The sequence below is a fragment of the Dyella sedimenti genome (assembly GCF_022760995.1).
GTDB lineage: Bacteria > Pseudomonadota > Gammaproteobacteria > Xanthomonadales > Rhodanobacteraceae > Dyella > Dyella sedimenti.
Map to the genome: position 1 here is coordinate 1 of NZ_JAKWJO010000001.1, position 54,134 is coordinate 54,134.

The window sequence follows — 54,134 nt, forward strand, 5'->3', positions numbered from 1 at the left end:
AAGGCGTTTCTCTTTGGGCGCGACGATGGCGGGTGCGGACACGTTACCCTCGCCTGGCATGGCCGATGTCGGCAGCGACGGCTGGGCTTGCTCTGGCCGTGGACTGAATGGTTCGACCGGCTGCGCTGCCACAGCGCGTAAAAATTTGCGATCATCGGCGATCCCTTCCTTGCCGTGACGCATATGACGACTCCCCGCAAGAGCCGCCTCGGTCCGCTCCCCTATCTGATCTTTTCCTCGCGCTGGCTGCAGCTGCCGCTTTACCTGGGCCTGATCGTGGCCCAGGCGATCTATGTCGTGCAGTTCCTGCGCGAACTGTGGCACCTGGCGGATGCCACGCTGTTGGGCCATGTCGTCGAAGGTGCAGGCGCGGAAAGCGCCGAGACCACCATCATGTTGACGGTGCTGGGCCTGATCGACGTGGTGATGATTTCCAACCTGTTGGTGATGGTGATCGTGGGCGGCTATGAGACCTTCGTGTCGCGCCTGAATCTGGACGGCCATCCGGACCAGCCCGAATGGTTGTCGCATGTGAACGCCACGGTGCTCAAGGTGAAGCTCGCGATGGCGATCATCGGCATTTCTTCGATCCACCTGCTGGCTACCTTCATCAAGGCGGATTCGCTCAATCCACAGACCATCATGTGGCAGGTACTGCTGCATCTGGCGTTCGTGGTATCCGCGCTGGCCCTGGCCTTTATCGATCGCATCATGCAACCGGGAGCGAGAGCGGCCGACCACTGAGCCGGCGAGTCGTCCCAGCGTACCGGTTGTTGCTACGCTTGCGCCTCGATCACGGGTGTGTGGAGCGTGGTAGCGTGGAACGGCGTTACATCCTGGCCCTGGACCAAGGCACCACCAGTTCCCGTGCGATCCTGTTCGATCGCGCAGGCTCGGTCGTCGGTTCGGCGCAGCGCGAGTTCGCGCAGATTTTCCCGCAGCCTGGCTGGGTCGAGCACAATCCGCGCGAGATCCTGACCAGCGTACTGGTCACGGTCACGGAGCTGCTGGCCAATACCCAGGTCGAGCTCGGCGAGATCGCCGCCATCGGCATCACCAACCAGCGCGAGACGACCCTGGTATGGGATCGCGCTACCGGGCAGCCCATCCATCACGCCATCGTGTGGCAGTCGCGGCAGAGCGCGGATATCTGCGAACGGTTGCGGCGGGATGGCTACGAGCCGCTCGTGCGGGAGCGTACCGGGTTGCTGATCGACGCCTATTTCTCGGCTACCAAGCTGCGTTGGATCCTCGATCGAGTGGAAGGCGCCCAGGCACGCGCCGAACGTGGCGAACTGCTGTTCGGCACCATCGACAGCTGGCTGATCTGGAACCTCAGCGGCGGGGCGGCGCATGTCACCGATGCGAGCAACGCCGCGCGCACCCTGCTCTACGACATCCATCGCCGCCGCTGGGACGACGACCTGCTGGCGATCCTGGATATTCCCGCCGCGATGCTGCCGGAGGTGCGTTCCAGCAGCGAGGTCTACGCGAATACGGCGCCCTCGCAATTCTTCGGCGCCAGCGTGCCCATCGCGGGTGTCGCCGGCGACCAGCAGGCTGCGCTGTTCGGCCAGGCCTGCTTCGCGCCGGGCATGGCCAAGAACACCTATGGCACCGGCTGCTTCATGCTGATGAACACCGGCGGGCAGGCGGTGCCGTCCAGGCATGGCCTGCTTTCCACGATTGCCTGGCAATTGGGCGATCGCGTGGACTATGCCCTCGAGGGCAGCATCTTCGTGGCCGGCTCGGTGATCCAATGGCTGCGCGACGGCCTTCGCATGCTGGGCAAGGCGAGCGACTCCCAGGCCTATGCCGAGCGAGTGGCGTCCAGCGATGGCGTCTATATGGTGCCTGCCTTCGTCGGGTTGGGCGCGCCCTATTGGCGCAGCGACGTGCGCGGCGCGGTGTTCGGCCTGAGCCGCGGCACCCGCAAGGAGCATTTCGTACGGGCGGCGCTGGAGTCGATGGCCTACCAGTCGCGCGACGTGCTCACGGCGATGGAGGCCGATGCAGGTATGGCGCTGAAGGAACTGCGCGCCGACGGCGGCGCCATCGCCAATGACTTCATGGCGCAGTTCCAGAGCGACATGCTGGGTGTGCCGGTGCTGCGTCCGCGGGTGCAGGAGACCACGGCGCTGGGCGCGGCCTACCTGGCGGGATTGGCGGTCGGGTTCTGGCAGGACTGCGAGGAAATTGCCGGCCTATGGCAGGTGGACCGGCGCTTTATGCCGGCGATGCCGGAGGCGGAGCGTGCCCGCCTCTATCGCGGCTGGCGGGAGGCGGTGAACGCCACGATGGGATTTCGCGTGGAATAGGGTGGTGCGGGTGCGAGGCCCCGTCGTCCCGGCTCACGCTGGGATGACGGCCCGTTGCGGGATGTAGACCGCGAGCTCAGTCCAGCCCGTAGCCGAACTGCTCCTTGAACTCCGCCGTGAACTGCGCATAGTCGAAGCGCTGGTTCTGCGTGCCGGGGTGTTCCACCTTCAGCGCGCCCATCAGCGAGGCCATGCGGCCGACGGTCGGCCAGTCCTTGCCCTTCATGATGCCGAAGATCAGTCCCGCGCGATAAGCGTCGCCGCAGCCGGTCGGGTCGACCACCTGGCGTTCGCGGGCGGCGGGGATTTCATGGATGGTGCCGTCGGTATGGATCAGCGAGCCGCGCGGGCCCTGCGTCACGATATAGGCCGTCACGCGCGAGGCGATGTCTTGCGCGTTCCAACCGGTGCGCTGCTGCAGCAGCTGCGATTCGTAGTCGTTGACGATGACGTAGGTGGCCTTCTCGATCATGGCGCGGAACTCGGCGCCATCGAACAGCGGCATCGCCTGGCCGGGATCGAAGATGAAGGGCACGTTGCGCGCGGCGAATTCGTCCACGTGCTGCAGCATCGCGTCGCGGCTGTCCGGCGCCACGATGGCGAAGCTGATCTCCGGGATGTCGCGCACGTGGTTGGTGTGCGCGCTCAGCATGGCGCCCGGATGGAAGGCGGTGATCTGGTTGTTGTCCAGGTCCGTGGTGATGAAGCACTGCGGGGTGAACTGGTCGGCGAACTCGCGCACGTAGTCCAGGCGGATGCCGAACTTCTCCATGTGGGCGCGGTACGGGCCGAAATCCTGGCCGACGGTGGCGACCGGCAGCGGGTCGGCGCCCAGCAGCTTGAGGTTGTAGGCGATGTTGCCGGCGCAGCCGCCGAACTCGCGGCGCATCCGCGGTACCAGGAACGAGACGTTCAGGATATGCACCTGGTCGGGCAGGATATGGTTCTTGAACTGGTCCTGGAACACCATGATGGTGTCGTAGGCAAGCGATCCGCAGATGACGGCAGACATGGCGCGAGGCAGTTCCCTGGCAGTGGACGGGCAGGCCGGACGGCGTGGCGACGGTCCGGCTCAAAGTTCCCGATGATACCGGCATCAGGGCCTGGCCGCGACTTTCCCCTGCGCGGCGATGGCGAGACGGTATTTCGAAAACGCGCATATCACCGCGTACGCAAAGGCTTTCTTAACGAGATTGTCCTTGCGATCCGGGGGTTTGCTGACTAGACTGGCGCGCTTACTTTTTAACCAGAGCCGGCGCGCGGCGGACCCATGTTCAAGAAGTTTCGCGGATTTTTCTCCAACGACATTTCGATCGACCTCGGCACGGCCAACACGCTCATCTACGTGCGGGGCCAGGGCATCGTCCTGAACGAACCGTCGGTGGTGGCCATCCGCCAGGACCGCGGCCCGGGCGGCCCGCGTGCCGTCGCGGCGGTGGGCAGCGAGGCCAAGCGCATGCTGGGTCGCACGCCGGGCAACATCGCCACGGTGCGTCCGATGAAGGACGGCGTGATCGCCAACTTCTCGATGACCGAGGCGATGCTGCAGCACTTCATCAAGCAGGTGCACCGCTCGCGCATGCTGCGGCCCAGCCCGCGCGTGCTGGTCTGCGTGCCCTGCGGCTCGACTCAGGTGGAGCGCCGCGCCATCAAGGAATCGGCCGAAGGCGCCGGTGCCCGCGACGTGTTCCTGATCGAGGAGCCGATGGCCGCCGCGATCGGCGCCGGCATCCCGGTGCACGAGGCGCGCGGCTCGATGGTGCTGGACATCGGTGGCGGCACCTCCGAGGTGGCGGTGATCTCGCTCAACGGCATCGTCTACTCGCAGTCCGTGCGCGTGGGCGGCGACCGCTTCGACGAGGCGATCATCAACTACGTGCGCCGCAACCACGGCACGCTGATCGGCGAATCGACCGCCGAGCGCATCAAGCTGGAAATCGGCTGCGCCTTCCCCCAGACGAACGTGAAGGAAATCGAGATCTCCGGCCGTAACCTGGCCGAGGGCGTGCCGCGCATGTTCACCATCAACTCCAACGAAGTGCTGGAGGCCCTGCACGAGCCGCTGTCGGGCATCGTGGCGGCGGTGAAGTCGGCGCTGGAGCAGACCCCGCCGGAGCTGTGCTCGGACGTGGCCGAGCGGGGCATCGTGCTGACCGGCGGCGGCGCCTTGCTGCGCGACCTGGACCGCCTGATCTCCGAGGAAACCGGCCTGCACGTGCAGGTGGCCGACGAGCCGCTGACCTGCGTGGCCCGTGGCGGCGGCAAGGCGCTGGAGCTGATCGATCAGCACGGCAGCGATTTCTTCGCTCCCGAATAAGCCACAGGGGCCATGGCGCTCGCGCGCGAGGAATCCTCGCCCCTTTTCGCCGGCACGGTCGCCGGCACGCTCAGGCTCATCGTTTATCTCGCCCTGGCCATGGTGCTGATGGTGCTGGACCATCGCAACGGCTGGATCTGGCGCCTGCGCTACACCACCTCGGTGCTGGTCGAGCCGATCTACCGGCTGGCCAGCCTGCCGGCCACCGGCATGCGCGCGGCCAGCGTGGCGTTCTCCGACCGCAAGATGCTCACCGAGCAGAACCAGCGCCTGCGCGAGGACCTGCTGCTGGCCAACGCCAAGCTCAACCGCATGGCGGCGGTGGCCGAGCAGAACCAGCGCCTGAAGGAGCTGCTGGACACCCAGCACAGCCTGGAGCTCAATGTACAGTTGGCCCGCGTGATCGACGTGGACCTGGGCGCCTACAGCCACCGCATGATGCTCAACGTCGGCGCCCGCGACGGGGTGAAGAGCGGGCAGGTGGTGATCGATGCCCACGGGGTGATCGGGCAGGTGGTGCAGGTGATGCCGCGTACGTCGCTGGTGATGCTGGTGACCGATCCGGAGCATGCCATCCCGGTGGTGGTCGAGCGCACCGGCCTGCGCACCATCGCCTACGGCTCGCGCGACGGCGACCTGTTGAGTCTCCCCAACATTTCCATGGCGGCCGACGTGCATCCGGGTGACAAGCTGCTGACCTCCGGCCTGGGCGGCCGCTTCCCGCCGGGCTTCCCGGTGGGCGAGATCCGCAGCGTGGAGCCGGCGGCCTCCGGCATGTTCCTGGAAGGCCGCGCCCGCCCCATGGCGGACCTGGACCGCAGCGAGGACGTGCTGCTGCTGCATGACCTGGCCGAGCCGGTGGGGCCGCCCGAGCCGGTGGCGCCCGCCGGGCCGCCGGCCGACCTGGCCCCACCCGCCTCGCCGTCGAGCAGCGCCACGCCGCCGCGCGATGCGGCCCCGCCCGCCTCGACCGCCGCCACGCCACCGGTGCAGCCATGAGCAAGCCCAGGATCAGCCTGCTGTGGTTTGCCGGCACGCTGGCGTTTTCCGTGCTGTCCATGATGGTGCCGCTGCCGGCGCCGCTGCAGCCGTTCAAGCCGTACTGGCCGGCGCTGTTCCTGCTTTACTGGTCGCTGGAATCGGGCGAGCGCGTGACCCTGGGCCTGGCCTTCGTGGTGGGCCTGTGCGCGGACCTGCTCGACGGCGTGCTGCTGGGCGAGCAGGCCATGCGCCTGTGCGCGCTGGTGTTCATCGCCCTGCGCTTCCGCTCTCGCCTGCGTTTCTTCCCGATGTGGCAGCAGACCCTGGCCGTGCTGGCCTTGCTGCTCAACGATCGCGTGCTGTTGCTGATCGTGCGCACCTTCGCGGGTGAATCGCTGCCGCCGGCCAACTGGTGGATCTCGCCATTCATCGGCGCCGCGCTGTGGCCGTTCCTGTTCCTGCTCATGGACGACCTGCGCATGCGCCTGCGCATCCAGTAGCGCCATGGCGAGGCATCGGCGCTCGATCAAGGATACCCGCGGCGAAAGCAGCCTGTTCCGCGTGCGCGCGCTGGTCGGCTTCCTGCTGATCCTGATGGGGTTGTGCGCCCTGGTGGCGCGCTACTACTACCTGCAGGTGCAGCGCCACGACGAGTTTGCCCTGCGCTCGGACAACAACCGCGTGAAACCACGGGCGATCCCGCCGGCGCGTGGCCTGATCTACGATCGCAACGGCGTGCTGCTGGCCGACAACGTGCCGGCGTTCCGGCTGGAAGTGGTGCCCGAGCAGGTGCCGGACATGAAGGCGATGCTGTCGGCCATCCGCGACGTGGTGCCGCTGGGCGAGGACGACATCGAGACCTTCCGGAAGCAGCTCAAGCAGAACCGCCGTTTCGACAGCGTGCCGCTGAAGCTGCACCTCACCGAGGACGAGATCGCCCGTTTCGCCATCAACCGCTGGCGTTTTCCCGGCGTGGACGTGGTGCCCTACCTGACCCGCCGCTACCCGTTCGGGCCGCTGTTCGCGCACGTGGTGGGCTATGTGGGACGCATCGACGCGGACGACCTGAACCGGCTCGATGCCGACCGCTACAAGGGCACCAGCCATGTGGGCCGCAGCGGGCTGGAGCGCTCCTACGAGGACGTGCTGCACGGCGAGCCGGGCTACGAGCTGGTCGAGGTGAATGCGGACGGGCGCGTGCAGCGCGTGCTGGAGACGCATCCGCCGGTACCCGGCAAGAACCTGTACCTGAGCATCGACGCGCGCGTGCAGAAGGCCGCCACGGAAGCCTTCGACGGGCGCCCGGGCTCGGCGGTGGCGATCGACCCGCGCAACGGGCAGGTGCTGGCGATGGTCAGCGTGCCCAGCTTCGACCCCAACTTGTTCGTCAACGGCATCAGCAAGGCCGACTACGCCGCCTACATGAATGCCGAGGACAAGCCGCTGCTCAACCGCGCGTTGAAGAGCGCCTACCCGCCGGGCTCGACGGTGAAGCCGTTCCTGGCGCTGGGCGGCCTGGAGTTGGGCATCCGCCGGCCCGAGGACACGGTGCTGTCCACGGGCGAGTTCTGCATACCTGGACAGCAGCGTTGCTATCGCGACGATACCCGTGGCGGCGATGGCACGGTGAACATGGTGCGTGCGATCGAGAAGTCCACCAACACGTACTTCTACAAGCTCGCCCTGGACATGGGCATCGACCGGCTCGCCAGTTGGATGGGCGGCCTGGGCTTCGGCAGGAAGACCGGCATCGACCTGCTGGGCGAGGCCGAGGGTATCCTGCCCTCGCGCGAATGGAAGGCCGCGCGCAGCAAATACCCGTGGTTCCAGGGTGAAACGATCATCGCGGGCATCGGCCAGGGTTACTGGAACGTCACTTCCTTGCAGCTGGCCCACGCCATCGCCACTTTCGCCGGCCATGGCGTGCCGTATGCGCCGCGACTGGTGATGGCCACTTCCGCGGTCAAGGAACGGCCGGTGCCGCTGCCCAATCCGCCCGCTGGCCCCTCGTTGATCCGCAAGCCCAATGACTGGAACGTGGTGAACCAGGGCATGGAAGCGGTGGTGACGGGGGGTACGGGCAAGCGCGTCTTTATCGGATTCCCCTACGTGGTGGCCGGCAAGAGCGGCACCGCCGAGCGTTTCTCCCGCCGCAGCAACGACTACGACACCAACAAGAACACCGCGTACCTTGCCGCGCGCCACCGCGCCTGGTTCATGGCCTACACGCCGGTCGATGCGCCGCGCATCGCGGTGGTGGCCATGCTGGAAGCCGGTGCCTGGGGCGCGGACGACGCCGGTCCCATCGTGCGCAAGGTGATGGAGGCCTGGATCGTCGCGACGGGCGGGTCGGTGCCACCCAGGGCCACGCCGGAAACCGCGCCGGGCCCGGCATCAAGCGTCCCGGATGTCCCCGAGGATACCCCCGTGGCCACGCCCGCCGACCTGTCCGCCATGCCCGCCGACAGCGCCAGCACCGCCACGCCCGAGGATGGAGGCAACCCATGATCGACGCTCTCCAGGTTCGCCTGCAGCGGGTCCTGCGCCGCATGATGACGCGGCCGCGCATCGACCTGCCGCTGGCCTTCGGCCTGCTACTGCTGGCCGGTGTGGGACTGGCCACGCTGTACAGCGCCAGCGGCGGCAGCATGACCATGATCGTCGGCCAGGCCGGCCGCTTCGTGATGGGGGGGGCGCTGCTTCTGCTGATTTCGCGCATCCCGCCTTCGGTGCTGCGCAGCTGGACGCCCTGGCTGTACGCCGGCAGCGTCGCCCTGCTGTTGGTGGTGGCGACGCTGGGCGAGGTGCGCAGCGGCTCCAAGCGCTGGCTGGACCTGGGCGTGCTGTCGTTTCAGCCCTCGGAGCTGCTCAAGCTCACCATGCCGATGATGGTGGCCTGGTACCTGCATCCGCGCCAGTTGCCGCCGAGTTGGAAGGACATCGTGGCGGTGGGCCTGCTGATCGCCATACCGGCCGGCCTGATCGCCGAGCAGCCGGACCTGGGCACCGCCCTGCTGGTCTCCGCGGCGGGCGCCTTCGCGCTGTTCCTGTCCGGCATGGCCTGGTGGAAGATCGGCAGCCTGCTGGCGGCGGTGGGCGCGATGGTCCCGGTGGCCTGGCATTTCCTGCACGAGTACCAGCGCAACCGCGTGCGCACCCTGCTGGACCCCGAGTCGGATCCGCTGGGCAACGGCTGGCACATCATCCAGTCGCAGATCGCGGTGGGTTCCGGCGGCATGTTCGGCCGTGGCTGGCAGCACGGCACGCAGTCGCGGCTGGATTTCCTGCCCGAGCACACCACCGACTTCATCTTCGCGGTGTTCTCCGAGGAGTTCGGCCTGGTCGGCGTGGCCGCCCTGATGCTGCTGTACGCCTTCATCATCGGCCGTTGCCTGTGGATCGCCATGGAGGCGCGCGATACCTATTCGCGCCTGCTGGCTGGCGCCATCGGCATGAGCTTCTTCGTATACGTGTTCGTCAATGGCGGCATGGTCGCCGGCATGCTGCCGGTGGTGGGCGTGCCGATGCCGCTGGTGAGCTACGGCGGCACCTCGGCGGTGTCGCTCTTGACCGGCTTCGGCGTGCTGATGTCGATCCATGCCAACCGCAAGGTGCACGACTGAAGCGTGCCCGTCCGCGACGCGGGAATGGCGCGCCGGAAGAGCCGGTTTTCGCGTGCTTGCATGCTAGGCTTCGCATCGAAGCCGTTCATGACAGCGAAGTCATACATGCCCTCGATTCCCGCGTCGCTCCCGACTCGCCGCCTCGTCGCCACGCTGGGCCTCCTCCTCGCCACGGCATGTTTGCCGGTCCTCGCTGAAACCCATCCCGGGCAGGAGCAGTTGGTCGGCGAAGTCGCCAGGGACACCGGCAAGGATCCACAGTCCCTCAACGCACTGCTGGACGGCGCCAGGAAACAGCAGAGCATCCTCGATGCGATCAGCCGCCCGGCCGAGGCCAAGCCGTGGAAGGACTACCGGCCGATCTTCCTCACGACCCAGCGCATCGACGACGGCATCGCCTTCTACCGCGCGCACCGCGCCCTGCTGGAAAGCATCGGCCGGCAGTACGGCGTGGCGCCGGAATACATCGTGGCGATCATCGGCGTGGAGACCTCCTACGGCCGCATCACCGGCAAGTACAAGGTGCTCGACGCGCTGGTGACGCTGGGCCTGTACTACCCACCGCGCGCCGCGTACTTCCGGGGCGAACTCAAGACCCTGCTGGAGCTGCCGGACAACCGCCTGGCGGGCCCGCTGGACACGCTCACCGGCTCCTACGCGGGTGCCCAGGGCTGGGGCCAGTTCATGCCGTCCAGCATCCGCGACTTCGCGGTGGACGCGGACGGCGACGGCCGCATCGACCTGAAGAACTCGCTGCCCGACATCTTCGCCAGCGTAGCCAATTATTTCGCCAGGCACGGTTGGCAGCAGGGCGGGCCGGTGGCGGCGCGCGCCCAGGCCGATGGCGCGGCGCGCCCCATCACGGTGAAGGATGCCCGGCCACAGTGGCCGCTCGAACAGCTGGAGGCGTGGGGCTATGCGCCGGTGCAGCCGCTCAATCCCGGCGAAGCCGCCAGCCTGCAGTCGCTGGATGGCGAGAACGGCGCCGAATACTGGTTCACCTTCCAGAATTTCTACGTGATCACCACCTATAACCGCAGTCCGCTATATGCGCTGGCGGTGCACCAGCTGGCCCAGGCGATCATCGCCGGGGCGAACGCCACGGACACCGCGCCATGAACTGGCGGCTGGCGTTGCCGCTCCTGCTGATCGCCTTGCTGGCCGGTTGCAGCGGCGGCAAGACGCGGCCCGCCGCTGGCCAGGGCGGCGGGCCGTCGCGGGGCGGCAGCAGCAGCGCCTCGCGCGGTGGCGTCTACGACGACACCAGCCGTCCGCAGAGCAGCCGCTACCGCGACGGCGCCGACAGCGTGCCCGGCGGTCCGCCGCCGGACGTGAGCAAGCTGCCCGAGCCGGTGCCCAAGGTCGAGCCGCTGTCGCTGTACGGCAACAAGTCGCCCTACACCGTGCTTGGCCAGACCTATACCGTGCTGCCCAGCCCCGCCGGCTACGTGGAGCGCGGCATCGCCTCGTTCTACGGCAACAAGTTTCACGGGTACAAGACCTCGAGCCTCGAGGACTACGACATGTACCAGTTCACCGCCGCGCACAAGACCCTGCCGCTGCCCAGCTATGCGCGCGTGACCAACCTGGAGAACGGCAAGAGCGTGATCGTGCGCATCAACGACCGCGGCCCGTTCCACGAGAACCGCCTGATCGACCTGTCCTTCGCCGCCGCGGTGAAGATCGGCGTCTGGCCCAAGGGCACCGGCCTGGTCGAGGTGCGTGCGATCGACCCGTCGCGGCCGCTGACCGCACAGGCCCTGCCGCCGCCACCATCGCCGCCCAGGCCGGCCAGTCCCGGGCCCGGGATTTACCTGCAGGTGGGCGCATTCTCCGACGTCGGCAATGCCGAGCGGGTGGCGCGGCAGTTGCGCGCGGCCAATTTTGCGCCGGTACAGGTGGTGGATGCCCAAATCAACGGCCGCGCCATCCGGCGCGTGCGGGTGGGGCCGCTCGCCAGCGTCGACCAGGCCGACGATGTCACCTCGCGCATCGAGGGCATGGGGCTGCCCCGGCCGCAGGTCGCGGTAGACTGACGCATTGGCATTCTCGCGGCGCCTTCGGCGCCGCCTTTCAGCATTGGATTGAACCGAACGATGAACCTGATCCGCCGTACCCTGTCCTCGCTTGCCGTCGCCGCCCTGGTCGTCGGCACCGCCGTCGCCCAGCAGCTGCCGCCGAAGCCCGCGCCGGTACCGCGCCCGGTGATGCCCGAGGCGCCAGTGCCGCCGCCGCCGGACGTGGACGGCAAGGCCTGGGTGCTGATGGACTACGCCACCGGCCAGGTGCTGGCCTCCAAGGATCCCGACGCGCGCCTGGAGCCGGCATCGATCACCAAGATCATGACCGACTACGTGGTCTCGGCCGAGATCGCCAACGGCAAGATCAAGATGACCGACCCGGTCACCATCAGCGAGAACGCCTGGCGCGGCGGCGGCGCGGGCACCGACGGCTCCACCAGCTTCCTCAAGCTCAACAGCCAGGTGCCGCTGAAGGACCTGCTGTATGGCCTGATCATCCAGTCCGGCAATGACGCGGCGATCGCCCTGGCCGAGCACACCGCCGGTTCCGAGCCCGCCTTCGCCAACCTGATGAATGCCTATGCCAAGCAGCTGGGCATGGTCAATTCCAACTTCCAGAACGCCTCGGGCTACCCGATCGCCAACCACTACACCACGGCGCGCGACGTGGCGATCCTGTCCCGCGCGCTGATCCATGATTTCCCCGAGGACTACGCGATCTCGGCGATCAAGGAGTTCGAGTGGAACGGCATCAAGCAGCACAACCGCAACCTGCTGCTGTGGCGCGACCCGACCGTGGACGGCATCAAGACCGGCCATACCGCCGCCGCCGGCTTCTGCCTGGCCGCCTCGGCCAAGCAGGGCGACTCGCGCATGATCGCCATCGTGATGGGCTCCAGCAGCGAGAAGGCCCGCGCCGACTCGGCCATGGCCCTGCTCAACTACGGCTTCCGCTTCTACGAGACCCACAAGCTGTACGACGCCGGCAAGGCGCTGACCACGCCGCGCCTGTGGAAGGGCCAGGCCAACCAGTTGCCGCTGGGCGTGGACAGCGATGTGCTGGTCACCGTCAAGCGCGGCGACTACGACAAGCTCAAGGCCACCATGGACATTCCGGCCACGCTGGTCGCGCCGTTCACCAAGGGCCAGCAGGTCGGCACGCTGCGCATCACCCAGGATGGCCAGCCGGTACAGAACGTGCCGCTGATCGCCTTGGCCGATGCGCCCCAGGCCGGGTTCTTCGGCCGCCTGTGGGACAGCATCCTGCTGTGGTTCCACAGCGACAAGAAGCCGGACCAGAAGTGAGGAGGTGACCGCGATGCGCGACGTCGATTCCATCCAGCCCCAGCACGAAGGCCAGGGCTTCCAGTTTCCGGGCGAGTTCGAGATCACCGCCATGGGCAATGCCAGCGCGGACCTGAAGGCCCGCGTGCCGCATATCCTGGCCGGCATCGGCGTGGCCGTGCTGCATGAGACGGTCAAGCACCGCCATTCGCGCGAAGGCAACTTCATCTCGGTGACGGTGAGCTTCCGCTGCGATACCCGCGAGCAGTACGACCTGGCGCACGCCGTGCTGCGCGCCGATCCCGATATCCGCTACACGCTGTGAGTTCAGGGGTTTGGGGTGAGTAGCGAGGGTGCCAGCCCATGCCTTTCGGCCTGGCCGAGGGTGAGAGCTTGCGCCCGCGCTACTCACCCCTAACCTCTAGCCTCCCACCGCCGGCCACTTGGCTTCCCCACCGACCGCCCGCACCTGTCCCAGGCATCCCTTTCCCCAAGGTCCCGCCATGTCCCTCCCGCTCAAAGTCCGTCGCCTCGGTCGCCAGCCCTATGAAGCGACCTGGGAGGCGATGAGCCAGTTCACCAACAACCGCGGCCCCGACACGACCGACGAGCTGTGGCTGCTGGAGCACGACCCGGTGTTCACCTTGGGGCAGGCCGGCAAGACCGAGCATGTGCTGGCGCCGGGCGATATCCCGGTGATCCATGTGGATCGCGGCGGCCAGGTCACCTACCACGGTCCCGGCCAGATCGTGGCCTATCCGATGATCGACCTGCGCCGGGCCGGGGTGGGCGTGCGCGAGCTGGTCCACAAGATCGAACAGGCCATCATCGACACGCTGGCGCACTGGAACATCGGCGCCGAGCGCGTGGAGGGCGCTCCCGGCGTGTACGTGGCGGGCGCCAAGGTGGCCGCGCTGGGCCTGCGGGTGCGCCGGGGCTGCAGTTTCCACGGCCTGGCCTTCAACGTGGACATGGACCTGGAGCCTTACCACCGCATCAATCCTTGCGGCTACAAGGGCTTGGCCGTCACGCAGGTGCTAGACTTGGGTGGTCCGTCGCGCCTGGCGGACGTCGAGGACGCGCTGGTGGAGGAGTTCTGCCGCCAGTTCGGCTTCGATGCCGAGCCGGCCGCCCCCATCCTCCCTGAACTACCCGCTCGCGTAGCGGTCTGAGTCTGCCTACATGAGCGATATGTCCACCTCCAAGGCCATCCCGATCAGCGTCGTCGCCGGCGCGCCCGACAAGCAGCTGGGCAACGACAAGATCGCGCTGAACCGTGCCGGCTTCGACACGGCCAAGCCCATGCTGCGCAAGCCGGGCTGGATCCGCGTGCGCCTGCCGCAAGGCAACGCCGTGCAGCAGCTCAAGGCACGCCTGCGCGAGAACGCGCTGGTCACAGTGTGCGAGGAGGCCTCCTGCCCGAACATCCACGAGTGCTTCAGCAAGGGCACGGCGACGTTCATGATCCTGGGTGAGGTGTGCACCCGCCGCTGCTCGTTCTGCGACGTGGCCCACGGCCGCCCGGCCGCGCCCGATCCGCTGGAGCCGGCGCGGCTGGCCGAGACCATCCGCGACATGCGCCTGAAGTACGTGGTCATCACCTCGGTGGACCGCGACGACCTGCGCGACGGCGGCGCCGAGCATTTCGCCGCGTGCATCCGCGCGGTGCGCCACGCCAGCCCGGACATCCGGATCGAGATCCTCACGCCCGATTTCCGCGGCAAGGGCCGCATGGAGCGCGCGCTGGAAGTGCTCAAGGACTTCCCACCGGACGTGTTCAACCACAACCTGGAAACCGTGCCGCACCTCTACCGCGAGGTGCGCCCGGGCGCGGACTACCAGTGGTCGCTGGACCTGCTCAAGCGCTTCAAGGCGCAGCACCCGGACGTGCCGACCAAGTCCGGCATCATGCTGGGCCTCGGCGAGACGATGGAGCAGGTGCTGGAAACCATGCGCGACTTGCGCACGCATGACGTCGAGATGATTACCATCGGCCAGTACCTGCAGCCCACGCCGCACCACCACCCGGTGATCCGCTATTGGACGCCGGACGAATTCGAGACGCTGCGCGAAGCCGGCGAGGCGATGGGTTTCCATCACGTCGCCTCCGGTCCGCTGGTGCGCTCGTCCTACCATGCCGACCTGCAGGCTCATGCCGCGGGCGTCACCCAGCACGTCTAAAGGCCCTATGAAACTGCGCCCCTCGCTTGCCCTGCTGCTAGCCCTTGCCGTCACCGCCGTCGGTGTCCACGCGCAGTCCGCCGCCGACCTCGCCGACGACAACGCGCCGCGCAAGTTCTCCACGCTGCCGCTCAAGGCCACCGTCACCCAGGCGCAGGCGGCGCAGCTTTCCGCGCGCTTCCTCACGCGCTTCCACTACGACGCGCAGCCGCTTGACGATGCGATGTCGCAGAAGATCTACAAGGCCTACCTGGACAGCCTCGACGGCGAGAAGGTGTTCTTCACCCAGGCGGACCTGGCCAAGTTCGAGCCGCTGAAGACGCAGCTGGACGACGCCATCTGGAACCAGGACCTGTCCGGCCCGTTCTCGCTGTTCAACTTCTACGTGCAGCGCGCCATCGAGCGCATGAACTATGCGCGCGGCCTGCTCGCCAAGGGCTTCGACTTTTCGACCAGCGAGAGCTACAACTACGACCGCAAGAATGCGCCGTGGCCCAAGGACCAGGCCGAGCTGGACACGCTGTGGCGCGAGCGCACCATGAACGACTGGCTGCGCCTGAAGCTCGCCGGCAAGAACGACGACGACATCCGCAAGACGCTGGACAAGCGCTACGCCGGCTACATCGACCGCGTGCGGCAACTGGACGGCGAGGACGCGTTCCAGTCCTTCATGAACGCCTATGCCGAATCCACCGACCCGCACACCGACTACCTCGGTCCACGCGCGGCGGAGAACTTCGACATCGCCATGAAGCTGTCGCTGGAAGGCATCGGCGCGGTGCTGCAGACACGCGACGAATACACCCAGATCCGCGAGGTGGTGCCGGCCGGCCCGGCCGCCAAGTCGGGCAAGGTCCACGTCGGCGACCGCATCGTGGCGATCGGCGAGGGCACCAGCGGCCCGATGGTCGACGTGATCGGCTGGCGCGTGGACGACGTGGTCAAGCGCATCCGCGGCAAGAAGGACACTACCGTGCGGCTGGAGATCCTGCCGGCCGACGCCGGCGTGGACGGCAAGCACGAGCTGGTCACCCTGGTGCGCCAGAAGGTGAGCATCGAGGAACAGGCGGCCAAGAAGAAGGTCATCGAGATCAAGGACGCCGGCGTCACCCGCAAGATCGGCGTGATCGACCTGCCCAGCTTCTACTCCGACTTCGGGGCCCGCCGCGAGGGCGACAAGAACTTCAAGAGCGCCACCCGCGACGTGGCCAAGCTGCTCGGTGAACTGAAGGCCGAGGGCGTGGAAGGCGTGGTGATGGACCTGCGCAACAACGGCGGCGGCTCGCTGGCCGAGGCCGACGACCTCACCGGCCTGTTCATCGACCAGGGCCCGGTGGTGCAGGTGCGCGATGCGCGCGGCGAGGTGCAGGTGCAGGGCGACGACGAGCCGGGCATGGCCTGGAGCGGCCCGATGGCCGTGCTGGTCAACCGCGGTTCCGCCTCGGCCTCGGAGATCTTCGCCGCGGCGATCCAGGACTACGGCCGCGGCCTGATCGTCGGCCAGCCGACCTTCGGCAAGGGCACCGTGCAGAACCTGGTGGACCTGGACCGCTTTACCCGCAACAACAGCGAGAAGCCGCAGTTCGGCGAGCTGAAGATGACCATCCAGGAATTCTTCCGCATCAACGGTGGCTCCACCCAGCTGAAGGGCGTGACGCCGGACATCCAGTTTCCCAGGAACGGTGACGAGAAGGACTTCGGCGAATCCACCTACGACAACGCGCTGCCGTGGACGCAGATCGCGCCGGCCGACTACAAGCCGGTGGCGAACCTGAAGGCCTACCTGGGCCAGTTGCAGGCCAAGCACGATGCGCGCACGGCCACCGCGCCGGGTTGGAAGCTGATGCTCGACGAGCTGGCGCAGTACCGCAAGATGCGCGACAAGACCACCATCTCGCTCAACTTCGCCCAGCGCGAGACCGAGCGCAAAGAGCTGGATGCCATCCAGGCCGACTTCCGCGCCCGCCACAAGGCCATCGACGGCGATGTGGACGGTGACGACGAGGTGGCGTTGGACGATGGCCTCAACGCCAACGAGCGCAGCCTGAAGACCGAGCTGAAGCAGGAGAAGGACGCCAAGAAGGCGGCCGATCCGCAGCTGGACGAAACCGCGCACATCCTGTTCGACGCGGTGGGCCTCATCAAGGGCGATGCCAAGCTGGCGGCGGAAGTGCTGCCCTACGGCGGACGTTTCTCCAACGTCGCCGCGGCCTCGGCGGCAGCGACGGAGAAGCCGCAGCCCCCGGTCGCGCACTGACGCCGGGCTTCCTTCGGGGCGAGAAAGAAAAAACCCGCCTTCCGGCGGGTTTTTTTATCGTGGACCGGGGCCAAGCCTCAGTCCTCGTCCTGGCCGCGGAACAGGTGGCGCAGCAGGAAGAACGCGCCCACCGTGCCGGCGATGATGGCGGTGGTGGCCACCGGGTGGCGCGACACATGGCGACGCAGCCGGCGGTACTGGTAGTTCGCCTCGTCGGCGAAATCCTCCGCGGCGTGGCCGAGGCGCCGCGCATAGGTGCCTCGGTTGTGCCCGAAACGGCGGCGCGCCTCGCGGCCACGCTCGATCAGATCGCCCGCGCGGTCGGCGGCCTGGTCGGCATAGTGGCGCACGCGGTCGCTCACCCGTTCGCGGACGCCGTTGATGCTGTTTTCGATGTCGTAGTGTCGGCTCATGGCGTCCTCCTTGCAGTAAGCATTGACGTTGCCAGCGTGAACGTGAGCGGTGCGTAAATATCCCTGCCGCTCGTTCATGCTGACGCGGCAGGTACCGAGCAGCGACCGTGCCCGTCGGCGGCGAGCATGCGCGCCAGGGTCAGGCGGAACGGGGGCGTGGCCTGGCTGGCCTGCAGCAGCGCGCCGCGGATGAGCCGCGCGGGCAGGCGATCGTCGGTGAACAGTTTCACGATGCCGAGCGTGGCCAGGTAAAGCGGGCGAGTGGCCAGCCGGTGCGCGTGCTGGTAGCGACGCAGCAGGTCATAGGCGGCGATGTTCTCTCCGGCAGCGTGCGCCTGCCGGATCTCCCGGGCCAGCGTCTCCACGCTCAGCAGTCCCAGGTTGAAGCCATGCGCCGTCACTGGGTGCATGCCCACCGCCGCATCGCCGATCAGGGCCAGGCGCGACATCACGAAGCGGCGGGCGTAGGTGGCGACCAGGGGATAGGCATGCCGGGTGCTGGTCAGGCGCATCCGGCCGAAGCGTCCCTGGAAGCGGCGGTGCATCTCCTCGCCGAAGTGCTCCTCGTCCATCGCCAGGAGCGACTTGATCGCCTGGCCCGGCAGGGTCAGCACCACCGAGGCCTCGCCATGGTGCAGGGGCAGCAGGGCCAGGGTCTGGCCGTGGTCGAACCATTCCAGCGCCTCCTGGCCGTGAGGTTTTTCCAGAGCCATGCGGCACACCAGCATGCTCTTGCCGAAGTCGTGCATGTCCGCGGCGATGCCGGCGTCGCGGCGCAGCTGCGAGAAGCGGCTGTCGGCGGCGATCACCAGGCGGGCCTCCACGCTGGTGCCGTTGCCCAGCGTCAGCCGGGGCAGTTCGCTGGCCATCGACAGGGCGCTGACCGCGGTGTCGCAGACGAGGGTGAGGTGGGGCACGTCCTCGATGGCCGCGTAGGCGGCGCGACGGATGCGGTCGTTTGGCACCAGGAAGCCCAGCTCGGCTTCGCCGGTGGTGCTGGGCACCACGTTGAGGCCGCGCAGCGAGCCGCCGTTGAGCACGCGCGCGCTGCGCAGCGGCGAGACGTCGGCCGCGCCGAGGTGGTCCCACAGGCCCAGCTCGCGCAGGATGCGCACCGAGCGCTGGGTCAGGGCGATCTCCCGGCCATCGAATGGCGGTTCGCGCAGCGCCGCCAGCGGTTGCTGTTCGACCACCATGATGCTCAGGCCGGTGTCGGCCAGCGACCTGGCCATGCACAGGCCGGCGGGGCCCGCGCCGACCACCACGATATCGACGTTCATGGGGTGTAGCTCATCCATGCAGGGGAAAACCGCCCCATGCTAGGGACACTCCCGGGCTCGGCCATGATGTCCGTCAATTGACGGACCTGCGCCGACGGGCGGTTCAGGGCGTGTCGGCGCCCGCAGGCGCCAGGGCGAGTTCCGGCTCGGCGTGCAGCCGCTGGCGCCGCCGCAGCGTCGGGAACAGCGCCATCCACAGTCCCACCACCAGCAGCGTGCCGACGCCGCCGATCAGCGTGGCGTTGACCGCGCCCAGCCAGGCGGCCAGCAGGCCCGACTCGAACTCGCCGAGCTGGTTGGAGGTGTTGATGAAGATGGCGTTGACCGCGCTGACGCGGCCGCGCATGTCGTCGGGCGTATCCAACTGCACCAGCGCGCCGCGGATCACCATGCTGACCATGTCGAACGCGCCCAGCGCAAACAGGGCCGCCAGCGACAGCCACAGCGTGGCGGAGACGGCGAAGACCAGCGTGGCCACGCCGAAGCCGGCCACCGAGGCGAACATGATGGGTCCCACGCGCCGTTCCATGGTGTGGTGCGCCAGCCACAGCGACATCAGCAGCGCGCCGACCGCCGGCGCCGCGCGCAGCAGGCCCAGGCCCCAGGGGCCGGTGTGCAGGATGTCCTTCGCGAAGATCGGCAGCAGCGCGGTGGCGCCGCCCAGCAGCACCGCGAACAGGTCCAGCGAGATCACGCCCAGCACGTCCGGGCGCCGGCGGATGAAATGCACCCCGGCGAACAGGCTCTTGAGCGTGGCCGGCTCGCGCCGCGGCTGCGCGTGCTCGTAGCGCAGGTGCGCCATCAGCAGCACCGCCGCCAGGTACAGCAGCGCGCACACGGTATAGACCGTGCCAGCGCCGGCCACGTAGAGCAGGCCGCCCACCGCCGGACCCATGATCATCGCGGCCTGGCCGGCGGCGGCGCTGGAGGCCATCGCGCGCGGCAGGGTGGACGAGGGCACCAGGGCGGGCAGCATCGATTGCATCGCCGGGAACTCGAACGCCTTGGCCACGCCGATCACGAACACCAGGGCCAGGATGATGGCCTCGTGGGCCAGGTGCGCCAGGCTGATCGCGGCCAGCACGGCGATCGCCAGCATGTCCACCCACTGGCCCAGCAGTACGATGCGCCGCCGCTCGAACTGGTCGGCGACGTGGCCGGCCGGCAGCGCCAGCACCACGGACGGGAAGAACTGCACCAGCCCGATCAGGCCCAGGTCCAGCGCCCGGCCCGTGATGGCGTAGATCTGCCAGCCCACCGCCACCGACAGCATCTGGAAGCCGAAGCCCGAGCAGATGCGCGCCAGCCAGAACTGGACGAAGGCCGGGTGTGAACGCAAGGCATCCGCCGGAGAGGGGGCGGTGGGAGAGGGCATCGGGGGCGGCATCCTTGGGCAGACCCCGCATTATCGGCGGCTGAAGGGTGGCGGCAAGCCGGCCCGGGTTTCACGCCGCTGTTCCCCCGCCTTGACCGGGGCTTGCGCCGACGGTGCTAGCGTCGGTGACACACAGCGGACAGGCGAGGTGAGCCATGGGCCAATTTGCCGAGAGCGTTTATACCGATCCCATGCAGATCCGCCATCTGGAGGCGCTGGTGGAGGAACTCCCGACCAACGGCCATGTGGTGCTGGTGCTCAACGACGGCAGCAGCTATGACGGCGTGGTATGCGAGCGCCCCAACGTGCAGGTGTTCCGCGACAGCCAGGCGAAGGAAGGCATCAACGGGGTGGTGCGGCTGGAACGCCCCGACGTGCCGTACTGGAACTGCTACGTCTGGCTGGGCGACATCCACCGGGTGGAGCATCTGGACTCCACCCTGGGCAGCGAGACCTGAGCGTCCCGCTGCCGTCATCGCTCATGCCCGCGCCAGGCCTGCCGAGGGCTCCCGCGCGCGGCGGACCTTGGGCCGCGCATCCAGGCCGAACAGCGGGCGCAGCCAGGGCGAGCGCCGGATCACCAGTTCATGCAGCGCCGCGCAGCCGACGACCGTGCCGGCCAGCACCAGGGCGGGTTCCAGCACCGGACCCAGCCCCAGCGGCAGCAGCCAGTGGGCCGCCGCCAGCATCACGCTCTGGTGCAGTACGTACCAGGGAAACACCGCCTCGCGGGCGTACGGCAGCCAGCGGAACGGGCGGTTGAGGTACTGGTGGCCATAGCCGAGCACGGCGGCAATGGCGGCCCAGGCATAGACGAAGCGCAGGGCGTACATCAGGAAGTGCGCCGCAGGGTGGACCGGCAGGGGCAGCCAGCTGCCCGCCTGGTTGATCGCGTAGTGCAGCGCGAAGCTCGCCGCCGCCAGCAGCAGGGCATGTCGGCGCAGCCGGGCCAGTTCGCTCCACAGGCCCCGGTCGGTGCCGAGCACGTAGCCGTACAGGAACACCGTGGCATAGCCCGCATGCGCGTACCAGTCGTTGAACAGGGCATGGGTGGTCGGGTAGCGCGCGCCCAGCCACAGGCCGTAGGCCAGCAGCGGCAGGGCCGGCAGCACCAGCAGGGCAGGGCCACGCAGCCGGCGCAGCGCGGACAGCGCCCGCTGGCCCCACGGCGACTCCAGCGCGGGCAGCAGCGCGATCAGCAGCAGGGTGTACGCCCATACATAGGGCAGGTACCACAGGTGGTTCCAGGTGAAGCCGTACTGCCAGCCGTCGAAGGCACCCGCCGGCCAGGGGCCACCGGTCCAGTAGCGCAGCAGGAAATGGCCGAAGCCCGGCGCCACCAGGCCATTGGCCACGCCCTGCGCGTAGGGCTGGATGGGCACCACCACGGCGATGCCGAACGCGAGCGGCAACAGCAGCCGCACCGTCCGCTTCCAGGCCAGCGCGGGCAGGCTGAGGCGGCCGCGCAGGAAATGCACGGCCAGGCCCGAGATCAGGAACAACAGGTCCATGCGCCAGAAGCCGGAGGCCAGCATGGGGTACGCCAGCCAACTGGCGAGATAGCGGCTCTTGAGATGGAAGGCCCAGTCCTGCGCCGGGGCCACGTACAGCATGCCCAAGTGGTAGAGGATCAGCAGGCCGAAGGCCAGCACGCGCAAGGCATCGATATCGTGGCGGCGGTTCATGGCGGAACTCCGGGAAAGGGAGAACTGCATGGTCGGGCACGGAAGCGTCCACGGCAGCCGCCAAGTGATTGATGGCCGGCCCCCGGGGACGAATGGAGGGGTGGCGGGACGAATTGCACGGGGGAAGGCGGCCCCGTCTGCGTAGAATCGCCGGCATGACGACACGGGCGGGTTTCGACTACCAGGACTTCCAGCGCTGGCGGCGGCCTTTCGAGGTCGGCTTCTGGGTCGTCACGCTCACCGCCAACACACTTTTTAACGGGCTGGTGTCCTGGTTCGACCACGTGTACCACCGCCGGGTGGTCGCCAACCTGGAGCCGTGGATCTGGGAATCGAGCAGCAGCCTGGTGATGCTGGCCCTGGTTCCCCTGGTGGTCGTGGCCACCAGGCGCTGGCCGGTTCGCCTGGACACCTGGCGGCGGAACCTCAAGGTCCATCTGCTGCTGACCGTTCCCTTCTGCCTGGTACACGTGCTCGGCATGGTGGGGCTGCGCACGCTGGCCTACCTGGCGCTGGGCAGCCATTACGACTTCGGCGACTGGCCGGTCGAGCTGTTCTACGAGTACCTGAAGGATTTCCGCACCTATGCCCTCTTCATCGCGCTGATTTCCTTCTATGGCTTCTTCCTGCGCCGCCTGCAGGGCGAGGCCACGCTGCTGGCCGAGCCGGACGAGGGGCCGCCGGTGGAGCCGGTGGACCGGCCCGAGCGCTTCCTGGTGCGCAAGCTGGGCAAGGAATTCCTGATCGCCGCGCGCGAGATCGAATGGCTGCAGGCTGCCGGCAATTACGTCAACCTGCATGTGCGCGGCCGCGATTACCCGCTGCGCGCCACCATGGCCGGCATCGAGGAGCGGCTGGACCCGGCGCGCTTCGTGCGCGTGCAGCGCAGCTACCTGGTCAACCTCGACTACCTGGCCGAGATCGAGCCGCTGGACACCGGCGACGCCCGGCTGACCATGCGCGACGGCGCCAGCCTTCCCTGCAGCCGCCGCTACCGCGCGCAATTGCGCGAGCGCTTCGGCGAGGCGTCCCTCGGCGTCTGACGCCCAGGGCTGTGGGAGCGCACCCTGTGCGCGACGGCGTCATCCCTGCTTTTGCCACGGTCGCGCACAGAGTGCGCTCCCACAGGGCGACGTTCACTCCCTTGGGAGTTGCGCAAGGCCGCCCTGCGTTTCACTCTAGGCGCCCTCACGCCATCGGATGCCTGCCCATGAACCTGCCACGCCTTGGACTCGTCGCCGCCACGCTGCTCGCCATCGCGGGGTGCTCCCAGTCCGGCGACCAGGCCCAGGCGCCGCAGCCCGCCCAGGCGCCAGCCGACGCATCCGCGCAGAAGCTCGACACCTATCGGCAACTGGTGCGCATCGGCAACGACGAGATGGCGGTGACGATGGGCAAAGAGATCGTCAGCCGCTATCCCGGCAGCGCCGCCGCGCAGGAAGTGCAGCAGAGCCTGCCGGCGATCGAGAAGCGCTATACCGAGAACAGCGAGAAGAACCGCCTGGCCGGCCTATGGCTGTACCAGGTCTCGCCGATGGCCGGCGGCACGCAATCCACCGCCACCATCTACAGCAGCCAGCCCGCCGGCGACGACCGCGTGCGCCTGGTGCTGCGCCGCCACACCGAGTGGGGCCAGAGCGCGTTCCTGTTCAGCAGCGGCCACGGCTTCGTGTGCAAGGCCAACTGCACTCTCAAGGCCAGCTTCGACGGCAAGCCGGGCGGCATCAAGGCGTTCGCGCCCAGCACGGGCGAGCCGGCGCTGCTGTTCAACGACGACAAGGGCTTCATCGCCCAGTTGGAGAAGGCGAAGAAGATCACCATCGACGTGACCCTGCAGGACGGCGAGAAGAAGGAAACCCTGGTGTACGAGGTGGGCGGCTTCGATCCCGCCAAGTGGCAGCCGGTGGCCAAGTCCGCCAAGAAGAAGTAACCGCGTCCACCCCCTGGCGGGCCCGTGCGTTTGCACGGGCAGCTCTTACGGAGATACCAGTCCATGGCAGTCAAACCCTTCCTCGCCACGTTTGCCATCGCTGCGCTGCTGGCCGGCTGCGCCAGCGTCGGCAAGCAGTACGAGGCGCGCCTGCAGGCACGCCAGCAGGCCTACGCCGCCGCCGCGGGCGCGCCGGTCAACAGCTTCCACTACGTCAGCCTGTGGTCGTGGGAGCCGCTCGGCGACGACCAGTTGGCCGTCTATACCCGTTCCAACGAGGCCTGGCTGCTGGACCTGGACGGCAAGTGCCGCAACCTGCAGTTCACCAACCACATCGGCCTGACGTCCAGTGTCAGCGAAGTCTCGGCACGCTTCGACCGCGTGCTGACCGGCCCGGGCGATCCGCCGTGCTTCATCAAGCAGATCCGGCCGGTGGACATCGCCAAGCTCGATTCGCCGCAGCAGGGCAAGCCGCGCGAGGTGGAGGAAGCACCGCGGCCGGCGAAGTAGTACGCGGCGCCGCCTTCAGTGCAGGAACAGCTTCTCGGCGATCTTCGCCAGCGGCTTTTCCATCGCGTTCTGCAGCCGGGCGGGAAGGTCCAGCGGCTTGAGCAGCATCTTCACCGTCATCTCGGCCGGGATGTTCCGGCGCAGTAGCGCCTGCGCGCGGCCGGTGACGCGGCGGAACTCGGCCTCGTTTTCCTTGTGCTGCGGATAGCACTGGTTGAACACGTGGCGCAGCGCCACGTCGCTGTCCTCGCTCTTGATCTCGTTGACGCGGCGCAGGATGGCGCGGAACACCTTGTAGCGGCCCAGGCCCTCGCGTTCGCGGTACAGCCGGAAGTGCTGGTAGAAGTGCTTGTAGTGCCGCACCTCGTCGCTCTTGATGTGGTTGGTGAGCTGCTTGAGCACCGGCTCGTCGGTGATGTCGTTGAGTGCGCGGTAAAGGCTGGCGGTGCCGGTCTCCACCACGCAACGCGCCGCCAGCTCCAGGCCCCGGCTGGGTTCCAGCTGCTCGTTGGTGCACATCGCGCCGTATTCGCTCCAGAACGAGGCGAAGCCGCGTTCCCAGTCGAACTCGGGCCATACCGCCTTGACATAGGTGGCCAGGGCGCGACCATGTTGCAGCTCCTCGTGCTCCCAATGCTGGCTCAGCCAGGTCTGCAGTTCCTCGTCGCCGGCGAAGTAGTCGACCAGGTTGTGGGTGTACAGATCCGAGCCGCTTTCCACGAAGGAGGCGCTGCACAGCAGGAAGAACAGGTCCTCGTTCTGGCGTACGCGCTGGGTTTCGATACGGCTGAAGTCCAGACTTTCCAGGGTCCAGGGCAACGAAGTGGCGTAGTTCACGCGGGCATTCCTGTGCGGGCCAGGGCCGGTCGCCGGGGCGTGGCGCCGGCCTGGCATGACGTTAGTGTGACAACAGGATACGACGAGGCGACCCCAAGGGAGTAACGCGGGCTGACCCGTACCGTTGTCTCCGGGGGCCCGGCGATGGGTCGGCGGATGGCGGTCGCCGGTATGTGGACGCGCCAAGGCACCTCGCTGGTGTTGGCCAGCCCCGGGAATGCGCGCTTTCCACATGGCGTTCACGGGCACTGCCGAGGATGGACCCCAGCGGCCGCTTGTCCTGCTGCGTTCAGGATCGCGGGTCACAATGAAAGCGGCCGTTCGACGTTTTCATTCACAGCAAGGAGATGACGATGATGAAGCGTACGTTTGCCATGGCCGCCCTGGCGGTGGCCTGCACCGGTGCCATGACGGCCTTCCCCGCCACGAAGGCGCAGGCGGCGGAGGCCGAGGTGAAGTGCACCCTGTCCTTCAGCCTCTCGGGCTGGTCGGTGATCTACAAGCATGCGGAGGGCAGCGGCACGGTGGTGTGCAACAACGGCCAGCGCGCCCACGTGAAGATCAGCGTGAACGGCGGCGGCCTGACTGCCGGCAAGTACCGCATCGACAACGGCAAGGGCGACATCAGCCATGTGCGCAGCATCGACGACGTGTTCGGTGACTACGCGCAGGCCGGCGCCGAGGCCGGCGTGGTCAAGAGCGGCGAGGCGCAGGTGCTGACCAAGGGCACCACGTCGCTGGCCCTGCACGGCAGCGGCGAGGGCATCAATCTTGGCATCTCGGTGGGGCAGTTCTCGATCACCCGCAAGTAATGGCCGTTGCCGCCGGGCACGCGAAGGGCGCCGCAGGGCGCCCTTCGTTTGGGTTGCGCGTACACTTGCCCGGTTTTCGCCCGGAGTACCACCCCATGCGCCTGTCCCCGTTGTCGATGATGCCGGCCGCCCTGGCTGTGCCCAAGGCGGTGTCCCGATGCTGCTGACGACCCGGCGCACCCCCGGCGAGGGCCTTGCGCCATGGCGCATCGTCGCGTGGCTGCTGCTGTTGCTGGCGGCCTATGGCTGCCTCCAGTACACCCTGCACGCCGAGCGCCTGTGGCGCACGCTGGCGCAGCTACCCACGGCCAATACGGGCGATATCGCCCAACTGCACAAGATGCTGGCCTGGGACGTGGGCTATTTCATGGCCGCCTTCGCCCTGGTGGTGATCTGCGCCGGGGCCATCCTGCGCCAGGCGTGGGCGCGCTCGGCCCTGCAACTGGCTTCGGTGCTGCTGGCGCTGGCCTGGGGACTGGCGGGCGGGCTGCTGTTGCTGTCGCAGTGGCGCGAGTTCAGCCAGGCCGTCCAGCTCACCAACGACCAGGCGCCGCTGGACGAGGCCTCCCGGCTGGCGCTCGACCATGTGCGGCGCAGCTTCTACATGGCGCTGGCCCTGAAGGCCGTGGCCGTGCCGGTCCTGCTGTGGCTGGCCTGGTACCTGGGGCGGCCACAGGTGCGTGCGGGGTTTCGCCGGCCGCGCTGAAACCTGTGGCCGGACGGTTCAGCAAGGGTTGCCGCGGCACGGGGTATCGCTGCGGCGTCCTCCGCTTTCCCGCGAATGCCATGATTGCGCGCCGCCTGTCGCTGATCCTGTCCCTGATGTCCGCCAGCCTGCCGCTGTCGGCGCAGGACCTGGCCACCACTTGCCATGCCATCAGCAGCTACGACCTGACGGTGGCGCCGGATCGCCTGCTGTTCGACCGCCCGCAACCGCAGCCCCGCCAGGTGGAACTGCGCGACGGCAGCCTGCTGACCGATGGCGCCGCCGTGCGCCTGCGGGCGGAGGACCAGGACCGCCTGGCCGTGTTCGAGCGCGAGCTGCGCGAGCTGGTGCCACGCGTGAAGGCCGTGGCCGCCCGTGGCGTGGACTTGCTGGCCTCGGCCATGCACGACGAAGGCGCCCGTCTGTCGCTCGACGAGGGTACCCGTGCCGAGCTGGATCGGCGCATCGCCACGCGCGCCGCGGAACTCAAGCAGCGCATCGCCGCCAGCAACAGCACGCATGACTGGCAGGGCAACCTGGCGGACCAGTACGCCAACCAGCTGGCCGCTGACCTCTTGCCGCTGCTGGCCAACGACCTGGGCCAGCAGGCCATGAACGCCGCCATGACCGGCGACGTGCAGGCGGCCGCCAACCTGCGCAACACCGCCGCCGACCTCACCGGCCAGCTGCGCCCGCGGCTGGAGCAGCGCATGCGGGCGCTTCAGCCACAGGTCCAGGCGCTGTGCCCGGCCGTGCAGCGCCTGGCCGAGTTGCAGCAGGGCATCCGTGGCGCGCGTGGCCAGCCGCTCGATCTGCTCGATCTGGGGCGATAGAACGAAGGCTGAGCGGGCGTGGACGCCGCTGCCCGGATTAACCTTCTACTAAGCGGCCAGGGCCGAGGATGCACCCGCAAGCTTCGAAGATGCAGGAGGCGACTTCGTGTCGCAGGTTCGAGTACCGCGCTACAACGCCCTGATCCGTCGCGGCATCGATGACCGCGAGCTGTACCGGCGTGCCCTCACGCAGGTGCGCGAGCCCGGCTTGCAGGCTCTGCTGGCGGAGAACGTGCAGACGCTCGATGCCCTGATCGGCGACCTGCAGGCCCAGGTACAGGCCGGCGGCCACACCCCGGCCCACCATGGAACCCTGGCGGGCGCGGTGCGCAACGCGCTGGCGGAGATGACCGCCGGCTTGGCTTCCAACCGCGATGCCGCCTGGGTGCATTGCCTGGCGCGCAACGAATGCAGCTTGCTGCACCAGTTCGAGCGGCAGGCGGCGCACGCCTCGGACGAGGCCGCGCGCGTGCTGGAGGTGCAGCTGTCGCGGCTGCACGGCATCCACCGGGACATGCACTGCCTGGCCGGCACCACGCACGGCTGAGCCGGGCCCGGTGCGGGGTGCATTCCTGCACAGGTGCCCGCGGCCGCCATGATGTGATACACACCACATCGGAAGTTCCTCCTCCCCCTCGCGACGTCGAACCGGGATGGCTGTCCGTGCCTCATCCCGCCCCGACAAGGAGTTCATCATGCGCCGTTGTCTTGCCATTGCATTGCTTTCGTTGAGCCTGGCGGCGCACGCCGGCAATACCTACCGCGTCGGTTCCGAGGTGCTCACCGTGGGCGACAGTGCCGTGCGCACCATCCAGCTGATGGGCAAGCCCGACTACAAGGAGCCGGTGGAGAGCGACTTCGGCGGCTACCAGGGCGAGCGGTGGCAATACCTGCGCGACGATGGCCGCATCGTCATCGTCACCATCATCAGCGGCAAGGTCGCCGACATCCAGGACCGCGTGCGCTGAGCGCATGGCCTACGCGGCCGTGCGGCATGCACGCCTGCCGACGGGATCACCCGCGCCACTAAGGTGGCGTCGCCGCGCATGAGGCGCGGCGACGGACAAGGATGCGGGGCATGCGTGGATGCGGCTGGGTGGTGGTGTTGATGCTGTGGGCGCTGGCCGCGCAGGCGGGCAGCGGCACCTTGCGGGTGGGCAGCCAGGTACTGGTGGTGGGCGACAGCGCGGCGCGGGTGATGGAACTGCTCGGCAAGCCAGCCTATCGCTCGCGCGCCGCCACGGTGGACAGTTCGCGCCAGGCGCGCGGCCGCGGGGTGCGCCGGACGCGCAGCCGTACGCAGGCTGGCGAGCAGTGGCAATACCGCGACGGCCGCCGCCTTATCACGGTCGTGGTGGTGGACGGCAAGGTCAGCGCCATCCGCGACGACGGGCGTTGACGCGCGCCTTCATCCGTCGATGGGTTTTCCGGGCTTCTTTTCCTGCCGCTCCTGGCGGTGGGCATGCTCGGCCAGCACCTTGGCCCGGTTGAGCGACTGCAACCATAGTGCGTGGTGCTGCGCGTCGTCCTTGCGCGTCTCGTTCTCGCTGGCGCTGTCGGGAATGCGGTTGAAGGGGATGCGCATGGGCGCGGCGTCGTGGTCGATGGCCGCCTGCATGCTGCCGAAATAGACCTTGTTGTAGCCGAACTTCGCGTTGATGCGGTCGATCACGGCATCGACCTGGCGCGTGGCGGCGGGCGGGGCGAACAGCGAGCCGGTGCTTTGCGCGCGCTCGACCAGTCGGTGCAGGGTGACGCTCACCGACAATGGCGCGGCGTGCGCGGGGCCGGGCAGCAGGCGCGAGCGGTGGCCGGGCGCATCGATCATCAGCGCGAGCATGCGCAGCAGCTCGCGGCTGTCGTCGGTGGGATCGAAGGCGAGGTCGCCTTCCCAGCGCTCGTCGTGGCCCACGTAGCGGATGCGCACCGCCATGGCGCCGCTGAGCATGTCCAGCTTGCGCAGCCGCATGGCCGCCTTCACCAGCAGCTTCTTCAGCACGGCGCGCGCGCCGGCGGGATGCCGCAATTCCGGGCCCAGCACGTGCGAATGCCCCAGCGAGCTGCGCGCAGTATCCGCGGTCGGCAGCCAGGCGCCGTGCAGCAGGTCCCACATGCGCTCGCCCTCCACACTGCCCCAGGCATGGCGCAGCAGGTGCCTGGGTGCCTCGGTGAGCTGCCTGACCGTGGCGATGCCCAGGCCGTTGAGGCGTTGCTCCATCGACGGGCCGATGCCGCACAGGTCGCGCAGTGCGAGATCGTGGAGCACGTGCGGCAGGTCGGCCTGCTCGATCACCGTGAGGCCGTCGGGCTTGCGCATGTCCGAGGCGGTCTTGGCGAGGAAATCGTTGGGCGCAATGCCGATCGAGCAGCGGATGGCGCCGCCGGGCGCGACCTGGGCGATTTCCCGCTTCACCTGCCTGGCCACCTGTTCGGCCACGGCGCGCTGGCGCTGGCGTCCCACCAGCTCGCAGGCCATCTCGTCGATCGAGCCGATGCGCGCGATGGGGATGGCGCGGTCGATCGCATCCTTCAGGGTGTTGTGCCAGGCCACGTAGCGCTCGGGGCGCGCCACGCGGATGACGATGCCCGGGCACAGCCGCCGGGCCTCGCGCACCAGCGTGCCGGTGCCCACGCCGAAGCGCTTGGCCTCGTAGCTGGCGGCGATCAGGCAGGTGGTGTCGGCGTCCACCGGCACCACGCCGACCGGACGGCCGCGCAGCGCGGGTTCCTCATGCTGCTCCACCGAGGCGAAGTAGCTGTTGAAGTCGATGAACAGGCTGCGCAGGGTCATGCGGGCGTCTCGGCGGCTGGCCGGCGGTTATAGCTTGCGCCGGTCCCATGTTCGGAGACCGTGATGCGTCGATTCAGCCGGCCAGGCTGGTGGCGATGCCGAAACCCACCGCCGTCATCGCCGCCACCGCCATGCAGGCGCTGGCCAGGCGGATGCGGTGCGCGTCGACGCGGGGGATCAGCCGCCACAGCACCGGCACGCCGATCGCCATGTCCGCCACCAGCGCGCCGCGCAGCAGCGGCGAGGCGAGCAGCGGCGCATAGGGTGGCCTCGCGTGGCCCTCGTGCAGCGCCACGCCCGCCACCAGCAGCAGCCCGACCAGGCTCCACACCAGGCAGGCGAGATAGGTGCGGTTGAACACCACCGGGCAGCGTTCGCTCCAGCGCAGCACGGACCACGCGACGATGGCGAAGAACAGCGCGCCGATGCTGCTGTAGAGCACCCACCAGAGCAGGGTGCTGATCAGGGTGAGCAGGGTGGTCATGGGGTTTCCCCGTCTTTGCCCGCCATGCCGGCTTGCGAAGGAACGACGGGTGCGTACCGGGCCATCAAATGCCGGCGCGCCGCAGCAGCTTGTCCATCAGCCAGGCCGGGCCCACCAGCAGGTAAGCCAGGTCGGTGAGGAAGCTGGGCCGGCGGCCTTCGATGGCGTGCCCGACGAACTGGCCGATCCACGCCACCACGAACACGCCGATGGCGGTCAGCAGCAGGGTATGCGGACCCAACTGGCGATAGCCGAACTCGGTCAGCACGCACAGCAGCGCCAGCGCGATGAGCAATGCGGCGCCCAGCCGGTGCGATTGCTTCCAGTACCAGGCGAAGGCCAGCACCAGCGCGGCCACGGCCCAGAAACCGGGCCGGCCGACCATCGGCGGTACCGGAATCGTCCACATCATCGCGATCGCGCACCATACGATCAGCGGCACGCAGATCCAGTGCAGCAAGCGGTTGATGGGGTGCTGATGATCGGCGCTGTAGCTGTCCAGCCAGGGCTGCATGAGGGTCACTCCAGGGTGATGCCGGCCAGCCGCTGCAGGGCCTCGGCGTACTTGGCGGTGGTGGCGGCGATCACCTCGGCGGGCACGTGCGGGCCCGGCGCGGTCTTGTTCCAGTCCAGCGTTTCCAGGTAGTCGCGCACGAATTGCTTGTCGTAGCTCGGCGGGCTGATGCCGACCTGGTACGAATCGGCCGGCCAGAAGCGCGAGGAGTCGGGCGTGAGCATTTCGTCCATCACGTAGAGCTTGCCCTGCTCGTCGGTGCCGAACTCGAACTTGGTGTCGGCGATGAGAATGCCGCGCTCGGCGGCATAGGCGGCCGCCCACCGGTAGATGGACAGGGTGGCCTCGCGCACCTGCTCGGCCAGGTCCGCGCCCACCGTGGCCACCACGGCGTCGAAGCTCACGTTCTCGTCGTGGTCGCCCACGGCGGCCTTGGTCGAGGGCGTGAAGATCGGCTCGGGTAGCTGCTGCGCCTGCTTGAGGCCCGCCGGCAGCCGGATGCCGCACAGCGAACCGGTGGCCTGGTAGTCCTTCCAGCCCGAGCCGATCAGGTAGCCGCGCGCGATCGCCTCCACCGGCACCGGCTTCAGGCGGCGTGTCACCACCGCGCGCTTCTCGTAGAGCTTCAGGTCGGTGCCGGCCGGCAGTACCTCGGCCAGCGGCACGTCGAGCAGGTGGTTGGGCACCAGGTGCGCGGTCTTGCCGAACCAGAAATTGGAGATCTGGGTCAGCATCTCGCCCTTGCCCGGGATCGGGTCGGGCAGCACCACGTCGAACGCGGAGAGACGGTCGCTGGCCACGATCAGCAGACGGTTCTCCGGCAGCGCGTAGACGTCGCGCACCTTGCCGCGATGGATCAGCTCGAGGCCCGGCAGGTTCGATTGCAGCAGGGTGGTGGGCACGTTCATGGGCTCCTGGCTGGCCGGCCTGGCGGGCCAGGACGGAAAAACGGGCGGCCCACGCCGGGCCGCGATCAAGCTGCCGATTGTAGCCGGTGACGCCGGGGCGACGCGCCGGGCATGGCGGCGCGGCTGCTAGAATCGGCGCTTTTTGAGCCCAGGCCCGTCCATGGTCCCGACGCCCCGCCTTATCGCCAGGCCGCACCGGCGCTGGATGCCGCGCGCCGGCGGGCTGTTGCTGGCGGTGCTGGCGTCGTCGCCCGCGTACGCCGCCGCGCCGCCCAAGCCCGCCCGCCTGGGCCTGTGCGCGGCCTGCCATGGCGAGGCCGGCATGGCGCAGATCCCCGGCGCGCCCAACCTGGCCGGGCAGCGGCTCGACTACCTGCGCGAGGCGTTGCGGCAATATCGCGACGGCCGGCGCAACGCGCCGCTGATGCGCGCCGCGATCGGTCCGGTCAGTGACGCGGACCTCGACGAACTGGCACGCTGGTACAGCGCGCAGACGCCGCAACCCTAGAGGCCGACCCAAGCCATCATGACCTTCACCTGGACCCTCTGGCTCGCCCTGCTCGGACTGATTTTCGGCCACGGCCTGCCCGGCGCCGTGGTCGGCGGCATCACCGGCTTCATCATCGACAGCCTGCGCCGGGGCCAGCGCCGCCGCGCCACGCCCCAGGAAGGCGGCTACGTCGGCCCGCTGTTCAACGTGCTGGGCGCGGTGGCCAAGTCCGACGGCCGCGTGTCCGCGGCGGAGATCGCCGTGGCCGAGCGCCTGATGCAGCGCATGGGCCTGGAGCACGAGCAGCGGCGGCTGGCCATCACCGCCTTCAACCAGGGCAAGCAGCCGGAATTCAACGTCACCCTCGCCATCGAGGAACTGCGTCGCTGGGTGGGCCTGCGCCGCGACCATGCCTTCCCGGTGCTGGATGTGGTGATCGAGACGGTGCTGGCCGAGGGCAACCCCTCGCCGGAGAAGATGGCCATCCTGCGCCAGCTCGCCTTCGCCCTGCGCGTGAGCGACATGGAGCTGATGGCGCTGATGGCGATGAAGGGCTATGCCTGGAATGCTGGCGGCTACGCGCGCGGCCCCGGTTCGCACGGCGGCGGCTACGCGCCGCCCCGGCGCAGCACGCAGGGGCCGGATCCGTACACCGTGCTGGGCATTTCCCGCGACGTGGACGACCGCGCGGTGAAGCGCGCCTACCGCAAGCTGATTTCCGAACACCACCCCGACCGCCTGGGCGACCTGCCCGAGGCCATGCGCAAGCAGGCCGAGGCACGCGCCAGCGAGATCAACGCCGCCTACGAGCGGATCAAGGCCGAACGCGGCTTCAAATAAACTCGGCGTCGACCTGCAGGAGCGCACCTTGTGCGCGACCGCAGCCGCCGGTCGTCCCAGGTCGCGTACAGGGTGCGCCCTTACAGGAATCATGAACATGAGCAGACAGACCAGCGTCATCGCCCCCTCCATCCTCTCCGCCGATTTCGCCCGGCTCGGCGAGGACACCGCCAAGGCGTTGGCCGCCGGCGCGGACTGGGTGCATTTCGACGTGATGGATAACCATTACGTGCCCAACCTCACCATGGGCCCGATGGTGCTCAAGGCACTGCGCGACTATGGCATCAGCGCGCCGATCGACGTGCACCTGATGGTCAAACCGGTGGACCGCATCGTGCCCGACTTCGCCAAGGCCGGCGCCACTCTGATCAGTTTCCATCCGGAAGGCAGCGAGCACGTCGACCGCACCATTGGCCTGATCAAGGACTCGGGCTGCCAGGCCGGCCTGGTGTTCAATCCCGCCACGCCGCTGGGCTGGCTGGACTACGTGATGGACAAGCTCGACCTGATCCTGCTGATGTCGGTCAACCCGGGTTTCGGCGGGCAGAAGTTCATCCCCTCGGCGCTGGACAAGCTGCGCGAGGTGCGCCGCCGCATCGACGAGAGCGGCCGGCCGATCCGGCTGGAGATCGACGGTGGTGTCGGCCCGGCCAATATCGGCGAGATCGCGGCGGCGGGCGCGGATACCTTCGTGGCCGGCTCGGCCATCTTCAACGCGCCCGACTACCAGGCCGTGATCGCGCAGATGCGCCAGCACCTGGCCGCGGCGGGCGGCTGAGCGGATTCGGGGCAAGAAAATCCCGGCGCACTCCGCGCCGGGAGAAGTTCGTCGGAACGACGTGTGAGGAGACCACAGGCGGGCAGGTCCACGGCAAGAACCCGCGCCACCGGAACTTGGGACCGGCCGCGTCCCGTTTGGTTCCCTGCGTCCCCCGGCCCCCGCAAGTTCATTCAGCCGGCCGGCCAAAAAAATCCCCGCCGCGAGGGCGGGGTGGAACGTGCCAAGGGTGGGACGAGTGGCGAAATGCCCAGGGGCGTCAGAGCGGCTGCCAGTCCGGATCGGGTTCCTCGGCCCCGGCGGCCGGCACGCTTCCCTGCGCACCGGTCGCCTCCAAGCCTTCCACGGCAGCTGACAGGAAGGGATCGTCCAGTTCGGTATCGCCGTTCATGAAGGCCTCCTCAATGCAGGCTCATGACCAGCCCGAGCAGCAGCGCGCCCAGCGCCAGTACCACGCGTAGCGGTTCAAAGCCGCGCAGTTCGGCATTGGGGTCGACGGGGGGCTGGTTGGTGGGACGCATGGTTCGGGTTCCTGCGAAGTGCGGTTTCATTCGGCCCGAGCCGGGGGCATGCGCCGGGACCCGGATATGGCAAAACGCGGGCAAGATCGGGCACGGGGCGGGCAGGCTCTTGCCTGGCGCAACTTCATGCGGGTGCGATGGCGCCATGCCGGCGCCAGATGGCGAAACGCGGGCAAGCGGCGCGCACGGCTTGCGTAGCCGGGGCGCAAGCCGCACCCTGCGCGCCATTGCCACCAGGGAGTGCACCATGGGCCGCAGCATCGCCATCGTCGAGGACGAACCGCTGATCCGCGCCAACTACGTCGAGGCACTGACTCGCTTCGGCTACGACACGCGCGGCTACGGCTCGCGGCAGGAGGCTTCCAACGCCTTCGCCATGCGCCTGCCCGAGCTGGTCATCATCGACATCGGCCTGGGCGACGAGCCCGAGGGCGGCTTCGACCTGTGCCGCGAGCTGCGCGCCAAGTCGGCCACGCTGCCGATCATCTTCCTCACCGCGCGCGACTCGGATTTCGACGTGATCTCCGGCCTACGCCTGGGCGCGGACGACTACCTGAGCAAGGACACCAGCCTGCACCAGCTGGCCGCGCGCATCGCCGCGCTGTTCCGCCGTATCGAGTCGCTGAAGGTGCCCGCCTCCAGCGAGACGGTGATCGAGCACGGCCCGCTCAAGCTCGAATCCGAGCGCATGCGCATCACCTGGAACGGCGAGGAGGTCCCGCTCACCGTCACCGAGTTCTGGATGGTGCACACGCTGGTGCGCTTCCCTGGCCATGTGAAGAACCGCGACCAGCTGATGCGCGAGGCCGAGCTGGTGGTGGACGACGCCACCATCACCTCGCACATCAAGCGCATCCGCAAGAAGTTCATCGCCGTGGCGCCGGACTTCGACGCCATCGAGACGGTGCACGGCGTGGGTTATCGATGGAAGCCGTGACGAGGCGTGCGTTCGCCTGGCTGCTGTGCTTGCTGGCGTCGTTCGCGACGCAGGCCGCCATGCCCGGCAAGGACGTCACGGTCGCCGGCAAGCCGGACCGCGACGTTCCGGGCTGGACCGTGCATACCGTCCTGCCCGAGGGCTGGACCCAGGATTGCTGCCTCTACGCCAAGGCCATCGGCGTGAACGAGGTGCTCTACCGGGGCGAATGGACCGGCGAGCCGGAGCGCGTGATGGTGCTCAACGTATGGCCGTCCAGACTCTCCTCTCTCGAGGCCGAGGTGCAGGACGACCGCCATCACTATCTGGACCGCGACCCGGGCGGCAAGGCGGGCACGTTCGCGCTGGACAATCCGGCGCTGGCCTGTCGCGGCGTGCTGTACGAGGGCACCGACCGCAAGGACGACGTGGTGGTGTTCTGCGATCCGGGCCTGGCCTCCGGCATCCGCTTCAGCTGGTCGATGACGCTCGCCCACGACGACGGCGACAGGGCCGCCCTGCTGGCGTTGTTCCGCCGGGTGGCGGAGCAGTCGCGCTATGCGGTGGACCATCCCGGCCATGACGGTACCGCCAAGCCCTAGGCTTTTCGGTATCGTCCCGCCATGACCCTGCGCCGCAAGCTGCTGCTCGTCGCCCTGTGCACGCTGGCCCTGCCCGTGGCGGGCTGGCTGTACGTGCGCCAGATGGAGACGCTGCTGCGCGAGGGCCAGGCGCAGGCGCTCACCGCCTCGGCCCGCGCCATGGCGCGCAGCCTGGTGGTGACCGACGCGCCGCTGCCGCCGTCCGGCCCCCTGTGGTATGTGCAGGAGGCGGCCAATCCCATCACCGTCGACGGCTACGGCGACGACTGGGCGCCGCTCACGCCGTGGAGCCAGCCGCTGGACAAGCGCGGCAAGCTGCTGCTGGCCGAGGATGCCGACTGGCTCTATCTCTACGTCGACGTGCGCACCACCCAGCGCACGCGCGCCGACGCGGACGATCCCGGCGCATTGCGCGCGGACCACCTGGTGCTGAGCCTGGGCAAGGGCGGGCAGTCGCGTCGCTACCTGCTGGCCAGCGCGGCCCCGGGCCTGCTCACCGCGCGGCCGCTCGATCCGCCCGTCGATGGACTGCCGTCGCTGCTCACCGCGCAATGGCAGGAGGATGGCAGCGGCTATCGGGTGGAGCTGCGCGTGCCGCGCAACCTGGGGCTGGATGCGCTGGGGCTGGCGATCTACGACGCCGGCAGCGGTGGTGACCCCATGGCGGTACAGAGCCGTCCGCTGGTGACCTATTCGCCGCCGCTGACGCATGAGCTGGGCCAACTGGCGCTGGATGGCGTGCAGGCGCGCGTATTGGCGCCGCAGGGCTGGCTGTTGGCGCGCACCGGCCATCTCGCCACGCCGGCCGCTACGGCGGGCGACCAGCCGGGCTGGTTCGCGGCGCTGGTCTACCGATCGCTGCTGGCCAACCAGGTCGAGGATGCCGAGCCCTGGACGCAGGACGTGCCGCGGCTGGACGTGGACGAGGTGCGCCAGGCCAGCGAAGGCAGGCCGGCCACGCTGTGGCGGCAGGGCGAGGCGCGCGGCAGCGTGGTGCTGGCCGCCGCGGTGCCGATCGAGCGCGAGGGTCAGGTACGCGGCGTGCTGCTGCTGGAACAGGCCAGCCGTGCGGTGCCGTTGCTGGCCAACCGCGCATTGCTGGGCCTGCTGCTGACCAGCTTCAGCGTGCTGCTGGTCGCCGGCGCGATCCTGCTGATCTTCGCCACGCGGCTGAGCATCCGCCTGGGCCGGCTGCGCGACGCGGCCGAGCGCGCGCAACTCAACGATGGACGTCTGGACGGCCCTTTCCCGATGACCGGCGCCGAGGACGAGATCGGCGACCTCGCCCGCAGCTTCGCGCGCCTGTTCGAGGTGGTGGGCGGGTATACCGACTACCTGCGCACGCTCGCCTCCAAGCTGTCGCACGAGCTGAATACGCCGCTGGCCATCGTGAAGTCCTCGCTGGACAACCTGGAGCACGCGCTGCAGGCCCAGCACGCGATGCCGCCGGATGCGCAGCCGTACTTGCTGCGCGCGCGCGATGGCGTGGCGCGCCTGGGCACGCTGGTGCGCGCGATGAGCGAGGCCAGCCGGATGGAGCGCGCCATCGCCGCGGCGGAGCCGGAGGACGTGGACCTGGTGGCCGTGGTGCGTGGCTGCAGCGAGGCCTATCGCCCGCTGGCCGGCACGCGGCGGCTCGAAACGGTGTTGCCGGCCGCGCCGGTCGTCATGCATTGCGCGCCTGAACTGATCGCGCAGGCGCTGGACAAGCTGTTCGACAACGCCTTGTCGTTCACCCCCGAGCAGGGCTGGCTGCGCCTGACCCTGCGCGCCACGCAGCATGGCGCCGAGATCGAACTGGCCAACCAGGGGCCGCCGCTGCCGGCCGCCATGCAGGGCCGCCTGTTCGATTCGCTGGTGAGCCTGCGCGACAAGGCCACGCCGGGCGACGCACCGCACCTGGGGCTGGGCCTGTACGTGGTGCGGCTGGTCGCCGAGCGCCATGGCGGCGTGGCGATGGCGAGCAATCTCGCGGACGGCCGCGGCGTGGCCTTCACGCTGCAGCTGCGCGGCATGCCGAGGCAGCGGCTGTAGCGTCCCGCTTATTTCTTTCGACGGCAACCCTGTGGGAGCGCACCCTGTGCGCGACTGGGGCGGCGCGGCTACTTCATCTCGCCCAGCGTCCAGCCGCCGCCGCCTGGCATCACGGCGAACTCGCGTACCGTGGTCGCCGCGCAGTCCGCCGGCTGGTCGGTGCATTGGGCCAGCGTGATGCGCAGGTGCTGGTCGTCGACCAGGCTGAAATCGGCCAGGCGCGTGTTGGCCAGGCCGGCCGCCTTGTCCAGCACCGTGCCGATCAGCACGCCGTGATGGAATACGTAGAGCTGCAAGTCGTTCGGCTGGCACTGCGCATCGACAGTCACGGCGGCCTCGGCCACGTAGGTATCGCCCTTGCGTTGCGCGCGGCCGGTCGGCAGGCGCTGGCCGGTGAGCAGGAAACGGTCTTCGTCGCTCTTCGGCTCGGGGGACCTGGCCGCGCACTGCACCGCCGGATCGGCGACGGAGGCCGTTGCCGAGGCTGACAGCGGCTGCAGCGGACGCGGCACATAGATCGCGGCGGCCGATGTGGGCGCCGGGCGTGCCAACCACAGGCACAGGGCGGTACCGGCCAGCAGCAGGGCGGCTACGGCGTAGGCGCGTCCGCGCAGCAGGGGGCGACGCCACAGGTAGGCCAGTGCGACCAGGGCCAGCAGCACCGCGACCGGCGCCAGCGGACGCAGCAGCAGGGCCAGCAGGCCGAACAGCGCGGCCGCTACGGCGAAGGCGGAAAGCGGGGCCGGTGCCGGCGCGGCCGGCGGCATGGCTGGCGGCGCACTGGCGGCCGGGGGAGGCAGTGGCGGGGGCATGGCGCCCGCATGGGGCAGCGGCGGCGGCTCGCTGGCGCCAGCCGGGGGCATCCAGTCGAACCAGGCCTGGCCGCCGTCGTGGCACCACTGGTCGCCGGGTTCGGCATAACGCTCCAGCGCCGGTTCCGGCAGCGGGCCGTGCACGTGCCCGTTTCGCCGCAGCCAGGCCAGGTGCCCATCGTCGGGCCACACGCTCGCATCCGCGCCCATGGCGCGCAACTGCGCGGCCTGGGTGTCGGCGGTGGCTGCGTCCAGGCCGCGGCGGATCACCAGCGGGGCCCGCTCGAACACGCGCTCGCGGAAGCCGGCCGGGTCCATGCCGAAGGCGGCGGCCATGCGCGCCTGCACGGCGGCGGGATCCTGCCCGTCGAGCAGGCGGCCGGAAAGTACCAGGCAACGGTGGTCCATACCCATCGATTCCCCCTGCGGGTGCCGCGTGATGCACCGATGGGGCAAGGGTAGGGGGGCCGCGGCGGGGGGACAAGCCGCCCGCCGATTTCGGTTCGCCGCGCGACTATGCCTACAATGCCGGTCCCCGAGGCCCCGGGGGCCATCCTGCCGGCACAGGCCGGCGTGGCGCTCCCGTGGACCCGCAACGACGTTTGGCCATCCGGAACTTTCCCCACGTGATTTCCCGCGACGAATTCGACGCGCTGGCTGCGCAGGGTCATACCCGCATCCCGCTGGTGCGCGAGGTGTTCTCCGACCTCGACACGCCCCTGTCGGTGTACCTGAAGCTGGCCGACGGCCCGTATACCTTCCTGTTCGAATCGGTCGAGGGCGGCGCCACCTGGGGGCGCTATTCGATTATCGGCCTGCCGGCGAAGCGCGTGTACCGCCTGCGCGGCCACGAGCTGGAGGTGGAGGACGCCGGCGAAGTCACCGAGCGCCGCCACCTGGACGACCCGCTGGGCGAGATCGAGCGGCTGCGCCAGCAGTACCAGGTGCCGCGCCTGCCGCAGCTGCCGGCCTTCAGCGGCGGCCTGGTCGGCTATTTCGGCTTCGAGACCATCGGCTACATCGAGCCGCGCCTGGCCCAGTGGGACCGCGCCGATGAGCTGGGCACGCCCGACGTGCTGCTGATGCTGGCCGAGGAAGTCGCCGTGTTCGACAACCTCAAGGGCCGCCTGTACCTGATCGTGCACGCCGATCCCTCGCAGCCGCACGCCTACGCCGAGGCGCAGCGCCGGCTGGACGCGCTGGTCTATCGCCTGCGCCAGGGCGGCGCGTCATACCCGCAGCTCAACCAGGGCATTGCGCTGGACGAGGGCGACTTCAAGTCCTCTTTCACCAAGGAGGCATTCGAGGCGATGGTGGAGCGCGCCAAGGAATACATCCGCGCCGGCGACATCTTCCAGGTGGTGCCCTCGCAGCGCCTGAGCGTGCGCTTCAATGCGCGCCCGGTGGACGTGTACCGCGCGCTGCGCGCGCTCAATCCCTCGCCCTACATGTACTTCGTGGACCTGGGGCAGACCCAGATCGTCGGTTCCTCGCCGGAGATCCTCGCGCGCCTGAAGGATGGCAAGGTGGTGGTGCGCCCATTGGCCGGCACGCGCAAGCGCGGCGCCACCGAGGATGAGGACCAGGCGCTGGAGGCCGAGCTGCTGGCCGATCCGAAGGAACGCGCCGAGCATGTGATGCTGATCGACCTGGGCCGCAACGACATCGGCCGCATCAGCCGGACCGGCAGCGTGGAAGTGAGCGAATCCTTCGTGGTCGAGCGCTACTCGCACGTGATGCACATCGTCTCGCAGGTGCAGGGCGACGTGCGTCCCGAGGTGGGCTACATGGACGTGCTCAAGGCCACCTTCCCGGCCGGCACGCTCAGCGGCGCGCCGAAGATCCGCGCGCTGGAGATCATCCAGGAACTGGAGCCGTACAAGCGCAACATCTACGCCGGCGCCATCGGCTGGATCGGCTGGTGGGGCGACGCGGACACCGCCATCGCCATCCGCACCGCGGTGATCCAGGACGGCCGCCTGCACGTGCAGGCCGGCGCCGGCATTGTGTACGACTCCGATCCCGCCTCCGAGTGGGAGGAGACCATGAACAAGGGCCGCGCGCTGTTCCGCGCCGTGGCCCAGGCGGCCAAGGGCCTGTGAGCATGAAGGCGATGCACCGCGGCGCGGCGGCGGCCTGCGCGCTGGGCCTGGGCGGCAGCCTGCTGGTCGCGCCGGTACACGCGGATGCGCCGGCCTGGCGCGACGATGCCGCCTCGCGGCTGGAAGTGCTGGCCTTGCTGCAGACCCTCAACGCCGACCTGCTCAGCCATCCCAGCGCCACGCTGACGCTGGAGCGCTGGTGCGGCGCGCACCGCCTCGCGCCCGAGGCGAACGTGGTGGCCGAGCGCGTGCATGGCGAGGACAAGCCGCTGCCGGCGGGCGCGCGCGAGCAACTCGGCATCGGCGCCGACGAGCCGGTCCGCTACCGCCGCGTGCAACTTGCCTGCGGCGCCCATGTGCTGTCCGAGGCGGACAACTGGTACGTGCCCTCGCGCCTTACCGAGGCCATGAACCAGCAGTTGGACACCACCGACATGCCGTTCGGCAAGGTGGTGCAGCCGCTGCATTTCCGCCGGCAGACGCTGTCCGCCGAGCTGCTGTGGTCGCCGCTGCCGGCTGGCTGGGAGACCGGCGCGCCGCTGCCGGCCCCGCAGGGCGCGCTCGCCATTCCGCACTATGTATTGCAGCATCGCGCCGTGCTGTTCGACCAGGACAACCGTCCCTTCAGCCTGGTGGTGGAGAGCTACACGGCAGGCGTGCTGGCGTTTCCGCCGCCGTCGCTGGGCGGACGCTGAGGCTGGCCTGGTCGCGCACAGGGTGCTCCTACAAGGCACCGTTGTAGGAGCGCACCCTGTGCGCGACCCGGTGCCTTCATTCCACCGGCACGTCGTAGATCACCGAAGGCGACGGCTCGGATACAAGCGTGTAGTGCCACCACTCCATCGCATAGTTGCGAAAGCCCTCGCGCTCCATCGCCGCGCGCAGCAGGGCGCGGTTGGCGTGCTGCGCGGCGGTGGCTTGCGGCGAATCGGTGTTGGCCAGCGTGCCGAAATAGTCGAAGCCGGTGCCCATGTCTAGCGGCGTGCAATGCCGGTCGTGCGCGTCGCATTGCAGCAGGGTGAGGTCCACCGTGGCGCCGCGGCTGTGGCCGGAGACCGGGGCGATGTAGTCGCCGAGCAGGGCGCGCTTGTCCAGTTGCGGATAGTGCGCGGCCTTGGTGCGCTGGTCGGCGAGGTCGCTCGCCCAGCGCACGAAATGCGCCACGGCGCGCGCGGGGCGATAGCAGTCGAACAGCCGCAGCCGGCGATGCTCGGCGCGCAGGTCGCGCTCCACGCGGGCCAGTGCCTCGGCGGCGGGCCGCAGCAGCAGGCACTTGGGTGCGAGATAGCCGTCCACCGGCGTGCCCACGAAGTTGTCGCTACCGGCGTACTTGATGTCCTCGGCGATGTCGGGCGCCAGCGTGCGGATATCGACCAGGCCCGCCTCGGCGGCGGTGCGTGCCGGCGATAGCCTGGGCGGCGATTCCGCGTGGGCGAGGCCCGCTGGCCCGCCGCCGAGCACGGTGGCCAGCGCAAAAGCGCGGATTCGCCTGCCGAAGCTACCCATGGCCATCCTCCCCGATGTGACGCGGCCATCGTACAGGCCGGTGGCCACGAGGGGCGCGGCAGGCGATATGCTCGGCGATGTGGTCCATGCCGGAGGAAATGCAGGGTTGCGCATGCGATGGTTCCAAATCGTGGCGTGGTGCTTCGCCTCGCTGTCGGTGGCGCAGGCGTCGGAGGCCGCACTGATCGTGCCGCCGTCCGGCGTGGTCGGCGTCGCCGACGAGGCCATGCTCACCCCGGATTTCTGGATACGCCGGCTGGCCCAGCCCGACCGCGTGCTGCTGGACGAGGCGGCGATCGCGGCACGCAACGACCAGCTCTACCGACGCGATCCCTCCATGCACGACCTGCATGCCTTGCCGTCCATGCTGACGCGCGAACAGGTGCTGGCGTGGATCGATGGCGTTTCCCAGCTGCCCCGGCGTCCCTTGTTCGACGGGCAGGGCAACCCGGTGGGCGAGGCGGTGTTGCATCGGTTCGTCGATGCGCTCGCGCTCGACCGCGTGCCGGCGCGCCAGCCCACGCGCTATGGCCTGGTGGTGCGCCGCGCCGCGTTGCGCAGCTTTCCTACCGAGCTGCGCGTGTTCACCGTCAAGGGCGACGCCGATATCGACCGCTTCCAGCAGACCGCCGAGTTTCCCGGCACGCCGGTGGCGATCGTGCATGCGAGCCGCGATGGCCAGTGGCTGTTCGTGCTGAGCCCGCGCTATGCCGCCTGGACGCGCCGGGAGAATATCGCCGAAGGCGGCGCGGCCCAGCTGTTCGGCTACGTCGATGCCTCGCCACGACGCGTGGTCACCGGCGCCAGCGTGGCGACCGTGCATACCCGAGAACGGCCGGCCGTATCGCAACTGCCACTGGACATGGGTGTCTCGGCACCGCTGGCGGACCATCCCGCCGACCGGCCGGTCAATGGCCAGTCGCCGTATACGTCCTATGTGATCGAACTGCCCACGCGCACGGCCGATGGCGGGCTCGAGATCGTGCCGGCATTGCTGCCGCGCCAGGCCGATACGGCGGACCGCTACCTGCCGCTGACCGAAGCCAACATCCTGCGCCAGGCGTTCAAGTTCCTGGGCGAGCGCTATGGCTGGGGCCACGACTACGACGCGCGCGATTGCAGCGGTTTCGTCTCGGACGTCTATCGCAGCATGGGCGTGCAGATGCCGCGCGATACCGGCCGCCAGGCGGCCAGTCCCGCGCTGGCTCACCAGGCCTTCGGCGACGGCGACAGCCACGCGGCGCGCATGAACGCGGTGGACGCCCTGCGGGTGGGCGACCTGGTGTATATCCCCGGCCACGTGATGATGGTGATCGGTCGCATCGATGGCCAGCCCTACGTGATCCACGACACCACCGGCATCGCCTATCGCGACGGCCATGGCGACCTGCGGCAGGTAAAGCTCAACGCCGTCTCGGTGACGCCGCTGCTGCCGCTGGTGTTCGACGACGGGCGTTCCTACGTCGATCGCATGACGGCCATCGTGCATGTCCGTCCTTGAATCGTCTTGTCCATGAAGGAAACCGGAATGGCATGGTTCGAGAAGGCACTACAAGGCCGAGCGACATGGGCGGCGTGGTTGGCGTTCCTGTTGCTCATGGTGGGCGGCCGAGCCGTGGCTGCCGAGGACGATGCCGGCTGGCGCGACGCGGGCCAGATGGTGGTCGTGGTGACGCCCGACTGGCATGCCGACCACGGTGTGCTGCGCGCCTTCGAGCGCCTACGCGGCGCGTGGCATCCGGTGGGCGAGGCACAGGACGTGGTGATCGGGCGTGCCGGCGCCGCCTGGGGGCTGGGCCTGAACCCGCCGCAGGCGGACGGCCCGCAGAAGCGGGAAGGCGATGGGCGCAGCGCTGCCGGCGTGTACCGCATCGGCGAGGCGTTCGGCTACGCCGCCCGCGCGGACACGCGCCTGCCCTATCGCGCGCTGCAGGTCTCGGACTACTGCATGGACGTCAGCGGCTCGCCTTACTACAACCGCATCGTCGATACCCGCGAGGTGGGCGAGCAGGCGGTGGCCGGTTCCAGCGAACCGATGCGGCGCGACCTGCACTTGGGTGGCGACCGCCTGTATACGGTGGGCTTCGTGATCGAGCACAACGCGCAGGGACAGGCCGGTGCGGGCAGCTGCATCTTCGCCCATGTCTGGCGCTCGCCCACCGACGCCACCGCCGGCTGCACCGCCATGCCGGAAGCGGCGATGCGCCACCTGCTGGCCTGGCTCAGGCCGGAGCGCCGGCCGGTGTTCGTGCTGCTGCCGCGCGAGCAGTACGCGCGCCTGCGCCGGGCCTGGCGCCTGCCTGGCCTGGAAGCGCCCCGGTCCCGCTAGCGCAGGGAAAGCGGCGGCGTGGCCTCGGGCACGAAAGCCTCCTCGCCGGCCAGCGTGGACAGCGGCACATTGGCGTTCGCATGGGCCGCCACGCGCCGCGCCACGATATGGTCGTGACGGGATTCCAGCCGCTCGATATAGCGCTTGCGCAGTTCCAGCAGCCATTCGGCGGCGCTGCTGTCCAGGCCGGCGTCGCGCACGCGCTGCAGGTGCTCTCTTTCCAGGATCAGCAGCTGGCGCGAATCGCGCAGGCGTTTCTCCAGTTCGGCGATGACGTGCATGACGTACTCCCCCGCGGTCTGGCAAGACAAAAAGTATGCCAGCGGCGCATGGTGGGAATGTGAAGGATGCGGGGCGAACTGCGAGATGGCTCGCCGGTTGGCCGTCTTGCCGGGTTGTCCCTGTCCTTCCGGAGCGCTGCCGGCCAGGGTTGGGGCGCCCCGGGTGCTGCAGTGCGGCGCGGGTTTGAGCACAATGGTCCTTCCATTCCCCCATCCCATACGGGCCGGCAGAACCTCCCACCCCCCCCGTTTCTGGCGATAAATCAAAAAGTTGACACCCATGCTGCTGATGATCGACAACTACGACAGCTTCACCTTCAACCTCGTGCAGTACCTGGGCGAGCTGGGGCAGGCGGTGAAGGTGGTGCGCAACGATGCGCTGGACGTGGCGGGCATCCGGGCGCTCCGGCCCAGCCACATCATGATCTCGCCGGGGCCGGGTACGCCGGACGACGCGGGCGTGTCGCTGGACGTGCTGCGCGAGCTGGCGGGCGAGATCCCGGTGTTCGGCGTGTGCCTGGGCCACCAGGCCATCGGCCAGGCCTTCGGCGGCAAGGTGGTCCGCGCCAAGCGGATCATGCACGGCAAGACCTCGCCGGTGCGCCATCGCGGCCAGGGCGTGTTCGCCGGCCTGCCCGATCCGTTCGAGGCCACGCGCTACCACTCGCTGGTGGTGGAGCAGTCCTCGCTGCCCGATTGCCTGGAAGTCACCGCGTGGACGGAAAACGAGGACGGCTCCATCGACGAGATCATGGGCCTGCGCCACAAGACGCTGAAGGTCGAGGGCGTGCAGTTCCATCCCGAATCGATCCTCACGCAGTACGGCCACGACCTGCTGCGCAACTTCCTGGGCCTGCCGCTGAAGCTCGCGGCATGAGCGGGGCCTTGCAGAACCCGGTGGGCCGCCGCGTCACCATCACGCCGCAGGAGGCGCTCCAGCGCACCATCGAGCATCGCGAGATCTTCCACGACGAGATGATCGAGCTGATGCGTCAGATCATGCGCGGAGAGGTCAGCCCGCTGATGACCGCCGCGATCATCACCGGCCTGCGCGTGAAGAAGGAGACCGTGGGCGAGATCACCGGCGCGGCACGCGTGATGCGCGAGCTGTCGGCCAAGGTGGAGCTGCCGCCGCACGAGCATTTCGTGGACATCGTGGGCACTGGCGGCGATGGCGCGTCGAGCTTCAACATCTCCACTGCGTCGATGTTCGTGGCCGCCGCGGCCGGCGCGCGCGTGGCCAAGCACGGCGGGCGCAGCGTGTCGTCGAAGTCGGGCAGCGCGGACGTGCTGGAGGCGCTGGGCGCGGTGATCGACCTGCCGCCCGCGCAGGTGGCGCAGTGCATGCAAGAGGTGGGCATCGGCTTCATGTTCGCGCCCAACCACCATCCGGCGATGAAGGTCGTTGCGCCGGTGCGCAAGGAAATGGGCGTGCGCACGCTGTTCAACATCCTCGGGCCGCTGACCAATCCCGCCGGCGCGCCGAACATCCTGATGGGCGTGTTCCATCCCGACCTGGTCGGCATCCAGGTGCGCGCGCTGCAGGCGCTGGGCGCCAGGCATGCGCTGGTGGTATGGGGGCGCGACGGCATGGATGAGATCTCGCTGGGCGCCGCCACCCTGGTCGGCGAGCTGCGCGACGGCGAGGTGCGCGAGTACGAGGTGGAGCCGGAGGATTTCGGCCTGGCCATGGCCTCCAGCCGCAACCTGCGCGTGGAGAACGCCGAGGAATCGCGCGCCATGCTGCTGGAGGCGCTGGAAGGCCGCCGTGGCGTGCCGCACGACATCGTCTGCCTCAATGCCGGCGCGGCCCTGTATGCGGCCAACGTGGTCGACGGCATCGGCGCCGGCATCGGGCTGGCTCGCGCGACCATCGCCAGCGGCGCCGCCCGTGCGAAAATGGACGCCTTCGTGGCGGCCACGCGACGCCTGTCGGCAGCGACCTGACGCTCACGCCATCTTCATGACCGCAGCCCGCAAGCTTTTCCCATGACCGATATCCTCCAACGCATCCTGACCCGCAAGACCGAGGAAGTGGCCGAGCGCAGCGCCAAACTGCCGCTGGTGGAACTGTCCTCGCGCGTGGCGGACCTGCCGGAAACCCGCGGCTTCGCCTCCGCCATCGAGGCCAAGATCGAGGCCGGCCTGCCGGCGGTGATCGCCGAGGTCAAGCGCGCCAGCCCGAGCAAGGGGCTGATCCGGCCGGACTTCGATCCCGCCGAGATCGCGCGCAGCTACGAGCGGGGCGGGGCGGCCTGCCTGTCCGTGCTGACCGACCGCGACTTTTTCCACGGCAGCGAGGATTTCCTGCAGCAGGCGCGCGCCGCGTGCACGCTGCCGGTGCTGCGCAAGGACTTCGTGATCGATCCCTACCAAGTGTACGAGGCGCGGGTGATCGGCGCCGACTGCATCCTGCTGATCGTCGCCGCGCTGGGCGATGCGGCCCTGCTGGAGCTGTCGCTTCTGGCGGCGGACCTGGACCTGGACGTGCTGTGCGAAGTGCACGACGCGGAGGAACTGGAACGCGCCCTGGCGCTGCCGGTGCCGCTGATCGGCGTGAACAACCGCAACCTGCGCACCTTCCATACCTCGCTGGACACCTCGCTGGAATTGCAGCAGTTGATGGAATACGACCGCATCCTGGTCAGCGAATCGGGCATCCATACGCCCGATGACGTGGCCACGTTGCGCGATGCCGGCATCAACGCGTTCCTGGTCGGCGAGGCGTTCATGCGCGCCAGCGACCCGGGCGCCGAACTCAAGCGATTGTTCGACACGAAGTAAGTTCCATGTCCCCAGGGGAAACCGATTCCATGCTGTCCACGGCGGCGGATGCGGCCGTCGCCGCCCCGCGCGTCGTGCTGTTCGATTTCGATGGCGTGCTGATCCATGGCGACGCTTTTTCCCTGTTCATGCGCGAACGGTACCAGCGCTCGTCGCTGCGCAAGGCCGGCGCGCTGCTGGCGCTGCCATGGTTGCTGATGGTCGTTCCGTTCTCGCGCCGGCGCGCCATGCACACCCTCGTGCACGTGGCGCTGCTGGGCATGGGCGAGCAGGCCTACCGGGCGGCGGCGGAAGCTTTCGCCGCCAGCCTGGTGCGCCGGCCCAGGCAATTCTGCCGCGATGGCCTCAATGCGCTGCGCCGGCACCAGGCGGCCGGCGATCGCGTGATCGTGGTCACCGGCTGCGAGCATGTGCTGGTCAGCCATATCCTCGCGCAGCTCGGCATCCAGGACGTCGAGGTGCTCGCCTCGCGGCTGCGGCCGGGCCTGCTGGGCATGCGCGTCAAGCTGCACAACGTCGGTCGCCGCAAGCCGCTGGAACTGGCCGCCCTGGGCGTCGGCGAGTGGCATGTGGCCTATAGCGATTCGCCGGTCGATGCCCCCATGCTCAAGCCCGCCGCCGAGGCCGTGCTGGTCAACGGCACGCCCAAGCGTTGCAAGAAGCTGGAAAGGGCGCTGGGGCGCACGGTGACCCGCGTCGACTGGTTCTGAAAATGCTGCTGTGGGAGCGCACCCTGTGCGCGACGCCCGCGGCAGTCCGGAGTCGCGTATAGGGTGCGCTCCCACAGCAAAGGCCGAGACGCTTGCCTGCGTCCCGTCGCGGAATTACGTTAGGGCTTACATAAGTACCGCAGGGATTCGCCATGTACCTCCCTTCGCTCGCCCAACTGGCGCTCGGCAGCCGGCTGAAGTCGCTCAGCGACCACTTCTATGCGGCGGTCGACGAGGTCTATCGCGCCTGCGGGGCCGGCGTGGAATCGCGCTGGTTCCCGGTGCTGCGCTTCCTGTGGGAACACGGCGAGACCACCGTCAGTGACGTGGCCGCGGCCATCGGCCAAACCCATTCGGCGGTCAGCCAGCTGGCCGACAAGCTGGTGGACGCAGGCCTGGTCCAGCGCAGGAAGGATGCCCAGGACGGCCGCCGCAGCCTGCTGGCGCTGACCGGCCGGGGGCAGGAAGCCCTGTCGGCGCTGGGGCCGATCTGGGTGGCCGTGCGCCGGGGCATCGTGCGCTCGCTGGGCGAGGAAGGGGTGTCGGCCTTGCTGGCCGCGCTGGCGGCCACCGAACGGGCCCTGGAAGAGCGCCCGGTGGTGGAGGCGATGCTGGCCGAGCACGCGGCGCTCACCGCCGCCCGGCTGGAGATCGTGCCGTACGAGCCCGCCTTGAAGGAGCACTTCTACCGGCTCAATGCGCAGTGGCTGGAGCGTCACTTCCGCATCGAGGACATCGACCGCGAGCTGCTGGGCGACCCGGAGCGCCATGTGCTGGCGCCGGGCGGGGCGATCTTCTTCGCCCGCCTGGCGGACGAGGTGATCGGCACCTGCGCCCTGCTGCAGGAATCGCCGGGCGTCTACGAGCTGTCCAAGATGGGCGTGGACGAGACCTTCCGCGGCATGGGGGCGGGCCGGCGCCTGCTGGCCGCCGCCATCGAGGAATTCCACCGTCGCGGTGGACGCGAGCTGTTCCTGGAATCCAACAGCCGGCTCAAGACCGCGCTGCGCATGTACGAGCAGGCCGGCTTCGTGATGCAGCCCGCGGTGCGCCCGGGTTCGCACTACGAGCGGGCGGATGTATATATGGTCTATCAGGGCGGCAAGGACGGTGTCGCCGGGTCGTAAAGAGCCTGCGCGGCCCGGCAGGGAAGTGGCCGGCAAGCCGCCGGGTCCCGGCCGATGGCCAAGGCGGCACCCATGGAGGCCGGAATCAGCGCGTGCCGCGCACCACGATGGTCTTGCCTGCCACGTCGATCATGCCCTGTTCCTCGAGCTGCTTGAGCACGCGGCCGACCATTTCGCGGGAGCAGCCCACGATGCGGCTCACCTCCTGGCGGGAGATGCGGATCTGGGTGCCGTCTGGATGCGTCATCGCGTCCGGTTCCTGGCACAGGTCCAGCAGTGTCCTGGAGATGCGGTTGGTGACGTCCATGAAGGCCATGCGGCTGACCTGGCGCGAGGTGCGCAGCAGGCGATGGGTCAGCTGCGAGCCAATGGCGAACAGGATCTTCGGGCATTCCTCGCGCAGCGGGCCTTCCATCAGCTGGAACAGGCGCTCGTAGCTGATCTCGGCCATCTCGCAGGCGGTGCGGGTGCGCACCATGGACTCGCGCTGCGCCTGCTCCACGAACAGGCCCATCTCGCCGATGAACTGGCCGCGACTGAGATAGGCCAGGATCAGTTCGCGGCCCTGCTCGTCCTCGGTGCAGACGGCCAGCGAGCCGTCCACGATGTAGTACAAGGTGTTGGCGGGGTCGCCGGGGCGGATGATGGCGGTCTTGCCGGGATAGCGGCGCCGGTGGCAAAGCGCCAGGAAGCGCTCCATCGAGGCCGGATCCGGCGCAAAGCTGGCCGGTGCCTGGGAACGTTCGAAAGCTTGCTGAAGCTGGTATTTGAGTTGCGCCACGATGAGTCCCGTCGATTCAATCCGAGGGCCGCGAGCGTCCCCCCGTCTGTCCAAACTTACCCCGCAGGGCATTATGGCAAACTAACCGGACCTGCCGAAGGTTCAGTTTTCTCTTTTTTTGCCGCATACTTCACGGTCTTTCGGATGCGATCCCCTTGTCGCGATCCGGTCACAAGGGTCGTGGAAGCTTCCCGCCTCCACGTTCAATTATCCAGCGGGGACCCTTGTAGCTAACCCGCCCTCTGCTGCTGGCCGCCGACCGGCCATGGAGAGTCGCTGTGGTGAAACCCCTTCCGCGCCTGCGCCTGCAGGGCTTCAACAACCTGACCAAGGCCCTGAGCTTCAATATCTACGACATCTGCTACGCGGTGTCCGAAGAGCAGCGACAGCGCTACATCGAGTACATCGACGAGCAGTACGATGCCGACCGCCTGACCCAGATCCTGACCGACGTGGCGGAGATCATCGGCGCCAATATCCTCAACATCGCACGCCAGGACTACGATCCGCAAGGCGCCTCGGTGACCATCCTCATTTCCGAGGAGCCGGTGGTGGAGAAGCTCGGCCGCGACACCATCTCCGACGCGGTGGTGGCCCACCTGGACAAGAGCCACATCACCGTCCACACCTATCCGGAGACGCATCCGCACAACGGCATCGCGACCTTCCGCGCGGACATCGACGTGGCTACCTGCGGCGTGATCTCTCCGCTGAAGGCCCTGAACTACCTGATCGACAGCTTCGAGTCCGACATCGTCATCGCCGACTACCGCGTGCGCGGCTTCACCCGCGACGTGAAGGGCAAGAAGCACTTCATCGACCACAAGATCAACTCCGTGCAGGACTACTTGGCCAAGCACATCCGCCAGAAGTACGAGATGTTCGACGTGAACGTGTACCAGGAGAACATGTTCCACACCAAGATGCACATCAAGGACTTCGACCTGGATACGTATCTGTTCGAGGCCCACGCCGACGACCTCTCCTTCAAGGAGCGCCAGCGCATCGAATCGCTGCTGCGCCGCGAGATCGAGGAACTCTTCCACGGCCGCAACCTGATGTAGGAAAAAACCCGCCGGAAGGCGGGTTTTTTTATTGGGCTGGGTGCGCTCCCACAGATGTCTCCACGCGTTGCCGCGCTAAACCCGATACGCCACGATCTTCATCACCTTCGATGCCAGCGCCATCGCCTCGGGGACAGGAAACGGCAGCTCGATCCCACCGCGTTCCCGCGCGTCATGCGCGTGGCGGATCTCGTCGGCCTGCATCTGCATCAGCACGGCGCGCGAACGCTCGTCCTGCGCGGGCAGCTTGTCGAGGTGTTCTTCCAGATGCGCTTCGACCTGGCGTTCGGTTTCCACCACGAAGCCCAGGCTCACCGGGTCGCCGGCCAGGGCGGCCAGCGCGCCGATGGCATAGCTGCCGGCATACCACAGCGGATTGAGCAGGCTGGGACGGCTGTCCAGTTCCTTCAGGCGTTCGGTGCACCAGGCCAGGTGGTCGGTTTCCTCCGCGGCGGCGTGCAGCAGGTGGGCACGGTTGGCCTCGTCGCGCGCCAGGGCGGCCTGGCCGTCGTACAGCGCCTGGGCGCAGACCTCGCCGGTGTGGTTGATGCGCATCAGCCCGGCGGCATGGCGGCGCTCGGCATCGCCCATGTCCGCCTCGTCGAAGGCCTCGGCGGGCGACGGACGCGCCGCCTCCGGAGAGCCGGCCACGGTTTCCAGCGCCCGTTCGATGCCGGCGAGCAGGCGGTCGAGCGGGGAAAGCGTGCGTGCGTTCATGGCGAATCCTCCAGTTGCTGCGCCAGCAGGGTCAGCGGATGCATATGCGGCCAGCGCCGGCCCCCATCATCCATGCCAGCGGCGAGATGCAGGCGGCAGCCGATATTGGACGATACGAGCTGCTGTGGCGCCAAGGCGGCGACCTGATCCAGCGTGGCCTCGCGCAGGCGCGCGGCGCGCCCGGGAAATTCCAGCATGTGCGAGCCCGCCGCGCCGCAGCAGTAGGGTGCGCGCGGCGCCACCTGCAAGTCGAGTTCCGGCACCTTCCGCAGCAGCGACTGCAGCGTGCCCTCGCTGCGCGCCACGTTGACCTGCGTGCAGGGCAGGTGCAGCGCCACGCGGCGTGCCAGCGGCCGAAAGCGCAGCCGGTCCGCGCGCTCGGCCAGCAGGCTTGCCGGATCGGCCACGGGAACGCCAGGCAGGGCGCGGCGCAGCGTGCCCAGGCAGCCGGGCGTCACCGATACAAGATGCTCGGCGCCGGACGAGCGCCAGGTTTCGCGGACGCGCTCGGCCAGGCGCTCGGCGGTATCCATCTCGCCGCCGTGCAGGTCGATGGCGCCGCAGCAGAAGGCAGGCAGGCGGATCGCGCGGTAGCCGGCGGCGCGCAGCAGGCGCAGGGCGGCCGCCTCAGCCTCGGCATCCTCCACGCTCGCCACGCAACCGGGGAACAGCGCCACCGTTGGCTGCCCATCGGCCGAGTCGGCGGCGACCGGGGGCGTGACCGGCGTGGCCTCGGGCAGCGTCCCCAGGGCGGCGCGCCAGGCCGAGCCGGCGGGCAGCCGGGCGTCCAGCCGCCGCTTCCAGCGCGCCAGCCCTGCGGCGGAGCCAAGGCGCGCGGCCAGCCGCAGCAGGGTGGGTTGCTTGAGCATGGCCAGCAGGGCGCGCGGGCGCCCTGGCCGGGGACCGATCAGCGCCCGCGTCTCGACCAGCAGCTCGCCATACTTCACCTGGGCGGGGCAGACGCGTTCGCAGTTGAGGCAGCCCAGGCAATGGTCCAGGTGGATGCGCAGTGTGGCCGTGGGCTCGGCATCGCCACGGGCCAGCGCCGCCGCCATGGCAATGCGCCCGCGCGGCGATTCCGATTCGGTGCCGTCCAGGCCGTAGGTGGGGCAGGTGGGCAGGCACATGCCGCACTGCACGCACTGGTCGGCCAGCGCGGCGATGGTTTGGCTTCGGGTGAGGGGGGGCTTTTCAAGCGCCATGGCAGGCATGCTATCATTGCCAGCTCGCAGCCCGCCGGTCGGTGGGCTTGCGCGATCGATGAAAACTCCGTTATCATCTCGCGCCTTTGTTCCACCGATTACGTGTACCGCCCTTGCGGCGGCAGCCCAGGTATTCTGAAATGAAAACGTTCAGCGCCAAGCCGGAAAGCGTCAAGCGCGATTGGTTCGTGATTGACGCCACGGACAAGACGCTCGGTCGCCTGTCGACCGAGATCGCCCGCCGCCTGCGTGGCAAGCACAAGCCGGAATTCACCCCGCACGTCGATACCGGCGATTATATCGTCGTGGTCAACGCGCAGAAGGTGGCCGTCACCGGTGCCAAGCTGGACGACAAGATGTACCACCGCTTCACCGGCTACGTCGGCAACCTCAAGACCACCAGTCTGAAGGACCTGCTGGCGACCCATCCGGAGCGCGTCATCGAGATCGCCGTCAAGGGCATGCTGCCGAAGAATGC

General features: G+C 68.8%; 59 protein-coding genes (1 of these 59 running past the window's edge). 41 read left to right on the forward strand and 18 right to left on the reverse strand.

Annotated features, from left to right (window positions below; all coding sequences use genetic code 11):
* On the reverse strand, positions 1-183 hold a 183-nt coding region (locus MJ605_RS00005), incomplete at its 3' end, for a hypothetical protein (RefSeq protein ID WP_243038622.1).
* Here MJ605_RS00005 and MJ605_RS00010 point away from each other — a divergent pair.
* Entirely contained in the window at positions 184-744 is a 561-nt protein-coding gene (locus tag MJ605_RS00010; RefSeq protein ID WP_243038624.1) for a TIGR00645 family protein, read from the forward strand.
* Positions 745-818: 74 nt separating this feature from the next.
* Positions 819-2,318 (forward strand): glycerol kinase GlpK, encoded by a 1,500-nt coding sequence (glpK, locus tag MJ605_RS00015; protein ID WP_243038626.1) that lies wholly within the window; start codon positions 819-821, stop codon positions 2,316-2,318.
* A 76-nt stretch (positions 2,319-2,394) separates the two neighbouring features.
* On the opposite strand, the gene MJ605_RS00020 is transcribed toward glpK, so the two are convergent.
* Positions 2,395-3,330, reverse strand: coding sequence for a carbohydrate kinase family protein (locus MJ605_RS00020; RefSeq protein ID WP_243038627.1), 936 nt, complete (start codon positions 3,328-3,330; stop codon positions 2,395-2,397).
* A 258-nt stretch (positions 3,331-3,588) separates the two neighbouring features.
* Here MJ605_RS00020 and MJ605_RS00025 point away from each other — a divergent pair, with 258 nt between their 5' ends.
* The 12 genes from MJ605_RS00025 to MJ605_RS00080 all read left to right on the forward strand — a co-directional run bounded on the left by MJ605_RS00025 (position 3,589) and on the right by MJ605_RS00080 (position 16,982).
* Positions 3,589-4,635 (forward strand): rod shape-determining protein, encoded by a 1,047-nt coding sequence (locus tag MJ605_RS00025; RefSeq protein ID WP_114826925.1) that lies wholly within the window; start codon positions 3,589-3,591, stop codon positions 4,633-4,635.
* 12 nt (positions 4,636-4,647) lie between these two features.
* Positions 4,648-5,634: a rod shape-determining protein MreC gene (gene mreC, locus MJ605_RS00030; RefSeq protein WP_243038629.1), complete on the forward strand. Its 987-nt coding sequence runs from the start codon at positions 4,648-4,650 to the stop codon at positions 5,632-5,634.
* Positions 5,631-6,116, forward strand: coding sequence for a rod shape-determining protein MreD (gene mreD / locus MJ605_RS00035; RefSeq protein ID WP_243038631.1), 486 nt, complete (start codon positions 5,631-5,633; stop codon positions 6,114-6,116). The genes mreC and mreD overlap by 4 nt, the downstream gene beginning before the upstream one ends.
* 4 nt (positions 6,117-6,120) lie before the next feature.
* Complete coding sequence (gene mrdA, locus MJ605_RS00040; RefSeq protein WP_243038633.1) at positions 6,121-8,124, forward strand: penicillin-binding protein 2; 2,004 nt, start codon at positions 6,121-6,123, stop codon at positions 8,122-8,124.
* On the forward strand, positions 8,121-9,239 hold the full coding sequence (rodA, locus tag MJ605_RS00045; RefSeq protein WP_243038635.1) for a rod shape-determining protein RodA: 1,119 nt from the start codon (positions 8,121-8,123) through the stop codon (positions 9,237-9,239). The genes mrdA and rodA overlap by 4 nt, the downstream gene beginning before the upstream one ends.
* Positions 9,240-9,344: 105 nt before the next feature.
* The gene (mltB, locus tag MJ605_RS00050; protein ID WP_243039987.1) at positions 9,345-10,358 is read left to right on the forward strand and encodes a lytic murein transglycosylase B; all 1,014 of its coding nucleotides are present in this window, start codon (positions 9,345-9,347) and stop codon (positions 10,356-10,358) included.
* A complete protein-coding gene (locus tag MJ605_RS00055; RefSeq protein WP_243038637.1) occupies positions 10,355-11,275 on the forward strand; it encodes a septal ring lytic transglycosylase RlpA family protein in 921 nt (306 codons plus the stop codon). Before mltB ends, MJ605_RS00055 begins: the two co-directional genes overlap by 4 nt.
* 60 nt (positions 11,276-11,335) lie before the next feature.
* A complete protein-coding gene (locus tag MJ605_RS00060) occupies positions 11,336-12,565 on the forward strand; it encodes a D-alanyl-D-alanine carboxypeptidase family protein (protein WP_243038639.1) in 1,230 nt (409 codons plus the stop codon).
* A gap of 13 nt (positions 12,566-12,578) precedes the next feature.
* Positions 12,579-12,869, forward strand: a complete 291-nt coding sequence (locus tag MJ605_RS00065; protein ID WP_243038641.1) for a DUF493 family protein — start codon at positions 12,579-12,581, stop codon at positions 12,867-12,869.
* Between the two features lie 178 nt (positions 12,870-13,047).
* Complete coding sequence (gene lipB, locus MJ605_RS00070; protein WP_243038643.1) at positions 13,048-13,716, forward strand: lipoyl(octanoyl) transferase LipB; 669 nt, start codon at positions 13,048-13,050, stop codon at positions 13,714-13,716.
* Between the two features lie 10 nt (positions 13,717-13,726).
* Entirely contained in the window at positions 13,727-14,725 is a 999-nt protein-coding gene (gene lipA, locus MJ605_RS00075; protein WP_243038645.1) for a lipoyl synthase, read from the forward strand.
* A gap of 7 nt (positions 14,726-14,732) precedes the next feature.
* Positions 14,733-16,982 carry a carboxy terminal-processing peptidase gene (locus MJ605_RS00080; protein ID WP_243038646.1) on the forward strand — a complete coding sequence of 750 codons (2,250 nt, stop codon included), beginning with the start codon at positions 14,733-14,735 and terminating at the stop codon, positions 16,980-16,982.
* A 77-nt stretch (positions 16,983-17,059) separates the two neighbouring features.
* Here the strand turns inward: MJ605_RS00080 and MJ605_RS00085 are convergent, their stop codons facing one another.
* The 3 genes from MJ605_RS00085 to MJ605_RS00095 all read right to left on the reverse strand — a co-directional run bounded on the left by MJ605_RS00085 (position 17,060) and on the right by MJ605_RS00095 (position 20,014).
* The gene (locus tag MJ605_RS00085; RefSeq protein ID WP_243038652.1) at positions 17,060-17,395 is read right to left on the reverse strand and encodes a hypothetical protein; all 336 of its coding nucleotides are present in this window, start codon (positions 17,393-17,395) and stop codon (positions 17,060-17,062) included.
* Positions 17,396-17,469: 74 nt separating this feature from the next.
* On the reverse strand, positions 17,470-18,675 hold the full coding sequence (gene ubiM, locus MJ605_RS00090) for a 5-demethoxyubiquinol-8 5-hydroxylase UbiM (protein ID WP_243038653.1): 1,206 nt from the start codon (positions 18,673-18,675) through the stop codon (positions 17,470-17,472).
* A gap of 103 nt (positions 18,676-18,778) precedes the next feature.
* Entirely contained in the window at positions 18,779-20,014 is a 1,236-nt protein-coding gene (locus MJ605_RS00095; RefSeq protein WP_243038655.1) for an MFS transporter, read from the reverse strand.
* Positions 20,015-20,205: 191 nt separating this feature from the next.
* On the opposite strand from MJ605_RS00095, the gene MJ605_RS00100 reads away from it, so the two are divergent.
* Positions 20,206-20,508, forward strand: coding sequence for a DUF3247 family protein (locus MJ605_RS00100; protein WP_243038657.1), 303 nt, complete (start codon positions 20,206-20,208; stop codon positions 20,506-20,508).
* A 21-nt stretch (positions 20,509-20,529) separates the two neighbouring features.
* On the opposite strand, the gene MJ605_RS00105 is transcribed toward MJ605_RS00100, so the two are convergent.
* Positions 20,530-21,735 carry an acyltransferase family protein gene (locus MJ605_RS00105; RefSeq protein WP_243038658.1) on the reverse strand — a complete coding sequence of 402 codons (1,206 nt, stop codon included), beginning with the start codon at positions 21,733-21,735 and terminating at the stop codon, positions 20,530-20,532.
* A gap of 155 nt (positions 21,736-21,890) precedes the next feature.
* Here MJ605_RS00105 and MJ605_RS00110 point away from each other — a divergent pair, with 155 nt between their 5' ends.
* From MJ605_RS00110 to MJ605_RS00120, 3 genes are all read left to right on the forward strand, one after another.
* On the forward strand, positions 21,891-22,778 hold the full coding sequence (locus MJ605_RS00110; RefSeq protein ID WP_243038659.1) for a LytTR family DNA-binding domain-containing protein: 888 nt from the start codon (positions 21,891-21,893) through the stop codon (positions 22,776-22,778).
* A gap of 167 nt (positions 22,779-22,945) precedes the next feature.
* Positions 22,946-23,665, forward strand: a complete 720-nt coding sequence (locus MJ605_RS00115) for a hypothetical protein (RefSeq protein ID WP_243038660.1) — start codon at positions 22,946-22,948, stop codon at positions 23,663-23,665.
* Between the two features lie 63 nt (positions 23,666-23,728).
* Positions 23,729-24,175 carry a DUF6491 family protein gene (locus tag MJ605_RS00120; RefSeq protein ID WP_243038662.1) on the forward strand — a complete coding sequence of 149 codons (447 nt, stop codon included), beginning with the start codon at positions 23,729-23,731 and terminating at the stop codon, positions 24,173-24,175.
* A 15-nt stretch (positions 24,176-24,190) separates the two neighbouring features.
* Here the strand turns inward: MJ605_RS00120 and MJ605_RS00125 are convergent, their stop codons facing one another.
* The gene (locus MJ605_RS00125; protein ID WP_243038664.1) at positions 24,191-25,012 is read right to left on the reverse strand and encodes a ferritin-like domain-containing protein; all 822 of its coding nucleotides are present in this window, start codon (positions 25,010-25,012) and stop codon (positions 24,191-24,193) included.
* Positions 25,013-25,365: 353 nt separating this feature from the next.
* Between MJ605_RS00125 and MJ605_RS00130 the strand changes: the two genes are divergently transcribed.
* The 6 genes from MJ605_RS00130 to MJ605_RS00155 all read left to right on the forward strand — a co-directional run bounded on the left by MJ605_RS00130 (position 25,366) and on the right by MJ605_RS00155 (position 28,762).
* On the forward strand, positions 25,366-25,824 hold the full coding sequence (locus MJ605_RS00130; protein ID WP_243038666.1) for a hypothetical protein: 459 nt from the start codon (positions 25,366-25,368) through the stop codon (positions 25,822-25,824).
* 157 nt (positions 25,825-25,981) lie between these two features.
* Positions 25,982-26,530: a hypothetical protein gene (locus tag MJ605_RS00135; protein ID WP_243038667.1), complete on the forward strand. Its 549-nt coding sequence runs from the start codon at positions 25,982-25,984 to the stop codon at positions 26,528-26,530.
* Between the two features lie 80 nt (positions 26,531-26,610).
* Complete coding sequence (locus MJ605_RS00140; RefSeq protein ID WP_243038669.1) at positions 26,611-27,363, forward strand: DUF2884 family protein; 753 nt, start codon at positions 26,611-26,613, stop codon at positions 27,361-27,363.
* A gap of 106 nt (positions 27,364-27,469) precedes the next feature.
* Complete coding sequence (locus MJ605_RS00145) at positions 27,470-27,910, forward strand: PA2169 family four-helix-bundle protein (RefSeq protein ID WP_243038671.1); 441 nt, start codon at positions 27,470-27,472, stop codon at positions 27,908-27,910.
* A 148-nt stretch (positions 27,911-28,058) separates the two neighbouring features.
* A complete protein-coding gene (locus MJ605_RS00150; RefSeq protein ID WP_243038672.1) occupies positions 28,059-28,331 on the forward strand; it encodes a DUF2845 domain-containing protein in 273 nt (90 codons plus the stop codon).
* 110 nt (positions 28,332-28,441) lie between these two features.
* Positions 28,442-28,762 carry a DUF2845 domain-containing protein gene (locus MJ605_RS00155; protein ID WP_243038674.1) on the forward strand — a complete coding sequence of 107 codons (321 nt, stop codon included), beginning with the start codon at positions 28,442-28,444 and terminating at the stop codon, positions 28,760-28,762.
* 9 nt (positions 28,763-28,771) lie between these two features.
* Here the strand turns inward: MJ605_RS00155 and MJ605_RS00160 are convergent, their stop codons facing one another.
* The 4 genes from MJ605_RS00160 to MJ605_RS00175 all read right to left on the reverse strand — a co-directional run bounded on the left by MJ605_RS00160 (position 28,772) and on the right by MJ605_RS00175 (position 32,060).
* Positions 28,772-30,154, reverse strand: coding sequence for a DNA polymerase Y family protein (locus MJ605_RS00160; RefSeq protein ID WP_243038676.1), 1,383 nt, complete (start codon positions 30,152-30,154; stop codon positions 28,772-28,774).
* Positions 30,155-30,227: 73 nt separating this feature from the next.
* The gene (locus MJ605_RS00165; protein ID WP_243038678.1) at positions 30,228-30,638 is read right to left on the reverse strand and encodes a hypothetical protein; all 411 of its coding nucleotides are present in this window, start codon (positions 30,636-30,638) and stop codon (positions 30,228-30,230) included.
* A 64-nt stretch (positions 30,639-30,702) separates the two neighbouring features.
* Positions 30,703-31,161: an Mpo1 family 2-hydroxy fatty acid dioxygenase gene (locus tag MJ605_RS00170; RefSeq protein ID WP_425600945.1), complete on the reverse strand. Its 459-nt coding sequence runs from the start codon at positions 31,159-31,161 to the stop codon at positions 30,703-30,705.
* Entirely contained in the window at positions 31,158-32,060 is a 903-nt protein-coding gene (locus MJ605_RS00175; protein ID WP_243038682.1) for a phosphoribosylaminoimidazolesuccinocarboxamide synthase, read from the reverse strand. Before MJ605_RS00175 ends, MJ605_RS00170 begins: the two co-directional genes overlap by 4 nt.
* A 205-nt stretch (positions 32,061-32,265) precedes the next feature.
* Between MJ605_RS00175 and MJ605_RS00180 the strand changes: the two genes are divergently transcribed.
* The 3 genes from MJ605_RS00180 to rpe all read left to right on the forward strand — a co-directional run bounded on the left by MJ605_RS00180 (position 32,266) and on the right by rpe (position 34,168).
* Entirely contained in the window at positions 32,266-32,568 is a 303-nt protein-coding gene (locus tag MJ605_RS00180) for a c-type cytochrome (protein ID WP_425600972.1), read from the forward strand.
* An 18-nt stretch (positions 32,569-32,586) separates the two neighbouring features.
* Positions 32,587-33,390 (forward strand): co-chaperone DjlA, encoded by an 804-nt coding sequence (djlA, locus tag MJ605_RS00185; RefSeq protein ID WP_243038684.1) that lies wholly within the window; start codon positions 32,587-32,589, stop codon positions 33,388-33,390.
* A 97-nt stretch (positions 33,391-33,487) separates the two neighbouring features.
* Positions 33,488-34,168: a ribulose-phosphate 3-epimerase gene (gene rpe / locus MJ605_RS00190; RefSeq protein ID WP_243038685.1), complete on the forward strand. Its 681-nt coding sequence runs from the start codon at positions 33,488-33,490 to the stop codon at positions 34,166-34,168.
* Positions 34,169-34,427: 259 nt separating this feature from the next.
* Here the strand turns inward: rpe and MJ605_RS19235 are convergent, their stop codons facing one another.
* Positions 34,428-34,559, reverse strand: coding sequence for a hypothetical protein (locus MJ605_RS19235; protein ID WP_279237342.1), 132 nt, complete (start codon positions 34,557-34,559; stop codon positions 34,428-34,430).
* A gap of 377 nt (positions 34,560-34,936) precedes the next feature.
* Here MJ605_RS19235 and pdsR point away from each other — a divergent pair, with 377 nt between their 5' ends.
* From pdsR to MJ605_RS00205, 3 genes are read left to right on the forward strand one after another with little or no spacing between them, the layout of a single operon-like run.
* On the forward strand, positions 34,937-35,626 hold the full coding sequence (pdsR, locus tag MJ605_RS00195; RefSeq protein ID WP_243038686.1) for a proteobacterial dedicated sortase system response regulator: 690 nt from the start codon (positions 34,937-34,939) through the stop codon (positions 35,624-35,626).
* Positions 35,614-36,207 (forward strand): hypothetical protein, encoded by a 594-nt coding sequence (locus MJ605_RS00200; RefSeq protein WP_425600946.1) that lies wholly within the window; start codon positions 35,614-35,616, stop codon positions 36,205-36,207. Before pdsR ends, MJ605_RS00200 begins: the two co-directional genes overlap by 13 nt.
* Before the next feature lie 21 nt (positions 36,208-36,228).
* Complete coding sequence (locus MJ605_RS00205) at positions 36,229-38,241, forward strand: ATP-binding protein (protein ID WP_243038688.1); 2,013 nt, start codon at positions 36,229-36,231, stop codon at positions 38,239-38,241.
* Between the two features lie 68 nt (positions 38,242-38,309).
* Here MJ605_RS00205 and MJ605_RS00210 read toward each other — a convergent pair whose 3' ends face one another.
* The gene (locus MJ605_RS00210) at positions 38,310-39,461 is read right to left on the reverse strand and encodes a hypothetical protein (protein WP_243038690.1); all 1,152 of its coding nucleotides are present in this window, start codon (positions 39,459-39,461) and stop codon (positions 38,310-38,312) included.
* A 218-nt stretch (positions 39,462-39,679) separates the two neighbouring features.
* Here MJ605_RS00210 and trpE point away from each other — a divergent pair, with 218 nt between their 5' ends.
* Together trpE and MJ605_RS00220 are read left to right on the forward strand one after the other, a co-directional pair.
* Positions 39,680-41,155, forward strand: a complete 1,476-nt coding sequence (trpE, locus tag MJ605_RS00215) for an anthranilate synthase component I (protein ID WP_243038691.1) — start codon at positions 39,680-39,682, stop codon at positions 41,153-41,155.
* A gap of 2 nt (positions 41,156-41,157) precedes the next feature.
* Positions 41,158-41,850: a hypothetical protein gene (locus tag MJ605_RS00220; RefSeq protein ID WP_243038693.1), complete on the forward strand. Its 693-nt coding sequence runs from the start codon at positions 41,158-41,160 to the stop codon at positions 41,848-41,850.
* Positions 41,851-41,926: 76 nt separating this feature from the next.
* On the opposite strand, the gene MJ605_RS00225 is transcribed toward MJ605_RS00220, so the two are convergent.
* Entirely contained in the window at positions 41,927-42,661 is a 735-nt protein-coding gene (locus MJ605_RS00225; protein ID WP_243038695.1) for a M15 family metallopeptidase, read from the reverse strand.
* Positions 42,662-42,773: 112 nt separating this feature from the next.
* On the opposite strand from MJ605_RS00225, the gene MJ605_RS00230 reads away from it, so the two are divergent.
* Together MJ605_RS00230 and MJ605_RS00235 are read left to right on the forward strand one after the other, a co-directional pair.
* The gene (locus MJ605_RS00230) at positions 42,774-44,162 is read left to right on the forward strand and encodes an SH3 domain-containing protein (protein ID WP_243038696.1); all 1,389 of its coding nucleotides are present in this window, start codon (positions 42,774-42,776) and stop codon (positions 44,160-44,162) included.
* Between the two features lie 27 nt (positions 44,163-44,189).
* Positions 44,190-44,990, forward strand: coding sequence for a L,D-transpeptidase family protein (locus tag MJ605_RS00235; protein ID WP_425600947.1), 801 nt, complete (start codon positions 44,190-44,192; stop codon positions 44,988-44,990).
* Here the strand turns inward: MJ605_RS00235 and MJ605_RS00240 are convergent.
* On the reverse strand, positions 44,987-45,271 hold the full coding sequence (locus MJ605_RS00240) for a hypothetical protein (RefSeq protein ID WP_243038698.1): 285 nt from the start codon (positions 45,269-45,271) through the stop codon (positions 44,987-44,989). The two genes, MJ605_RS00235 and MJ605_RS00240, sit on opposite strands and share 4 nt — an antisense overlap.
* Before the next feature lie 280 nt (positions 45,272-45,551).
* Between MJ605_RS00240 and MJ605_RS00245 the strand changes: the two genes are divergently transcribed.
* The 5 genes from MJ605_RS00245 (at position 45,552) to MJ605_RS00265 (ending at position 49,892) form a co-directional block, all read left to right on the forward strand.
* Positions 45,552-46,148, forward strand: a complete 597-nt coding sequence (locus MJ605_RS00245; protein ID WP_243038700.1) for an anthranilate synthase component II — start codon at positions 45,552-45,554, stop codon at positions 46,146-46,148.
* The gene (gene trpD / locus MJ605_RS00250) at positions 46,145-47,218 is read left to right on the forward strand and encodes an anthranilate phosphoribosyltransferase (RefSeq protein WP_243038701.1); all 1,074 of its coding nucleotides are present in this window, start codon (positions 46,145-46,147) and stop codon (positions 47,216-47,218) included. Before MJ605_RS00245 ends, trpD begins: the two co-directional genes overlap by 4 nt.
* 42 nt (positions 47,219-47,260) lie before the next feature.
* Positions 47,261-48,055: an indole-3-glycerol phosphate synthase TrpC gene (gene trpC / locus MJ605_RS00255; RefSeq protein ID WP_243038702.1), complete on the forward strand. Its 795-nt coding sequence runs from the start codon at positions 47,261-47,263 to the stop codon at positions 48,053-48,055.
* A gap of 5 nt (positions 48,056-48,060) precedes the next feature.
* A complete protein-coding gene (locus MJ605_RS00260) occupies positions 48,061-48,765 on the forward strand; it encodes an HAD family hydrolase (protein WP_243038704.1) in 705 nt (234 codons plus the stop codon).
* Between the two features lie 152 nt (positions 48,766-48,917).
* The gene (locus MJ605_RS00265; RefSeq protein WP_243038705.1) at positions 48,918-49,892 is read left to right on the forward strand and encodes a bifunctional helix-turn-helix transcriptional regulator/GNAT family N-acetyltransferase; all 975 of its coding nucleotides are present in this window, start codon (positions 48,918-48,920) and stop codon (positions 49,890-49,892) included.
* 85 nt (positions 49,893-49,977) lie between these two features.
* Here the strand turns inward: MJ605_RS00265 and crp are convergent, their stop codons facing one another.
* On the reverse strand, positions 49,978-50,673 hold the full coding sequence (gene crp, locus MJ605_RS00270; RefSeq protein WP_243038707.1) for a cAMP-activated global transcriptional regulator CRP: 696 nt from the start codon (positions 50,671-50,673) through the stop codon (positions 49,978-49,980).
* Positions 50,674-50,951: 278 nt separating this feature from the next.
* On the opposite strand from crp, the gene speD reads away from it, so the two are divergent.
* Positions 50,952-51,737 (forward strand): adenosylmethionine decarboxylase, encoded by a 786-nt coding sequence (speD, locus tag MJ605_RS00275; protein ID WP_019465856.1) that lies wholly within the window; start codon positions 50,952-50,954, stop codon positions 51,735-51,737.
* A gap of 75 nt (positions 51,738-51,812) precedes the next feature.
* Here the strand turns inward: speD and coq7 are convergent, their stop codons facing one another.
* Entirely contained in the window at positions 51,813-52,454 is a 642-nt protein-coding gene (gene coq7 / locus MJ605_RS00280; RefSeq protein ID WP_243038708.1) for a 2-polyprenyl-3-methyl-6-methoxy-1,4-benzoquinone monooxygenase, read from the reverse strand.
* Complete coding sequence (locus tag MJ605_RS00285; RefSeq protein ID WP_243038709.1) at positions 52,451-53,656, reverse strand: (Fe-S)-binding protein; 1,206 nt, start codon at positions 53,654-53,656, stop codon at positions 52,451-52,453. Before MJ605_RS00285 ends, coq7 begins: the two co-directional genes overlap by 4 nt.
* Positions 53,657-53,796: 140 nt before the next feature.
* Between MJ605_RS00285 and rplM the strand changes: the two genes are divergently transcribed.
* Positions 53,797-54,134 carry the 5' portion of a 50S ribosomal protein L13 gene (gene rplM / locus MJ605_RS00290; protein WP_243038710.1) on the forward strand. The gene runs 91 nt beyond the window's last position, so the window shows 338 of its 429 coding nt (coding positions 1-338); its start codon is at positions 53,797-53,799; its stop codon lies off the right edge, out of view.

What these genes read in the sequence shown, in the direction of transcription:
- MJ605_RS00010 (WP_243038624.1), top strand. Translation starts at nt 184, where the DNA reads ATGACGACTCCCCGCAAGAGCCGCCTCGGTCCGCTCCCCTATCTGATC.
- MJ605_RS00020 (WP_243038627.1), bottom strand. Translation starts at nt 3,330, where the DNA reads ATGTCTGCCGTCATCTGCGGATCGCTTGCCTACGACACCATCATGGTG.
- MJ605_RS00025 (WP_114826925.1), top strand. Translation starts at nt 3,589, where the DNA reads ATGTTCAAGAAGTTTCGCGGATTTTTCTCCAACGACATTTCGATCGAC.
- mreC (WP_243038629.1), top strand. Translation starts at nt 4,648, where the DNA reads ATGGCGCTCGCGCGCGAGGAATCCTCGCCCCTTTTCGCCGGCACGGTC.
- mreD (WP_243038631.1), top strand. Translation starts at nt 5,631, where the DNA reads ATGAGCAAGCCCAGGATCAGCCTGCTGTGGTTTGCCGGCACGCTGGCG.
- mrdA (WP_243038633.1), top strand. Translation starts at nt 6,121, where the DNA reads ATGGCGAGGCATCGGCGCTCGATCAAGGATACCCGCGGCGAAAGCAGC.
- rodA (WP_243038635.1), top strand. Translation starts at nt 8,121, where the DNA reads ATGATCGACGCTCTCCAGGTTCGCCTGCAGCGGGTCCTGCGCCGCATG.
- mltB (WP_243039987.1), top strand. Translation starts at nt 9,345, where the DNA reads ATGCCCTCGATTCCCGCGTCGCTCCCGACTCGCCGCCTCGTCGCCACG.
- MJ605_RS00055 (WP_243038637.1), top strand. Translation starts at nt 10,355, where the DNA reads ATGAACTGGCGGCTGGCGTTGCCGCTCCTGCTGATCGCCTTGCTGGCC.
- MJ605_RS00060 (WP_243038639.1), top strand. Translation starts at nt 11,336, where the DNA reads ATGAACCTGATCCGCCGTACCCTGTCCTCGCTTGCCGTCGCCGCCCTG.
- MJ605_RS00065 (WP_243038641.1), top strand. Translation starts at nt 12,579, where the DNA reads ATGCGCGACGTCGATTCCATCCAGCCCCAGCACGAAGGCCAGGGCTTC.
- lipB (WP_243038643.1), top strand. Translation starts at nt 13,048, where the DNA reads ATGTCCCTCCCGCTCAAAGTCCGTCGCCTCGGTCGCCAGCCCTATGAA.
- lipA (WP_243038645.1), top strand. Translation starts at nt 13,727, where the DNA reads ATGAGCGATATGTCCACCTCCAAGGCCATCCCGATCAGCGTCGTCGCC.
- MJ605_RS00080 (WP_243038646.1), top strand. Translation starts at nt 14,733, where the DNA reads ATGAAACTGCGCCCCTCGCTTGCCCTGCTGCTAGCCCTTGCCGTCACC.
- MJ605_RS00085 (WP_243038652.1), bottom strand. Translation starts at nt 17,395, where the DNA reads ATGAGCCGACACTACGACATCGAAAACAGCATCAACGGCGTCCGCGAA.
- ubiM (WP_243038653.1), bottom strand. Translation starts at nt 18,675, where the DNA reads ATGAACGTCGATATCGTGGTGGTCGGCGCGGGCCCCGCCGGCCTGTGC.
- MJ605_RS00100 (WP_243038657.1), top strand. Translation starts at nt 20,206, where the DNA reads ATGGGCCAATTTGCCGAGAGCGTTTATACCGATCCCATGCAGATCCGC.
- MJ605_RS00105 (WP_243038658.1), bottom strand. Translation starts at nt 21,735, where the DNA reads ATGAACCGCCGCCACGATATCGATGCCTTGCGCGTGCTGGCCTTCGGC.
- MJ605_RS00110 (WP_243038659.1), top strand. Translation starts at nt 21,891, where the DNA reads ATGACGACACGGGCGGGTTTCGACTACCAGGACTTCCAGCGCTGGCGG.
- MJ605_RS00115 (WP_243038660.1), top strand. Translation starts at nt 22,946, where the DNA reads ATGAACCTGCCACGCCTTGGACTCGTCGCCGCCACGCTGCTCGCCATC.
- MJ605_RS00120 (WP_243038662.1), top strand. Translation starts at nt 23,729, where the DNA reads ATGGCAGTCAAACCCTTCCTCGCCACGTTTGCCATCGCTGCGCTGCTG.
- MJ605_RS00130 (WP_243038666.1), top strand. Translation starts at nt 25,366, where the DNA reads ATGATGAAGCGTACGTTTGCCATGGCCGCCCTGGCGGTGGCCTGCACC.
- MJ605_RS00135 (WP_243038667.1), top strand. Translation starts at nt 25,982, where the DNA reads ATGCTGCTGACGACCCGGCGCACCCCCGGCGAGGGCCTTGCGCCATGG.
- MJ605_RS00140 (WP_243038669.1), top strand. Translation starts at nt 26,611, where the DNA reads ATGATTGCGCGCCGCCTGTCGCTGATCCTGTCCCTGATGTCCGCCAGC.
- MJ605_RS00150 (WP_243038672.1), top strand. Translation starts at nt 28,059, where the DNA reads ATGCGCCGTTGTCTTGCCATTGCATTGCTTTCGTTGAGCCTGGCGGCG.
- MJ605_RS00155 (WP_243038674.1), top strand. Translation starts at nt 28,442, where the DNA reads ATGCGTGGATGCGGCTGGGTGGTGGTGTTGATGCTGTGGGCGCTGGCC.
- MJ605_RS00160 (WP_243038676.1), bottom strand. Translation starts at nt 30,154, where the DNA reads ATGACCCTGCGCAGCCTGTTCATCGACTTCAACAGCTACTTCGCCTCG.
- MJ605_RS00165 (WP_243038678.1), bottom strand. Translation starts at nt 30,638, where the DNA reads ATGACCACCCTGCTCACCCTGATCAGCACCCTGCTCTGGTGGGTGCTC.
- MJ605_RS00175 (WP_243038682.1), bottom strand. Translation starts at nt 32,060, where the DNA reads ATGAACGTGCCCACCACCCTGCTGCAATCGAACCTGCCGGGCCTCGAG.
- MJ605_RS00180 (WP_425600972.1), top strand. Translation starts at nt 32,266, where the DNA reads ATGCCGCGCGCCGGCGGGCTGTTGCTGGCGGTGCTGGCGTCGTCGCCC.
- djlA (WP_243038684.1), top strand. Translation starts at nt 32,587, where the DNA reads ATGACCTTCACCTGGACCCTCTGGCTCGCCCTGCTCGGACTGATTTTC.
- rpe (WP_243038685.1), top strand. Translation starts at nt 33,488, where the DNA reads ATGAGCAGACAGACCAGCGTCATCGCCCCCTCCATCCTCTCCGCCGAT.
- MJ605_RS19235 (WP_279237342.1), bottom strand. Translation starts at nt 34,559, where the DNA reads ATGAACGGCGATACCGAACTGGACGATCCCTTCCTGTCAGCTGCCGTG.
- pdsR (WP_243038686.1), top strand. Translation starts at nt 34,937, where the DNA reads ATGGGCCGCAGCATCGCCATCGTCGAGGACGAACCGCTGATCCGCGCC.
- MJ605_RS00200 (WP_425600946.1), top strand. Translation starts at nt 35,614, where the DNA reads ATGGAAGCCGTGACGAGGCGTGCGTTCGCCTGGCTGCTGTGCTTGCTG.
- MJ605_RS00205 (WP_243038688.1), top strand. Translation starts at nt 36,229, where the DNA reads ATGACCCTGCGCCGCAAGCTGCTGCTCGTCGCCCTGTGCACGCTGGCC.
- MJ605_RS00210 (WP_243038690.1), bottom strand. Translation starts at nt 39,461, where the DNA reads ATGGACCACCGTTGCCTGGTACTTTCCGGCCGCCTGCTCGACGGGCAG.
- MJ605_RS00220 (WP_243038693.1), top strand. Translation starts at nt 41,158, where the DNA reads ATGAAGGCGATGCACCGCGGCGCGGCGGCGGCCTGCGCGCTGGGCCTG.
- MJ605_RS00225 (WP_243038695.1), bottom strand. Translation starts at nt 42,661, where the DNA reads ATGGGTAGCTTCGGCAGGCGAATCCGCGCTTTTGCGCTGGCCACCGTG.
- MJ605_RS00230 (WP_243038696.1), top strand. Translation starts at nt 42,774, where the DNA reads ATGCGATGGTTCCAAATCGTGGCGTGGTGCTTCGCCTCGCTGTCGGTG.
- MJ605_RS00235 (WP_425600947.1), top strand. Translation starts at nt 44,190, where the DNA reads ATGGCATGGTTCGAGAAGGCACTACAAGGCCGAGCGACATGGGCGGCG.
- MJ605_RS00240 (WP_243038698.1), bottom strand. Translation starts at nt 45,271, where the DNA reads ATGCACGTCATCGCCGAACTGGAGAAACGCCTGCGCGATTCGCGCCAG.
- MJ605_RS00245 (WP_243038700.1), top strand. Translation starts at nt 45,552, where the DNA reads ATGCTGCTGATGATCGACAACTACGACAGCTTCACCTTCAACCTCGTG.
- trpD (WP_243038701.1), top strand. Translation starts at nt 46,145, where the DNA reads ATGAGCGGGGCCTTGCAGAACCCGGTGGGCCGCCGCGTCACCATCACG.
- trpC (WP_243038702.1), top strand. Translation starts at nt 47,261, where the DNA reads ATGACCGATATCCTCCAACGCATCCTGACCCGCAAGACCGAGGAAGTG.
- MJ605_RS00260 (WP_243038704.1), top strand. Translation starts at nt 48,061, where the DNA reads ATGTCCCCAGGGGAAACCGATTCCATGCTGTCCACGGCGGCGGATGCG.
- MJ605_RS00265 (WP_243038705.1), top strand. Translation starts at nt 48,918, where the DNA reads ATGTACCTCCCTTCGCTCGCCCAACTGGCGCTCGGCAGCCGGCTGAAG.
- coq7 (WP_243038708.1), bottom strand. Translation starts at nt 52,454, where the DNA reads ATGAACGCACGCACGCTTTCCCCGCTCGACCGCCTGCTCGCCGGCATC.
- MJ605_RS00285 (WP_243038709.1), bottom strand. Translation starts at nt 53,656, where the DNA reads ATGGCGCTTGAAAAGCCCCCCCTCACCCGAAGCCAAACCATCGCCGCG.